Here is a 57671-nt window from a genome sequence, read left to right on the forward strand (position 1 = left end):
GGTACGGACGTTCGCCGCGCGACTGGCAGCCCGCCGCCACGACCCGCCAGCCGCCCGGGAACACCGCCAGGAACTCGGTGTCGTTGGCCGCGGCGGGGATCGTCACGGTGCCGCCGGCGGCGACGGTCGCCGCGTCCGGGACCGCCGCGGGAGCCGAGTTGCGCACGACGGCGGCGGTCGCGGTGTCGTTCGCGGCCACCGGGTCGGGGGTCGAGGCCGTGACGGCCGCGGTGACCTCGGTGTGGTGCGCGGCGGCGGCGGTGACGGTCGCCACGACGTCGACGGTGAACGTGGCACCGGCGGTGAGCGTCCCCACCGGGCAGGTGAGCGTCTGCCCGGCCCAGGCGCAGGGGCCGGCGCCCGCGGGGTCTCCGGTCGCGCCCGCCGGCAGGACCGCGGTCAGGGTGACGCCGGTGGCGGTGGCGGGGCCGGTGTTGGTGAGCGTCACCGGGATCCGGACCGGGCCGGTGCCCTGCGCGACCCGCGGGCCGGCGGCGGTGACCGCCAGGTCGGCGGCCGGGCCCGCCGCGGGCAGGTCCTGCGTGGTCGGGTTGGACGGGGCGCGCAGCTTCACCCCGGTGTCCGTGCCGGTGGCGGCCGCGTGGGCGACGTTGCGGATGCTCGTCGCGCCGGTGGCGCCGGGGGCGCCCGCCGTGACGCGGTAGCCGACCACGGCCTTGTCGCCGACCGCCAGGCGGCCTCCGTGGGTGGCGTCGCTGCCCGTACCGACTCTGAAGACGACGACGTCGGCGCTGAGCTCGGCGCGGTCGGTGTCGACGGGGTCGCTCTGGGTCGCGCCGTCGATCGTCAGGCTGCCCGGCACGAACGCGGTCCCGGGCGGCAGGGCGTCGGTGAGCTGGGCGTCCTCGGCGGGGGCGAGCCCGTCGTTGCCGACCTCGATCGTGTACCGGATCTCGTCGCCGCGCTCCAGGTCGCCGCCGTTGACGTCGGTGGCGGTCTTGACCGCGGTGAGCTGCGGCGCGTAGAGGTCGGTCGCGAACGTGATCACGCCCGGGTAGAACGTCTCGCCGGTGACCGCGGTGGTCTCGAGGGTGATCGTCGCGCTGGTCGCGCCGTTGGCGAGCAGGCCGCTCGCGTCGACCTGGTCGACGTCGAAGCCGAGGAGGTTGGTGTCGGCGGGGTTACGGGCGGTGACGGCGGCGCCGCGGTCGCTGACGGTGCTGTTGAAGAAGTTCGTCGCCGGGTTGCGCGCGTCGGTCAGCGGCGTGCCGTCGAGGCGGATGCTGTCGCCGCCGCTGCCGGCGTCGCCCTCGTAGGCGACGGCGCCGAGGCTGGTGGTGACGGCCCCGGTCGGCGGGGTCTGGAAGCCGGTGACCGGGATGCGGACCGTCGCGTCGGCGGGGGTGATGCCGCGCACCGAGCCGAAGCCGTCGTAGACGACGAGGTTGCGCACCGGCTGCGCCGGGTCGTGCAGGACGACGGCGAGGGACCAGGCGGCGTAGCGGTCGTTGACGCCGGTGGCGGCCTGGATGTCGGCGACCGCGTAGGTGCCGCCGCCGGCGCCCGCGACCAGCGACGACACGTCGGCGTAGCCCTGGTACGGCCGGTGGCCGGGGAACGTGGTGACGTCGGTGAGCCGGTTCGCGGTGATCGTCCGGTACGCGCCGCCGGGCACCTTGAACCGGACCGTGTTCCTGCGGCTCTCGTCGGGCGCCGACGTGCCCGTGCCCGGTGCCGTGTCCCCTCCCCAGAAGAGGCCGGCGTAGAGCACGGTCGCGCCGCCCGGGATCGGGAGGTCGGCGGTGCTGGAGTTGAACGTCGCCACCGCGTCCCCGTCCTGGTCGACGTCCACGTGGCGCATCTTGTAGCCGTTGTTGTTGAGCCGGCCGCCGGTGCCGGTGCCGTTCCGCGCCGCCGCGCAGGCCGGGTTGTCCTCGGCGCAGGTCAGGTTGGCGTTGCCGCGCAGCACGATCGACCCGCTGTCGTTGACCGAATACACGGGGCGGAACGCGTCGACGATGTCGGCCGCGGCGTCTTTCGCCGCACCCGCGACGATCGCCGGGAGGAGCAGCAGCGCCACGATCGCGATCCGAATTGCCACCTATCGTGTATACGTGGACACTGCCCGTAATGAGCGAGTTTTCCTCGTGTTGATCCCTTGCTGGGGCGGGCGGCGGCGGGTGGACGTGCCGTGCCATATTGACGACTTCACTCTCTTGGAGGGAGCGGCACGTTGTCCAACGGACAGATCGTGGTCTCCGACCTGACGAAGCGGTACAAGAACGTCACGGCCGTCGACCACCTGTCGTTCGTGGTCGAGCCGGGCCGCGTCACCGGGTTCCTCGGCCCCAACGGCGCCGGCAAGACCACGACGCTACGCATGATCCTCAACCTGGTGACCCCGACGTCGGGCACCGCGACCATCGGCGGCCAGCGCTACTCCGACGTGGCCGAGCCGCTCCGGCTGGCCGGCGCGATCCTGGAGGCCTCGGCCGCGCACAAGGGCCGCACCGCCCGCAACCACCTGCGCATCGTCGCGGCCGCGGCCGGCCTCCCGGACTCCCAGGTCGACAAGATGCTGGAGCTGGTCGGGCTCACCCCCGCCGCGAAGCGCAAGTTCCGCGGCTACTCGCTGGGCATGAAGCAGCGGCTCGGCATCGCCCAGGCGATGCTCGGCGACCCGCAGGTGCTGATCCTCGACGAGCCCGCCAACGGCCTCGACCCGGAGGGCATCCGCTGGATGCGCGGGCTGCTGAAGGGCCTGGCCCAGCAGGGCCGCACCGTGCTGGTCTCCAGCCACCTGCTGTCGGAGATGGAGATCCTCGCCGACGACGTCGTCATCATCGCCGCCGGCCGCCTCGTCACCCAGGGCCCGGTCGAGCAGATCGTCGGCGGCGGCTCCAGCGCGCCGCGCACCCGGGTGCGGACGCCCAACCTGCCGGAGCTGGTCAATGCGGTGCGGGCCGCGGGCGCCTCGATCCAGCCCAACGGCAACGACAGCCACGTGGTCACCGGCCTGGACGCCCCGGCCGTCGGCCGCCTGGCCCTGCAGTCGGGGGTCGAGCTGCACGAGCTGGTCAACGAGCGACCCGACCTGGAGCACGTGTTCCTCGAACTGACCCAGGGAAAGGCGGCCATCCGATGAGCGACCCGCAGCGGAGCGAGGAGTTGGTCATCATCAGCGCAGTGTCTGGATCAGGTCGGCGCCGGAGCGCAGCGGAGGTGACGGCATGATCCGGCTCATCCGCAGTGAGCTGCTGAAGGTGCGCACCACGAACATGTGGTGGATCTTCCTGCTGATCTCGCTGGTCTTCACCGGCCTGGCGCTCTGGATCAACATCGAGCAGACCAAGTCGGAGCTGACCGACAACTTCACCGCCTACCCGCAGGGTGACCCGCCGCCGAACCTCACCGAGGAGCAGCGGGCCCAGTTCGAGGCGGACCAGCGGCAGTACCAGGAGCAGGAGGCGGCCCGGGTCGCCAAGGCGCACGCGGCCGGCCAGCTCGCCAAGTTCGCCGCGAACATCTACACCTCGGGCCAGTTCTTCGGCCTGCTCCTGGTGATGCTCGTGGCGATCCTGATCATCACGAACGAGTTCTACCACCAGACGGCGACCGCGACGTTCCTCGCGACCCCCAAGCGGACCAAGGTCATCACCGCGAAGCTCATCACCGCGGGTCTGGCGGGCGTGCTGTTCTGGATCATCACCACCGCGATCTCGATCGTCGGCGGGGTGCTCTACTTCGGCGCCGAGGGCCTCACCAACAGCCTCGGAAACTGGACGGCGCAGCAGGCAGTACTCCTGAATCTGCTGGTGTACGTGCTGTGGGCGGTCTTCGGCATCGGCATCGGGGTGCTGATCCGCAGCCAGATCGGCGCGACGATCACCGCCGCCTGCCTCTACACCGTGGGCACCTGGGCCGCGATCATCGTCCTCACCCTGATCCACGAGCTGGTGATCAAGAAGGACTGGGTCCTGGAGAGCGCGGTCTACATCCCGCCGCTGGCGTCGTCGCACGTCGTCGGCGGACTGGCCACCCAGCTCGGCGGGGTGGACCTGCCGCCACGCTGGGCCGGCGCGGTCGTGCTCATCGTGTGGGCGGTCGTCCTCGGCACCATCGGCACGCTGATCACCCGGAAACGCGACATCGCGTGACGCCGATCCCCTGATCCGTCCTGTCAGGCAGATCTACGACAGTTGTGGCCGCCGAATGGCGGCCACAGTTGTATGGGATGGACCCATGCCGTCGTCGACATGGTCACTCCGGCGGCGTCGGCGACGAACGAGCGTTAGGCAGCGCGTAGCCTTGACGCGGATCCGTGACCCCAGCTACTCCGTTTGGAAGAGGCGATCAGCAGCCGTGTCGACCCAAGCGACCAACTCGCAGGAGAACCCCTTGGCGGGTTTCGGCCCGAACGAGTGGATCGTCGAGGACATGTATCAGAGGTACCTCGCCGACCCGGCCAGCGTGGACCCCGCGTGGCACGACTTCTTCGCCGACTACAAGCCGAGCGGGGACGGCACCGAGGGCACCTCGGCGACCGCCGAGGTGGCTGAGCCGGCGGCCGTGACCACGACCGCGCCGGCCCCCACCGCTCCGGCCGCGCCCGCACCCGCGAAGGCGGCACCCGCGCCCGCGAAGGCGGCACCCGCGGCCCCTGCGGCTCCTGCGGCTCCGAAGGCCGCCCCGAAGGCCGCTCCTGCAGCTCCGAAGGCCGCACCCGCGAAGGCCGAGGCCGCTCCGCCGAGTGGTGGCGCGAAGCACGTCCCGCTGCGGGGCGTCGCCGCCCGCATCGTGCAGAACATGGACGCCTCGCTGGAGGTGCCGACCGCCACGAGCGTGCGCGCCGTGCCGGCGAAGCTGCTGTCCGACAACCGCGTCGTGATCAACAACCACCTGGCCCGCGGCCGGGGTGGCAAGGTCAGCTTCACCCACCTGATCGGGTTCGCGATGGTCCGGGCGCTCGCCGCGCACCCGGAGATGAACAACTCCTTCGCCGAGATCGACGGCAAGCCCAACCTGGTCCAGCCGGAGCACGTGAACCTCGGCATCGCGATCGACCTCGCCAAGCCCGACGGCTCGCGGTCCCTGGTCGTGCCGAGCATCAAGGCCGCCGACACCATGGACTTCCGCCAGTTCTGGTCGGCGTACGAGGAGATCGTCCGCCGCGCCCGCCGCAACGAGCTGACCATGGACGACTACGCCGGCACCACGGTCTCGCTGACCAACCCCGGCGGCATCGGCACCGTGCACTCCATGCCGCGGCTCATGACCGGGCAGGGCACCATCATCGGCGTCGGCGCGATGGAGTACCCGGCGCCCTACGCCGGCATGTCCGACGAGACCCTCGCCGACCTCGGCATCAGCAAGATCCTGACGCTGACCAGCACCTATGACCACAGGATCATCCAGGGCGCGCAGTCCGGCGAGTTCCTGAAGGTCATGCACGAGCTGCTGCTCGGCGAGCACGGGTTCTACGACCAGATCTTCACGGCGCTGCGGATCCCGTACGAGCCGGTCCGCTGGGTGCGTGACGTCGCCCGCACCAGCGAGGGTCAGATCGACAAGGCGGCCCGGGTCGTCGAGCTCATCCACGCCTACCGGGTCCGCGGCCACCTGATGGCCGACACCGACCCGCTGGAGTTCCGCATCCGCCGCCACCCGGACCTCGACGTCCTCGAGCACGGGCTGACGCTGTGGGACCTCGACCGGGTCTTCCCCGTCGGCGGGTTCGCCGGCAAGCAGAAGATGAAGCTGCGGGCCGTCCTCGGCGTCCTGCGCGACTCCTACTGCCGCCGCGTCGGCGTCGAGTACATGCACATCATGGACCCGGAGGAGCGCCGCTGGGTCGCCGAGCGGGTCGAGAAGCCGTACGAGAAGCCCGACACCGCCGAGCAGAAGCACATCCTCAACCGCCTCAACGCCGCCGAGGCGTTCGAGACGTTCCTGCAGACGAAGTACGTCGGCCAGCGCCGCTTCTCCCTCGAGGGCGGCGAGTCGCTGATCCCGCTGCTCGACGAGATCCTGCAGAACTCGGCCGAGGGTGGCCTCGACGAGGTCGTCATCGGCATGGCGCACCGCGGCCGCCTCAACGTGCTGGCCAACATCGTCGGCAAGCCCTACGAGAAGATCTTCTCCGAGTTCGAGGGCCACCTGGACCTGAAGTCCGCGCACGGCTCCGGCGACGTCAAGTACCACCTGGGCATGACCGGCAAGTTCACCCACCCCGACGGCGAGCACGCCACGACCGTCTCCGTGGTGGCGAACCCGTCGCACCTGGAGGCCGTCAACCCGGTCCTCGAAGGCATCGTGCGGGCCAAGCAGGACTCGATCGACCTCAAGCTCGAGGGCTACACGGTCCTGCCGCTGCTGGTCCACGGCGACGCCGCGTTCGCCGGCCAGGGCGTGGTCGCCGAGACGCTCAACCTGTCGCAGCTGCGCGGCTACCGCACCGGCGGCACCGTCCACGTCGTCGTCAACAACCAGGTCGGCTTCACCACCGCGCCGGAGTACTCGCGCTCCTCGCTGTACTCCACCGACGTCGCCCGCATGATCCAGGCGCCGATCTTCCACGTGAACGGCGACGACCCGGAGGCCGTGGTCCGCGTCGCGCGGCTCGCCTTCGAGTACCGCCAGGCGTTCAACAAGGACGTCGTCATCGACCTGGTCTGCTACCGGCGCCGCGGGCACAACGAGGGCGACGACCCCTCGATGACCAACCCGCTGATGTACGCGATCATCGACCAGAAGCGCTCGGTGCGGAAGATCTACACCGAGGAGCTCATCGGCCGCGGCGACATCCCGATCACCGAGGCCGAGGCCCTGCTCAAGGACTACCACGAGCAGCTGGAGACGGTGTTCAAGGCGACCCGCGACGCGTCCTCCAACCCGGCGTCGCGCCTCACCCGCCTGCGCGAACCCGAGCCGGAGCCGGTGGTCGAGACCGCGATCGACGCCTCGGTCCTGCATGCGATCGGCGAGGCGCACGTCAAGCTCCCCGACGGCTTCACCCCGCACAAGCGCGTCCAGCAGCTGCTGGACCGCCGCGCGAAGATGGCCGCCGCCGGCGACATCGACTGGGGCTTCGGCGAGGTCATCGCGTTCGGCGCACTGGTCAACCAGGGCGTCACGGTCCGGCTCTCCGGCCAGGACTCCCGCCGTGGCACGTTCGTGCAGCGGCACGCCGGCATCGTCGACGCCGAGACCGGCAGCGACTACATGCCGATGTCCGCCCTCATCAAGGACAACGCGAAGCTCTTCATCTACGACTCCCTGCTGTCGGAGTTCGCCGCGATGGGCTTCGAGTACGGCTACTCCGTCGAGAACCCCGACGCCCTCGTCATGTGGGAGGCGCAGTTCGGCGACTTCGTCAACGGCGCCCAGTCCATCGTGGACGAGTTCATCTCCTCCGGCGAGGTCAAGTGGGGCCAGCGCACCGCCGTGACGCTGCTCCTGCCGCACTCGCACGAGGGCCAGGGCCCCGACCACACGTCGGGGCGGCTCGAGCGGTACCTGCAGCTGTGCGCCGAGGACAACATGCGGGTGGCCGTGCCGACGACCCCGGCGAACCACTTCCACCTGCTGCGCCGCCAGGCGCTGTCGCCGAAGAAGAAGCCGCTCGTCGTCTTCACGCCCAAGTCCCTGCTGCGCCACCGGCTCTGCGTCTCCCCCGTCGAGGACTTCACCAGCGGCACCTTCGCCACCGTCCTCGGCGACCCGGGCATCAAGGGCGCCGGCCTGGACAACGCCGCGGTGAAGCGGGTCCTGCTCTGCTCCGGCAAGGTCTTCTACGACCTGCTGCAGGCGCGCACCGAGCGGGACATCACCGACACCGCCATCATCCGGGTCGAGCAGCTCTACCCGATGCCGGTGGAAGAGCTGCGCGCGGCGCTGGCACAGTTCCCCAACGCGGAGGACTTCGCCTGGGTCCAGGAGGAGCCGGCCAACCAGGGCGCGTGGTCGTTCATCGCGCTCAACCTCCTGGAGCACCTCCAGGGCGTCGGCCTGCGCCGCATCTCCCGCCCCGCCGCCGCCGCTCCCGCGGTCGGCTCCACCAAGCTCCACGACGCCGAGCAGCAGGCCCTCATCGAGGCCGCGCTGCCGAAGCGCTGACCAACTGTCGTTCGTTCCGTTCCGGGGAGGGCTCGCGCCCTCCCCGGTTCCTTTGGAGGTGCCCATGTACTTCACCGATCGCGGCATCGAGGAGCTCGCCCAGCGCCGGGGCGAGGAGGAGGTCACGCTGGAGTGGCTGGCCGAGCGCCTCCGCGACTTCGTCGACCAGAACCCCGAGTTCGAGACGCCGATCGAACGCCTCGCCGTCTACCTGGCTCGTCTGGACGACGACGAGGACTGACCGCTCTTCTGCCACGCCCGAGCGGGCACTGGTCGTACACCTGCCGCAGCGACCACAACGGTCGGGCTATGGCGGTCGCCGGAATGACGGACATATCCGATTTATCAGTGCAATCGGGCGCTGCAAATCAATGTGGCATCCGCCAAATGGGTCGTTCGGGAACAACTTGGTGTAGTCCGGCAAGACAATCGATTGTCCCCAGTCGGGTGATCCCGGCGTAGCGCATGGTGCACCTACATTCTGTACGTGCCCCGAAGTCGCAACCGATCCGCAACCGTGTCGCTCCTGGCCGCCGCCCTGCTCCTTCTGGGCGGCGCTTTTTCGGCCTCAGGGGCAGCGGAGGAGCGGCCCCTGGCCGCCGCCGGCACCGCCGAGGCGACCCGGGTCAGCGGCCACGCCATCGGTGTGCGGCACTTCGATTTCGCCCGGGGCAAGGACCGGCCGCTGCCCACCACCGTGTGGTATCCGACGCGCGGCTCCTCCCGGCGGAGCAAGGGGCAGGTGCAGGTCAGCGCCGAGGTGCTGCCGGGGAAGCTGCCGCTGATCCTCTGGAGCCACGGCTTCTACAGCAACCCGCAGATGCAGGAGGGCATGACCAAGTTCCTGGCCGAGGCCGGGTACGTGGTCGTCGCGCCGGCGTACCCGTTCACGAAGAAGGACACGCCGAAGTTCAACAAGTTCGACGTGCCGAACCAGTCGCTGGACGCGTCGTTCGTCATCACGCAGATGCTGCAGCCCGGGAATCCGCTGGCCGACAGCATCGACTCCGAGCGGATGGCGGCGATCGGGCACTCCGGCGGCGGGACCACGACCGACGGGCTGTTCACGGTGCACCGCGACCCGCGCCTCAAGGCCGGGGTCATCTTCGCGGGCCGACCGGCCGGGAAGTACCAGGGCAGCCCGGTGCCGCTGCTGTTCGTGCACGGCGACAAGGACCCGGTCGTGGCGTATGAGCAGGGGCGCACGTCGTACGCCGCGGACCCGTGGCCGAAGGCGTTCCTGACGATCGTCGGCGGTGAGCACGGCGCCGCCACCAACGACCCGGAGCGCGGGCACCACCAGGCGATGGCGACGCTGCTGAACTTCCTCGCCTGGGCGCTCGACGGCGACGAGATCGCCCACGCCAGGCTGGACGACGACGCCAGGCTCGACGGGGTGACCCGCTTCGAATCGGTGGGGATCTACAGCAACGCGAGCACCACGACGACGATCACCACGACCGCGACGACGGCGCCGCCCACGATGAAGCCGACCTTGGAGCCGGTCGCGGCGGGCTGAGCCGTCTCGTTGTTGTTGTCCACCCATGCCTGAAATGCCTGAGTGTTGTGACTTGGGTCAATGCGCTCATCGGGCATGGCCGCCAGAATACCGATGACCTGTCCCTCGGACAGTGGCCGAACGTGTCGGATTGTGGCACTCTCCGTCAATGACCGCGTGGCGGGAACGGTCGTGGTGGGGCTGGGGCTGGACCGACGAGGCCCTCGACGACGACGCCTGCCGGCGCCTCGCCGAGACGTCGCTACGGCCGTGGATGCCCATCGACGGGTCGGTGCTGCCGATGCCGTACGACCCGGTCCTGCCCCCGCCGCGCCTGATTCCTCCGTCGATCATGCAGGAGGCGTTCGCCGCCGACTCGATGACGCGGGCGTCGCACACGTACGGCAAAGCCTTCCGCGACGTGATCCGAGCGCTGCGCGGCCGGCTCGACAACCCTCCTGACCTGGTCTGCTATCCGCGGACCGGGCACGACGTCGTCGCCGCGCTCGACTGGGCCGAGGCGGTGGGGGCGGCCGTCGTGCCGTACGGCGGCGGCACCTCCGTCGTGGGCGGCGTCGAATACCGCGGGGACGCCCCTTGGGTGTCGCTGGACCTGTCCCGCCTCGGCCGGGTCCTCGAAATCGACGACGTCAACCACGCCGTCCGGGTGCAGGCCGGCGTCTCCGGCCCCGCCCTCGAACAGGCCCTCCGCCCGCACGACCTGACGCTGCGGCACTACCCGCAGAGCTTCGAGTTCTCCACCGTCGGGGGATGGATCGCAACCCGCGCCGCCGGCCACTACGCGACCGGCCCGACCCGCATCGACGACGCCGTCTCGGCCCTTCGGGTGATCACACCCCAGGGCCCGGTGGAGTCGCTACGGGTGCCGTCCAGCGGCGCCGGGCCGTCGACGGACCGGCTGTTCGCCGGATCGGAGGGGACGCTGGGAGTGATCGTGGAGGCGTGGCTGCGCGTCACCCCTCGCCCCACGGCCAAGGCTTCGACGTCGGTGGCCTTCCCCGCGTACGACCAGGGCATCGCCGCCATGCGCGCACTCCTGCAGGCAGGCCTCCGCCCCAGCAACTGCCGCCTCCTCGACCCCGTGGAGGCAATGCTGAACGCCGGCGCCACCGACGGCCAGGCCCGGCTGCTGCTCGGCTTCGAAGGCCCCACTGTGCCACTGCTGAACGACGCCCTCACCCTCTGCGCCGACCACGGCGGCACCCCCACCACCCCCGGCCACACTCCCCACCCCACCAGCCCCGGCCGCCCTCCCCACAACACCGGCGCCTCCACTCCCAACTCCGCCAGCACTGCTCACCGCCCCGACGACACTGCCCACCGCCCTGACGGCGCCGCCGACTCCGACGACACCCTCGATCCGGGTGACTCCAGCCGCCCTACCCACAACGCCGGCACCTCCACTCCCAACTCCGCCGACACCGCTCACCGCCCTGAAGGCACTGCTCACCGTCCCGAAGGCGCTGCTCAACGCTCCTACGACGCCGCTGGCACCGACGACACCCTCGACCCGGGTGACTTCAGCCGCCCCGCCCACAACACCGGCAGTCCCACTCCCAACCCCGCCGGCACCGCTCACCGCCCTGACGGCACTGCTCAACGCCCCTACGGTGGCGCCGACTCCGACGACAGCCTCGGGCCAGGTGGCTCCAGCCGCCCCGCCCACAACGCCAGCGGCCCCACCCCCAACCCCGAAGACACTGCTCAACGCCCCTACGGCACTGCCGGCTCCGGCGACAGCCTCGGCCCGGGCGACTCCGGCGGCGGTCTCTCCGGTGGCGGCTTCGTCGGCGGCCCCTCCAGTCGGTCCAGCGGCGGCTTTGCCGGCTCCGGCCGTTCCGGTAGTGGCGTCGCCGGCGGCGGTGGCGGCGGTGGCGGCGGTGGCTCGGGGCGAAGCGGCGATGTCGGCAGCTGGCGATCGTCGTTTCTGCGGGCGCCGTACACCCGCGATGCCCTCATCAGGCTCGGCCTCATCGTCGAAACCGTCGAGACCGCGTGCACATGGAGCCGCTTCGAGGCACTGCACGCTGCCGTGATCGCCGCCGCGCAGGCCGCTGCCCCGGCCCGCGTCGCCGTGGTCACCTGCCGAATCACTCACGCGTACCCGGACGGCCCGGCGCCCTACTTCACCATCATCACGCCGGCCCGGCGCGGCGCCGAGGTCATGATCTGGGACGAGATCAAGGCTGCCGTCAGCACGGCCATCACCAGCGCCGGCGGCACCATCACCCACCATCACGCGGTCGGCCGCGACCACCTGCCGTGGCTCGAGCGAGACCCCCTCTTCACCGACGTGCTCCGGGCCGCGAAGCGCACGCTAGACCCCCGCGGGATCCTCAACCCTGGCGCGCTGTTGCCCAGTTAATCGCCGGATTCCCTCACCCAGCCCGATGAGCAGCAGCCCGAGCAGGAAGAACGCCACGGTGAAGCCGAGCGCCGAGATCGTCACGCCGCCGTAGCCGAGCTCGTTCGCGTCGACGAACGGATATGGATACTTGTCGACGATCGCACCGCGTACCAGCGCAAAGGCCAGATACGCCAAGGGGTAGCCGAGCCAGACGGCCGCATACCACCAGCGGACCGGCTCCCTGTCGACGAACAGCCAGGTGACCGCGGCGAGGATCGGCGTCACCGTGTGCAGCAGCAGGTTGTGCGGTGCGTGCGCCCCCGAGTCCACCACGTGGAACGGGCTGGACGGATTCGCCAGCAACGAGTGATACACCGTGCCGGTGATGCAGCTGTACAGCGTCGCCGCCCCACGCACCCACCCCGCCACCGGCCGCAACGCCGCCACGGCCGACACCACCGCAATGATCACGCTGCTCTGCACGGTGAAGTAGACGAACACTCCCCCGTCGCCGTGTGTGAAGTCGAGCAGCAGGACGATCCCGGTCAGCGCACTCACCGCGGTGAGCACCCGGAAGACGACGGACATGCGCCGCAACCTAGCCGTAAATCGCCCGCCGGGCCAGCCTTGTTCGTGGTGTCCGCCTCGTACGGTGGATGCCATGCGCCGTCTCGTCGTGGCCCTGCTGACCGCTGGCCTCGCCGGCCTCGCTACCCCGGGTCTCGCTGGCTGCACAGGCCAGCCGGCACCGGCCAAGTGGGTCACGCCGTCGCCTTCCCCGGCCGCGACCGTCGCCCCACAAATCGCCCACGTCACGCCGCTACCTCCCCTCCCCGTGCCGCAGGCCGCGCTCGACGTGTCGCGCCAGGAGGTGACCTACCAACGTGAAGGCCGCGTCCTGCGCACCGTCATCTGGATGCCCTCGTCCACCACCCGCGTGCCGGCGGTCGTCTTCAGCCACGGCCTCAACGGCACCCCCGATGCCTTCGCGCCGCTGCTCACCGCGTGGGCGTCGGCCGGCTTCGCGGTGATCGCCCCCGCATATCCCAACACCACCCGCAGCGCCCCCCGCCTGGACGTCTACGACGTGCTCAACCAGCCCGCCGACGCCAGCTTCGTGCTGAGCCAGGTCCTCGCCGGCCCGCTCGGCAAACGCATCGACAACACCCGCCTCGCCGCCGCCGGCCACTCCGCCGGCGCCATCACCACCGTCGGCCTCTTCACCGCGAGCCGCGACGCCCGCCTCCACGCCGGCATCGTCCTGGCCGGCAGCGGCCTGGGCGTGGGCACCGCCTTCACCGGCACCCCGGCCTCGCTCCTCTTCGTCCACGGCGACGCCGACCCCTTGGTCTCCTACGCCTCCGGCAAGGCCACCTACGAGTTGGTCCCCTGGTCGAAGGCCATGCTGACCGTCCCCGGCGGCAATCACAACGACCCCTACCTCCGCCCAGGCGTCACGTCGTACGCCGAGGTCCGCTCGGTGACCTTGGCGTTCCTGCGACTCGAGCTCTACGGAGACCCCACGGCCCGCCGACAACTCCCGCAAGGCCCCTCCTTCGACGATCGCCTGTGATCCTGAGGCGCTATGGTCATATGCTAGCATAGGAATCGAGGCGGTGAGTTCGGCGCTCGGGGGGAGGCAAGCCGTGCCACGTCCATATTTCTCGCTGGAAGCCCCTGACGCTGGCCGCTGCACCACCGGCCAGATCGACTGGCGCGCCCGCCTGGCAGCCCAGGCCGCCGAGCACACCCGCCGTCGCGAGGAGCGGCAGCGGGCCAAGACTGAGTTCGCCGAGGCCCGCAGGCACGGCTTGGCCGCCCGTCACGCGACCAAGCTGACCCGCCTGCACAACGCCCGCGTCCTGGCCAGCCTCCGCTCCACCCCGCCGGGCGCCGCCGCTATTAGGTCGCCGTCGCCGGGCTGTACCGCACCGCCACGGCCCACCGTTCAGGCTCCCGCCCCGGCAACCCGTCCCGCGCCGGAGACCGCGCTGCCCGGAAGCGTGAGAAGGGCGTCGCCTCCGGATGCCCCACCTCACCCGCGGCCGGCCGCACCGCCGTCGGCACAGTCTGTCCGCAGGGCCGCAACGCCTCCGCCAGCGCAGTCCGTCCGTGGAGGCGCAACGCCGCAGCCGCGACCCACCCGCAGGGAAGCAACGCCACCACCACCGCCCGTGCAAGCGGGCGCAACGCCGCCACTACGACTCACCCAGAGGGGAGCAACGCCACCACCGCAGCCCGTCCGCAGGGTCGCGACGCCGCCGCCACAACCCACCCACAGGGAGGCAACGCGGCCACGGCCACGGTCCGTCGGCAGGGCAGCAACGCCGATACCGCCCGAGGTGATGTCAGTGCCCAGAGGCCCGACGATCCGCCCGGCACCGCCAGCCATCCCGCCGGCCCGACCGTCAGCTGCCCATAGGCCGCCACAGCGGTCCGTCACGACGACCCGGCCAGGACTGCAAACCACTCCGGTGCACCGAGTGTCCGCACCGCTATCGCCATCGCGCACCGGGCGGGCCGTCCGAGCAGCAGCAGGTCCGGCCGCACCATCGCGACCGGGCTGGTCACCCGCAGCACCGTCACCAACCCACAACAGCCGTGCGGCCTGCCTGGGGCTGATTCGCCGGCCGCCCCGTCGCTTCGCAAGTCGCAGCCCTATGTCACCGATCGGCAGGCTCACCGCGTGCACCGAGGCCGGCAATCGCACACCCGCTCCGGCTCGAGTCCGCAATCGAGCGCCACCAAGATGACCCACCCACGATCACACGGCGGTGGCAACAGCCTGTTCCACGAGGTCGCCAGCCAGGCCACCGCCGCACGCCCATGACCTGCGACGCCGCCGCGTGCGCCGCAGGCCAGGTCCAGCGCGGGTCAGGTTCGGCTGGCCAGGTCGAGCGCGGGTCACGGGGTCAGGACCGGAGTGGGATCAGAGCCAGCGCGGGTCACGTCTGGCACCGGTCAGGGCCGGGACCAGACAGATCCAGCCGGGTCAAAGGCCAGCGAGGTCAGGTCCAGCGAGGTCAGGTCCAGCGGGGGCACGTCCAGCGCCGGTCAGGGCTGACACCAGCCAGGGCCGGGACCAGCGAGATCCGGCCGGGTAGAAGGCCAGCGAGGCCAGGTCCAGCGGGGCACGTCCGGCAGGGACAGGTCCAGCGGGGCAGGTCCGGCAGGAGCAAGTCCCGCAGGGCAGGTCGGGCGGGGGTAGGTCCAGCAGGGCAGGTCCGGCGGGGGTAGGTCCAGCACCGGTCAGGGGGTGGGCTCTGGCCAGGTTGGTGTGGCTGGGTGGGGACGGGGTGACCGGGCTGGGGGGCTGGGGGGCGTGCCTGGGGTGGGCCGGGCACGCCCGCAGCGGGGTGTGGGAGGAGGGACGGGAGGTCAGGTGGTGTGGTCTAGGACGATTTTGCCGAAGACGTTGCCGGAGTGGAGTTTTTCGAAGGCGGTGCGGGCTTCGGAGAAGGGGATGATCGAGTCGATGACGGGGCGGACGCCGGTGTTGGCCAGGAGGGTCATCAGGGCGGACAGCTCTTCGGGGGTGCCCATGCTGGTGCCCAGGATCTCCAGTTGCAGGGCGAACATGCGGCGGAGGTTGACCTTCGGGAGGTGGCCGCTGGTGGCGCCGGAGACGACGATGCGGGCGCCGTGCTTGGCGCACTTCATCGAGTGGTCGAAGGTGGCCTCGCCGACGGTTTCGATGATGACGTCGACGCGTTCGGGGAGGCGGGCGCCGGAGTCCAGCGCGGTGGCGCCGAGGGCGGCGACGCGCTCGCGTTTCGAGGCGTCGCGGGAGGTGGCGTAGACGCGGGCGCCCAGGGCCTGGGCGAGCAGGATCGCGGCGGTCGCGACGCCGCCGCCGGCGCCCTGGACCAGGACGGCCTGGTCGGGCTCCACGCGGCCCTTGGTGGTGAGCATCCGGTAGGCGGTGAGCCACGCCGTGGGCAGGCAGGCCACCTCCGCGAAGGTGAGCTCCGCCGGCTTCGGCACGAGGTTGTACGCGGGAACGGTGACCTGCTCGGCGACGGTGCCCTGGTAGAACTCCGAGAGGATCGAGACCTCGCCCGAGGGGGTGAAGACCACCGGGTACACGACGACCTCGGCACCGTCGGGGCCGATGCCCGCGGCGTCGCAGCCGAGGATCATCGGCAGCTGCTCGGGGCGGAGGCCGACGCCGCGCAGCGACCACAGGTCGTGGTGGTTGAGCGCACTGGCGCGCACGTCCACCACGGCCCAGCCGTCACCCGGGACAGGCGCCGGGGCCTCGCCGACCGTGAGGCCGGCGAGGGGGTCGGCGTCGTTGAAACTGGACGCGAAAGCTGCACGCATGACGGTTATCTCAACACACCGTCGACGCGGGCGGCGGCGGCGACCGCGGCGGCCACGGCCGGGGCGACGCGCGGGTCCAGGGCGCTGGGCACGATCGTGCCCGTCGAGAGCTCGTCCGCGGCCAGCACCGAGGCGATGGCCGACGCGGCGGCGACCTTCATGCCGTCGGTGATCCGGGTCGCGCCGGCTTCCAGGGCGCCGCGGAAGATGCCGGGGAACGCGAGCACGTTGTTGATCTGGTTGGGGAAGTCGCTGCGGCCGGTGGCGACGACCGACGCGTAGCGCGCGGCGATCGACGGGTGCACCTCGGGCGTCGGGTTCGCGAGGGCGAAGATCGCCCCTCCGGGCGACATGCCGGCCAGCGCCGCCTCGCCGATGGTGCCGCCGGAGACGCCGATGAGGACGTCGGCGCCGCGGAGCGCGTTGGCGATGTCGCCGGTGATCCCGCCGGCGTTGGTGCGCGCGGCGAGCGCGGACTTCTCCGGGTTCAGGTCGGTGCGGCCGGTGTGCAGGCAGCCCCGGGAGTCGAGCACGACGATCTCGCCGGCGTCGGCGCCGCCGCTGATGAGCATCTTGGTGACGGCGACGCCCGCCGCGCCGGCGCCGCTGACGACGATGCGCAGGTCGTGCAGCTCGCGGCCGAGGACGCGGGCGGCGTTGCGCAGCGCGGCGAGCACGACGATCGCGGTGCCGTGCTGGTCGTCGTGGAAGACGGGGATCGGCAGGGTCGCTTCCAGGCGGCGCTCGATCTCGAAGCACCGCGGCGCGGAGATGTCTTCGAGGTTGATGCCGCCGAACGACGGTGCGAGGGCGGTGACGATCGCGACGATCTCGTCGGGGTCCTGGGTGTCCAGGCAGATCGGCACCGCGTCCACCCCGCCGAACTGCTTGAAGAGGACGGCCTTGCCCTCCATGACCGGCATCGCGGCGCGCGGGCCGATGTTGCCCAGTCCGAGCACCGCCGAGCCGTCGGTGACCACGGCGACAGCCCGGCCGACCCAGGTCAGCTCGTGGACGAGCGCCTCGTCGGCGGCGATGGCCTCGCAGACCTGGGCGACGCCCGGCGTGTACGCCAGGGCGAGATCTTCACGGGTCGCGAGCGGCACGCTGGACTGGACGGACATCTTGCCGCCCTGATGGAGGTCGAAAACTGGCCCTTCAAGGGCGTGATTGGTCACGGGTGCAGACACGGGGGCTCCTTTGCCACGTCTGACAATGCTGGTGTTTCCGCCAAGCGCATGGGTGGTGAAAGCGCTCATGATGCGATTCAGCGGGGGTGACCCGGTATCCGCATCACCTTACGCTGCGCCGCGCCGCAGCCGCACCGGTTGTGGCCACCAGCGAAATGTCACACGTCCGATGACGTCGGCCGGCCCGTACGCCTCGGAATCATCGGATCCGAAGGGGTTGTCGCCGGTCAGCCACCATCCGCCGGCCTCCGCCCGGGCCACGCGCTTCACCACCAAGAGGCCTGGCCGGCTGCGGAAACACCCGACGACGACGTCGCCGGGCCGCGCTGTCCCGACGCGGCGAACGAAAATCCGATCACCATGGCGCAACGTCGGTGCCATCGACGGGCCGTGCACCAGTGCCGTGAACCACGGTAGCCGCATGAAATCCCCGAGTTTGGACAGGAGTAGGGTCAGCAACTGAGGATCATCGCAAATCACCCTGGAGGGTTCGATGCGACTGTCGCGGCTATTCACCCCGCGCACCGTGGTGAGCGCCCACTGCGACCTGCCGTGTGGTGTCTACGACCCGGCGCAGGCCCGTATTGAGGCCGAGTCCGTCAAAGCAATCAGCGAGAAGTACCAGGCCAACAGTGACCCCGAGTTCCGCACCCGGGCGCTGGTGATCAAGGAGCAGCGTTCCGAGCTGGTCAAGCACCACCTGTGGGTGCTGTGGACCGACTACTTCAAGCCGCCGCACTTCGAGAAGTACCCGCAGCTGCACGGCCTCTTCAACGAGGCGACCAAGCTCGCGGGCGCGTCCGGCGCGAAGGGCTCGGCCGACCCGGCCGTCGCCGAGCAGCTGCTGGCGAAGATCGACGAGATCGCGAAGATCTTCTGGGAGACGAAGCAGGCCTGACCTGCCAGAGGTGCCCTCCACCCCGCCACGGCGGGGTGGAGGGCTTTTTTCATGGATGAGGTGCATAGATGAGCGTGGAAGTTCGTGCGGCGACCGACGAGGACGTGCCGGCGATCGTCGGGATGGTGTATGAGCTCGCGGAGTTCGAGAAGGCCCTCGAGGAGTGCCATCTGACGGAGGAGCAGCTGCGGGCGGCGCTCTTCGCTCCGGCGCCGTCGGTGTTCTGCCACGTCGCCTGTACCGGCGGCGAGACGGTGGGGATGGCGCTGTGGTTCCGGACGTACTCCACGTGGGAGGGCGTGCACGGCATCTATCTGGAGGACCTGTACGTGCGGCCGGCCGCCCGCGGCACCGGAGCCGGGAAGGCCCTGGTGGCGAAGCTGGCGCAGATCTGTGTGGAGTCCGGCTACCCGCGGCTGGAGTGGGCGGTGCTCGACTGGAACCCGGCCCGCGGCTTCTACGACGCGCTCGGCGCGCGGCACAAGTCGGACTGGCTGCCCTACCGGCTCACCGGGGACGCACTCGCCGCCACGGCGTGTGCGGCGACGTCGTAGAGTCGCGGGCAAGGGGGTTCATCGCGTGACTCAGGTCGTTTCGAAGAGGTCCGGATCCGACGCCGACGACGTCGTGCTGCTGGCCGTGCCGGCGTCGCCCGCCTATCTGGGGGTGCTGCGCACCGCGACCGCGGGTCTCGCGGCACGCCTGCAGTTCACGCTCGACGAGATCGAAGACCTGCGCATCGCCGTCGACGAGGCGTGCGCGATGCTGCTCGCGGTGGCGAGCGAGACGCCGCAGCTCGGCGACACGGTCGAGCTGGCCTGCCGGTTCACGGTCACCGCGGACGCGCTGACGGTCGAGACGTCGGTGCCGCTCGGGTCGCCGACGGAGCGGCTGCCCGGGGGCGAGTCCTTCGCGTGGCAGGTGCTCAGCGCGCTCGCCGACGAGGTGTCGGCGTCGGTCGACGGCCTCCAGGCGCGGATCCGCCTGACCAAGCGCCGCCCGAAGTAGGCCCGGGGCCAAAGCGCCGCCCGAAGCAGGCCCGGACCAAAGCGCCGCCGCCCGAAGTAGGAGCGGGCCACCGGAGGCGGCACCTACAGGGGGCGCTCCTTCAGGGCGGCGACGCCGGGGACCGGGGTGCGGGCGTGCTCCGGCGGCAGCTCCGCCGGCCTGACGTGGTCGATGTGCCCGCGGGCGATCTCCATCGCGAGGTCGATGTTCTGGTCCCCGATCGCCGCCAGCAGCGCACGGTGATCCCGGTCGATGATCCTCCACATCGGCAACGGGGCGTTGTGTGCGGCGGCCTTGCGGTCGCTCACGGTGTACAGCGGACGCACCATCAGGCAGAGCAGCGTGTTGCCCGACGCGGCGGCGACGGCCAGGTGAAACGCCGAGTGCGCGGCGATGCGCTCGTCGAGGGTCGCGGTCTCGGGATCGAACATCGCGGCCTCGAGGTCGCGCAGGTGGCACGGCTCGCGGCGGGCGGCGGCGAGGCCGGCGGCGGGGACCTCGAGCATCCGGCGGACCTCGAGGAAGTCGTCGCCCTTGACGGCGCCGCTGGCCAGCAGCAGCCCGATGCCGTCGGTGAGGGACTCGCCGAGCGTGCGGGCGTCGGGCTCGGCGACGAAGCTGCCGCCGTTGACACCGCGGGTGGTGACGATCAGGTGCTGGCTGCTCAGCAGGCGGAGCGCCTCGCGGACGGTGGACCGGCTCAGCCCGGACTGCTCACAGAGCTGCGGCTCCGTCGGCAGCCGGGCACCGGGCAGGAGCTGACCGGACATGATCTCCACGCGGAGCCGGTCGGCGAGGACCTGATAGGCGGGTGCGACCGTCACGACCACCGAGCGTAAGTCACGCCTGCCATCGGCGGGACCAGCAACGCCACAGGTCGTACGTTCAGCGGATGCCGAGCGCGATCCGCGTCGACGGGGCGAACAGCAGGATCGCCCCGGCGAGCCCCAGCGCGAAGAGCGGCGCCCCGATGTAGGGCTGGCCGTGGGTGAGCATCGTCCAGCCGATCGGCATCTGCAGCATCTGCGTGACGATCCCCGGGCCGCGGGCCCATCGCTGACGGCGGTGCAACGCGATGGCGATCCCCAGGAACAGCAGGGTCATGAGCGCCAGGTAGCCGGTGAAGGACAGCGCCGTGGCGAGGAACGTCGACTTGCTGGTGACGTCCAGATAGACGATCACCAGCGTGAGCAGGGCCAGCCCGATGCCCTCCGCGAACAGCAGCCGCACCGCCCACCGCAGGGTCGCCGGCTCCCGCTCCGCCGCCGCCGTGCCGCTCACGCGCCGCTCACCTGGCATTCCCTTCAGCTGGCCCTGTCCCGTGCACCTCACCTTAGCGCGCGGGAGAGCGGGTACAGTGCCGCCCATGCGAGCCCTCCTGGTCGTCAACCCGAACGCGACGACCACCACCGAACGCGGCCGGGACATCCTGGTGCGTGCGCTGCGCAGCCAGGTCGACCTGGAGGTGGCATACACGCAGCGCAAAGGCCACGGCGTGGAGCTGGCGCGCGACGCCGCCCGGGAGCGCTTCGACCTCGTCGTGACGCTCGGCGGCGACGGTACCGTCAACGAGGCGGTCAACGGTTTGATGACCTTCGACGCCGGCCCGGCCGAGGGGCGCGCGCAGGAGCGCCCGGCGCTCGCGGTCGTGCCGGGTGGCTCCACGAACGTCTTCGCTCGGGCGCTCGGGCTGCCGAGCGACTGGGCCGAGGGCACCGGCGCGATTCTGGAGGCGCTGCGGGACCGGCGGGAGCGGATCGTCGGCCTCGGCCGCGCCGACGACCGGTATTTCACGTTCTGCGCCGGTATGGGCCTTGATGCGGAGGTCGTGCGGCGCGTGGATCAGGCCCGGCACCGTGGTTCGACGTCGACGCCGTGGCTGTATTTCCGGTCGATCGCGCAGCAGTACGTGACGACGAACCGCCGGGTGCCGCTCCTCACGCTCGAGCTCCCGGGCGAACCTGCCAAGTCCGGGCTAACGTGGATGTTGGTGCAGAACACTGCACCATGGACATACATCGGCGAGCGGCCGGTGGATCCGAATCCGCGTGCCTCGTTCGACACGGGGCTCGACGTGCTGGGCCTGCTGCAGATGCAGGCCGGGAGCACGGCCCGGACGATGGCGCAGCTGGTTCGCGGCGCCGACTTGAAGGGCAAGCAGGTGCTGCGGATGCACGATCTTGCCGGGTTCACGCTCACCGCCGCCAAGCCGATCGCTTTCCAGGTCGACGGGGAGTACCTCGGAGAGTGCGACAAGTTGGATTTCGCGTCCGTGCCGGGAGCGTTACGCGTAGTGTGTTGAGTCACTCCCGGCGGTCGGTCCACCGAAGGGGGAGAAAGTTGCAGAGAGTCGCGACAGAGACACCGCGACCGCATCTCCGAAACCCCTCCGATCGTTGACCGAACCGTACTACATTGGTAACTGACTGTTGCGATTCAGGGTCCCTAAACGCAATAAAATCGGACAAACAGTGCGTGAGCTTGCTCACCGACTTGGATTTTCTTGGTTTGGACCCCTTGACATCGCGGTAGTTCGTGAAAGCATTCACAAGCGATACGAACACTGAGCGTTGCCCGCACACGCGTTACGGATCTTCAGGCTCCGCCTAGCCGAGACGTTACGCGAGATGCACATAGGGAATCACTAACAACGATCCGCGAAAACAACAAGGAGTGTTGCCGCCATGTCGGACTGGCGCCACCATGCCCTCTGCCGCGACGAGGACCCGGAGCTGTTCTTCCCCATCGGAACTTCGGGCCCGGCGTTGCTGCAGGTCGAGCAGGCGAAGGCGGTCTGCCAGCGCTGCTCCGTGACCAGCGACTGCCTTCAGTGGGCACTCGACTCCGGTCAGGACGCAGGCGTCTGGGGCGGAATGAGCGAAGACGAGCGTCGTTTGATGAAGCGTCGCGGCGGCCTGCGGGTCCGCGCTCACTCCGCATAGCCTGAGCCATAACAGCACCATAAGAATCGCAGCCCGGCACCGAAGCGCACCCAAGCCTAAAGCGCATCGAAGACCCGAGCAGCAGCGAAGACGAAAACGCCCCGGCCGATGCGCCGGGGCGTTTCACGTGCGGGCCACGACCAATCTGCCTACCCACGATAATGGGGGTCGTTGGGGCCGGGCGGCGGGAAGTTCGGGCCGTCGTAGTAGGGCTGCCCGTAGCCGGGCGGCGGGTAGCCGGGCTGCCCGTAGCCGCCGTAGCCGGGGGCGCCGTAGGGCGGCTGGCCGTATCCGGGCGGCGGGTAGCCGGGCGGGTATCCCTGGTTGCGCATGGCGGCCGACTCGACGTCGATCAGCCGCTCCAGCTCGCCGCGGTCCAGGAACGTTCCCCGGCACTCCAGGCACTGTTCGATGGTGACGCCGCTGCGCTCGTACTGCTGCATCGTGCCGCGGCACTTCGGGCATGTCATCTGCATACCCCCAAGGTAGCCCTCGGCCACCAAGCGCGAGATCAGCCGTTTCCGCAGGCGACCCGGCCGGTGCGGCTAGTCGAACAGCTCCTCGAAGAAGCTCTCGCGGTGGTGCTTCTTGCGCTTCTTGTGGTGCCCGTAGTGACCATAGTGGCCGTGCTGACCATGCTGCTGCGGGTAGTGCGGCTGGCCGTATGCGGGCTGGCCATAGGCCGGCTGCCCGTATCCGGGCTGACCGTGCACCGGCTGGCCGTGCACCGGCTGGCCGTAGGGCTGTTGACCGTAGGCCGGCTGCTGCGGATACGCCTGCGGCGAGCCGGGCGGCGGGAATCCCGGGGTGCCGGGCGGGACACCGGGGGCGCCCGGCTGCTGCTGACGCCCGCGCCAGGCGTTCTCCGCGTCGGTGATCTTCTCCAGCTCACCGCGGTCGAGGAAGATCCCCCGGCACTCCAGGCATTGGTCGATGGTGACACCGCTGCGCTCGTACTGCCGCATCTCGCCGCGGCACTTCGGGCATGTCATCTGCATACGTCCACGGTAGCCGCCGGGTTCCAAGGCCACCTTCAGGCGGCGAGATCCATGGTCTCCGGGGACACCCGGCCGATCCTGGCGACGACGAGCCGGGCCAGGTCGAGCGCGCGACCGAGCGGCGGCGCGGCCGGTTCGAGGGCACCCGCGGACACGGCGGAGGCGACGGCGGCCTCGTGCAGCTTGCCCGGCGCCAGGAAGTACGAGGAGATCGCCACCCGCGCGCAGCCGGCGGCCCGCAGCGCCGACACCGCGACCGCGCCGGTGACCGGCGACCCGGAGGCGAACGCCGCGCGGCACGGCAGCCCGAGCGACCGCCCGAGCTCGGCGGCGGCCAGGTCGACGGTGTGCCTGGCCAGGTCGTCGCGGGTACCGGCGGCGATCATGACGACCCCGTCCGCCTCGACCGCGGGAAGCTGCCGGCGCAGCGCCGCGAGCAGCAGCGGATCGACGACCCCGCCGACCGGCCCGAGTACGTCGGTAATAGAAACGCGAGACCGAAGGCCCGCCGCGACCGCCCGGTCGATGACCGCCGGCAGGTCGATCCGGCCGTGAAACGCCGAGGTCAGCAGCAGCGGTACGACAACCGCCGACCGATGCCCGAGCCGCTGCATGTCGAGCAGTACAGCGTCCGGGCGGGGGCCGGCGTGGTCGAGGAACGACGTCCGGACGTCCAGCCCCGGGCGCTGGGCCGCGACCGCGCGGGCGAGGGCTCTCGTCGAGGCCGCCGCCCGCGGGTCGGAGGACCCGTGCGCCACCAGTAAGACAGCTGTTACTAGCTCCCCCGGCTTCGCCGGCGGTTCCGAGGGGGGCTGCGCCACCCCACACCCCCCATGCTTCGCACTACGAACCTTCACCCGGCGTGGAGACCGCACTCGGTCTTGTCGAACATCGGCCAGCGCCCGCCGCGCGGGTCGCCGCCGGGAGGGGTCCGCCGGGTGCACGGCCAGCAGCCGACGGAGGCGTACCCCTGCCGCATGAGGGCGTTCACCGGGACGTTGTAGCGGGAGATGTACGCGTCGACGTCGGCCTGCGTCCACTGCGCCAGCGGCGAGACCTTGAACTTGCCGCGGGCCTGCTCGAAGCTCACGATCGGCGTGTTGGCGCGGCTCGGCGACTCGTCGCGGCGCAGGCCGGCGGCCCACGCGTCGTAGTCCTCGAGGGCCCGCTCCAGCGGCTCGATCTTGCGCAGGAAGCAGCACTCGTCGGGGTCGCGGGCGTAGAGCCGCGGCCCGAACTCGGCGTCCTGCTCGGCGACGGTCTGCCGCGGGCGGATCGAGCGGACCGTCACCGGGAGGGTCCGCTGGACGACCTCGCGCACGCGGAGCGTCTCGGCGAAGTGCAGGCCCGTGTCGAGGAAGATGACCGGCACGCCGGGCACGACCTTCGACACGACGTGGGCGAGCACGGCGTCGGCGAACGAGCTGGTCACACAGAACCGGTCGCCGAACTCAGCGGCGGCCCACTCCACGATCTTGTCGGCGGTCTTGCCCTCCAGCTGGGCCGACGCCTCCTTGGCCAGGGCGATGGACTCTTCTCGGGTACGTGCAACGGCTGTGCTCATCGCTTCGCCTCCAACATTCGTGCCGCAAGCCCCAGGAATTTCAGTGAGAAGACCCGCGCGCAGCTGCGGCACTCCCATGCGCCGTGCGTGTCCTCGTGTGGCCGTAGGTCCTCGTCCCCGCAGTACGGGCAGTACAACGGAGCCATTCGCTCGCTCATCGGAGTTCCTCCTCCGGAGCCCGCATGACCCAGTGGGCGAACGACTCGCCGGAATCGCGACCGGCGAGGTAGTGGTTGGCGACCCGCTCGACGTACGAGGGCAGGTCGGCTGCGGTGGTCTTCAGGCCGCGGAGCTTGCGCCCGAAGCCGGCGTTCTGTCCCGCCGCCATGCCCAGGCCGCCGCCCAGGTGGATCTGGAAGCCCTCGACCATGTCGCCGGTGGCGTCGTCGCGCACGAGCATGCCCTTGAGGCCGATGTCGGCCACCTGCGTGCGGGCGCAGGCGTTGGGGCAGCCGTTGAGGTGGATGGAGATGTCGGCGTCGAGCTCGGCGACCTTCGCCTCCAGGTGCTCCACCAGCTCGGCGGCGCGGGCCTTCGTCTCGACGATCGCCAGCTTGCAGAACTCGATGCCGGTGCACGCCATCGTGCTGCGCCGCCAGGTGGACGGGCGGGCCTCCAGCCCGGCCTCCCGCAGGCCCAGCACGACCGCCTCGGTGTCGGCCTCGGCGATGTCGAGGACGATGAGCTTCTGGTACGGGGTGAGCCGCACCCGGTCGCTGCCGAACCGCTCGGCGAGGTCGGCGACCTTGGCGAGCTGGCTGCCGGAGCTGCGGCCCGCGATGGGCGCGGCGCCGACGAAGTACTTGCCGTCCCACTGCTTGTGCACGCCGATGTGGTCGATCGGCTTCTCCGGCAGCTCCGGCGACGGGCCGTCGATCAGCGGGCGCTTGAGGTACTCGGTCTCCAGCACCTCGCGGAACTTCGCCGCGCCCCAGTCGGCGACCAGGAACTTCAGCCGGGCGCGGCTGCGCAGGCGGCGGTACCCGTAGTCGCGGAAGATCTGGATGACGCCGAGCCACGCGTCGACGACCTCGTGCAGCGGCACCCACACGCCGAGGCGCACCGCCAGCATCGGGTTCGTCGACAGGCCGCCGCCGACCCAGAGGTCGAAGCCGGGACCGTGCTCCGGGTGGATCACGCCGACGAAGGAGACGTCGTTCGCCTCGTACGGGGTGTCCGGCAGCCACGAGATCGAGGTCTTGAACTTGCGCGGCAGGTTGGACAGCGTCGGGTCGCCGACGTACTTCTCGGTGATCTCGTTGATCGCCTCGGTCGGGTCGAGCACCTCGCTCTCCGCGACGCCGGCGATCGGGCTGCCGAGCACGACCCGCGGGGTGTCGCCGCAGGCCTCGGTCGTGGACAGGCCGACCGCCTCGAGCTCCCGCCAGATCTGCGGGACGTCCTCGACGCGGATCCAGTGCAGCTGGATGTTCTGCCGGTCGGTGATGTCGGCGGTGTCGCGGGCGAAGCGGGTGGCGATCGACGCGATCGTGCGCAGCTGGGCGAGGCTCAGCTGGCCGCCGTCGCTGCGGATGCGCAGCATGAAGTACTTGTCGTCGAGCTCCTCGGGTTCGAGGATCGCGGTCCGGCCGCCGTCGATGCCGGGCTTGCGCTGCGTGTACAGCCCGAACCAGCGGAACCGTCCGCGCAGGTCAGCGGGGTCGATCGAGTCGAAGCCGCGGTGCGCGTAGATCGACTCGATGCGGGCCCGGACGTTGAGCGGGTTGTCGTCCTTCTTGCTGCGCTCGTTGGGGTTGAGCGGCTCCCGGTGGCCGAGCGCCCACTGCCCCTCGCCGCGAGGGCGCCCACCGGCTCCGGCCCGAGCGCCGCGGGCGGCGGGACGGGGAGCGGGTGCGGCGTTGTCTGCCGGGACGGTGTTCACCGTCATGTCGGCGTCCTCTCAGGGTTGAGAGCACGCGAGCCTGCGCCGGCCTATCGCGGAAGATGCGCGATGGATGACGTCGATGTCATGAAGAATCCGGCGCGAGTCGCGCGCCCGAAGAAAGAATTAACGGGCGGCGTTCAGCAAGCCGGACACATGGCGCTGCGCACGCGACCGTAGTCGACGTGTCGGCGGCTGACGAGCCGCAGAGAAGCAGCGTGCATAGGGTGCAGTCTTCCACGTCGACCGGTCCTTACGCCACGTCGGCGTGAGGGTTGTCTCAAACCCGCGTCACCGGGACGTAACCCAAAGAAGACTCAGCCGATAGGAAATATAGACCGGAATGGGCAGGCCGCCGACCGGCAATGACCGGCGGTCCCACAGTGCGGTAGGTTTCAGCGTTTCGCCAGCGGGACGACCATCACAGCCTCCGTGCCGCCGCCGGCCCGGGTGCGCAGCTCGATCGTGCCGCGCAGCTCCCCCGTCGCGAGCGTCCGCACGATCTGCAGCCCGAGCCGCTCGCTGCTGTCCAGGTCGAACCCGTCGGGCAGGCCCCGGCCGTTGTCGGCGACGGTGACGTGCAGCTGCTTGCGGAAGCGGTGCACGGAGACGACGACCTCCGGTTCCTGCCCGCCATCGGGGGCGGCGGGCTCGGCGGCCTGGCCGAGGCGCGGCTCGAACGCGTGCTCCACGGCGTTCTGCAGCAGCTCGTTGAGGACCATGACGAGCGGCGTGGCGATCTCCGCGGGCAGCACGCCGAAGTCGCCGTCCCGGCGCAGCGCCACGGTGAAGTCGGAGGCGGCCACCTCGACGGCCGCGGCCGCGACCCGGTCCACGATCCCGTCGAACTCGACCGCCTCGTCCGCGGTGTCCGACGCCGACATCGAGAGGGTCTCGTGCACCAGGGCGATGGAGGCGACCCTTCGCACCGACTCCTCCAGCGCGTGCCGGGCGGCCGGGACCCCGACCCGGCGGGCCTGCAACCGCAGCAGCGCGGCGACGGTCTGCAGGTTGTTCTTGACCCGGTGGTGGATCTCCCGGATCGTCGCGTCCTTCGTCATGAGCTGCCGGTCGCGGCGGCGGACCTCGGTGATGTCGCGGACCAGGACGAGCGCCCCGATCGGCACGCCCGCCGGCATCAGCGGCAGCGCCCGCATGAGCACGGTCGCGCCGCGCGCCTCCAGCTCCTTGCGGGCGGGCGCGTCGCCGCGCAGCGCCGAGTGGACCCGGTCCGTGGCGTCCTTGCCCTCGAGGGGGTCGTCGCAGAGCCGGCCGGTGATCTCGGCGAGGCTCTCGCCGACCAGGTGCGCGGCGAGCCCGAGCCGCCGGTACGCCGACTGCGCGTTGGGGCTGGCGTAGGTGACCTTGCCGGACGCGTCGAGGCGGACCAGGCCGTCGCCGATGCGTGGGGCGCTGGTGGTCTCGCCGGGGTGCCGCGGCGGCGGGAACGTGCCGTCGGCGATCATCTGCGCCAGGTCGTCGGCGGTGGTCAGGTAGTTGAGCTCCAGCTGCGCCGGGGTCCGGGCGGTGCTGAGGTTGGTGTCCCGGCCGACGACGGCGATGACCTGCGTCTCGCCCCGGCGGCGGATCGGGATCGCCTCGTGGCGGGCGGGCATGTCGCCGTACCAGACGGGATCCCCCTCCCGCCAGATCCTGCCCTGCGCCCGGACGATCGCGAGGTGCGCCACCTCGGGTCCGCCGGCGACCCGGCCGACCTGGTCGTCCTGATAGGCGGTCGGGGCGGTCGTCGGCCGCACCTGCGCGACGCACAGGAACTCGCCGCGGTCCGCGATCGGCACCCACATGAGCAGGTCGGCGAACGACAGGTCGGACACGATCTGCCAGTCGCCGGCGAGGCGGTGCAGGTGCTCGATGTCCTCGGGCGCGAGGGAGGTGTGCTCCTCGACGAGGTCACGCAGGGTCGACACCGTTACAGACTATGGTGGGCCCGTGCGTCGCCTGTTGCCTGCCCTTGTCCTAGTGCTCACCCTCGGCGGCTGCGGGTGGGTGGGCCGCGCCGACGAGACCAGCAAGCCCGACGGGTTCCAGCTGCACGGCTACGTGAGCGTGGCGGGCGCGGCGACCGGCGTCCCGGGCACCCCGTGCCTGGCCCCGGTGCCGGACATCGCCTCCGGGGCGACGGTGAAGGTGGCTGATCAGGACGGCAAGGTGGTGGCCGTGACGACGTTGGCGGCCGGTGTACTGGCGGCGACGGGCGGGACGTACCACTGCAACTTCTCGTTCGAGCTGCTGAACCTGTCCGGGAGCCGGCCGACCTACCAGATCCTGGTCGGTGACCGGCCCCCGGTGGCGTTCGAGACGCGGGCGCTGCGCGAAGGCCGCCTCGCCGTCGTCGATGTCGCCGTTACAGCGTCGCCGTCACCTTCTTGAGGCCGCGCGGCGCGTCGGGGTTCTCGCCCCGGTGCAGGGCGAGAGACAGGGCGAGGCGCTGCAGCGGCAGGATGTCCAGCAGCGGCGCGTAGCGCTCGTCGACCTCGGGGGTCGGCACCCAGCCGGCCGCGCCGTCGACCTTCGACGGGCCGAAGACGACCACGTCGGCGCGGCGCTCGCCGAGCCGGCCGACGACGTCGCGCATCGACGCGCCGGCGGGACCGCCGCCGACGACGGCGAGGACCGGCACGTCGGGGTCGGCCATCGCGAGGGGGCCGTGCAGCAGGTCGGCGCCGGAGAACGCGAGACCGGCCACGTAGGACGTCTCCATCAGCTTGAGCGCGGTCTCGCGCGCCGTCGGGTACGCGTAGCCGCGGCCCGTGGTCACGATCCGGTCCGCGAACCGGTAGCGGGCGGCGAGGTCGGCGGCGGTGTCGTCGGCGAGGACGCGCTCCGCGTGGCCGGGCAGCTCGCGCAGCGCGGCGAGCTCCTCGGCGGGCAGCGAGCCGCCGCCCTTGATGCTCTCGACCAGCATGAGCAGCGCGAGCAGCTCCGCGGTGTAGGTCTTGGTCGCGGCGACCGCGATCTCGTGCCCGGCGACGACGTCGACGTGCAGCTCGGCGACCTGGGCCAGGGGCGACTCGGCGTTGTTGGTGACGGCGAGGGTGTGCGCGCCCTGCTCGCCGGCGACCCGCAGCACCTCGCGCAGGTCGGGCGAGCCGCCGCTCTGGCTGACCCCGACGACGAGCGTGTCACGCAGGTCGGGGCGGGCGCCGTAGAGCGTCATCGCCGACGGCGAGGCGAGGCCGACGGGGATGCCGAGGCGGATCTCGGTGAGGTACGCCGCGTACAGCGCGGCGTGGTCCGACGTGCCGCGCGCCGTGAAGATCACGTTGCGGGGCTGCCACTGCGCGATCCGCTCGGCGACGGCGGCGATGGCGCCCGCCTGCTCGTCGACGAGCCTCGCGAACACGGCCGGCTGCTCGGCGATGTCCGCCTGCATCCCGGCACCGGGCTGCTCGGTCACGGCTACTCCTCTATGTGCTGGCGTCTGATGCGCGTTACTGCTCAAAGTTTGGCAGCTTCGCGCACCAGACGCCAGTTTTCATCGCAACTTCGCGCATGTGGTGCGCGAAACTACCCCTCCTGCGCAACCAGCGTGCTCTCCGCCTGCTCCTTGGCCGCTTCGGGGCCGCGCAGCGCGACCTCGCGGATGAAGATCGCGAGCAGCGGCACCAGCACCGTCGCCGCGATCGCCCAGAGGAACACGCTGGACGTCGCGCCGGCGATCGCGTCGATCACTGCGGTGCGTACCCCCGCGGGCAGCTGGCCGAGCGTCGCCGGGCCGATCGAGGCGCCGCCGCCACCGCCGCCGGCGAGCTGGTCCGCCGCCTGGTCGCCGACCTTCTCCGCGAGCAGGTCGTGCAGCCGGTGGTTGAAGATCGCGCCGAACGCCGCCACGCCGAACGCGCCGCCGATCGAGCGGGCGAACGTCGAGGTGCTGCTCGCCACGCCCAGATCCTTGAGCTCCACGCTGTTCTGCGCGATGAGCATCGAGGTCTGCATCAGGAAGCCCATCCCCAGGCCGAGGACGGCCATGTAGATCGCCGACTCGGTCTTCGAGGTGTCCGAGTCCAGCCGCGACAGCAGGACCATCGCCACGATCATGACGAACCCGCCGATCACCGGGAAGATCCGGTACTTGCCGGTCTTGGTGATCATCTGGCCGGCCACCAGCGAGGTCACCAGCAGGCCGCCCATCATCGGCAGCAGGAGCAGCCCGGAGTTGGTCGCCGAGGCGCCCTGCACGATCTGCTGGTACAGCGGCAGGAACGTGATCGCGCCGAACATGGCGAACCCGACCAGGAAGCCGATGCCCGCGACCAGGCTGAAGTTGCGGTTGCGGAAGATGGCCAGGGGCAGGATCGGCTCCGGGTGGCGCCGCTCGACGATCATGAACGCGGCGAGCGACACCACGGCCAGGGCGGCCAGGCCGACGATCTGCGCGGAACCCCACGCGTACTGGTTGCCGCCCCACGTGGTGATCAGGACCAGCGCGGTGACGCCGGCCGAGAGCAGGGCCGCGCCGAGCCAGTCGATCCGGTGCTCGGTGCGCTTCTTCGGCATGTCGAGCTTCAGCGCGAGCAGCGCCAGCGCCGCGCCGCCGAGCGGCAGGTTGACGAAGAACGCCCAGCGCCAGTCGGCGTGGTCGGTGATGAAGCCGCCGACGAGCGGGCCGCCGACCATCGCGACCGCCATGACCGCGGCGAACTGGCCCTGGTACTTGCCCCGCTCGCGCGGCGACACGAGCTCGCCGAGGACGGCCATCGCGCCGACCATGAGACCACCGGCGCCGAGGCCCTGGAACGCGCGGAAGCCGATCAGCTGCGGCATGTCCTGGGCGAAGCCGCACAGCACCGAGCCGAGCAGGAACAGCACGATCGAGGTCAGGAAGACCGTCTTCCGTCCGTACAGGTCGCCGAGCTTGCCCCAGATCGGCGTGGACACCGTCGAGCCGAGGACATACGCGGTGACGACCCACGACAGGTGGTCGACGCCGCCCAGGTCACCGACGATGCGGGGCATCGCGGTGCCGACGATCACGTTGTCGAGCATCGCCAGGAGCATCGCCATGAGCAGTCCTGGCAGGACGACCCTGAGGCGCTTGTCAGACATCGTGGCTCACCTTACTTGTCGGCCGGCTAGTTGACTTACTAGCCGTACGGTAAGTTCGTACTAGCCGCTCGTCAAGTCAGTTCACGTAGGATGGTCCCGATGGAGCAGAACCAGCAGGCAGCAGCGCGGGTCGTGCGGGGGCGGAACCGGATCCGGACCGCCGACGCCGAGACCGAGGACGTGCGCGCGCACATCCAGCGGGTGGCCCTGGAGATGTTCATCGAGGACGGCTACGACAAGACCTCGCTGCGGGAGATCGCGGAGAAGCTCGGCGTCACCAAGGCCGCGCTCTACTACCACTTCCCGACCAAGGACGACATCGTCAACAGCCTCATCGAGCACCGCATCGCGGCCGTCGACGCGCTGATGGAGTGGGCGGAGGCGCAGCCGCGCACGGAGGCGACGCGGATCGAGTTCCTCCAGCGGTACTTCGTGCTGCACGACGTCGCCAAGCACGAGCACGTGATCCGCTTCTTCGAGCGCAACCAGACGCTCATCAACACCCTGCCCGCGGGCAAGCTCATGAAGGGGCAGATGGAGCGCGTCTTCGGCTTCCTGATGGACCCGGCGGAGTCCACGGTCCAGCAGCTGCGCCGGGCCATGGCGATCTTCACCATCCACGCGGGCCACTTCGTGCTCCGCGGGCACGACGACCTCAGCCCGCAGGACCGCCGCGAGGCGACCCTGGTGGTCGCCGAGGACCTGATGCGCCTGGCGGCCGCCGGCGAGTGACGTCCGGGTCGCGGTGGCCGGCCTGCGCCGCGGGGCTCAGGTCGCGGTGGTCGGCAGCTTCAGGCGCAGGCCGAGCAGTGTGACGCCCTCAACCGGCGTCCAGTCCAGCGCCGGCTCGCGGACGAAGCCGAAGGAGTCGTAGAGCGCCAGCGCGGCACTGTTGCGGTCCCGCGTGCAGATCACCATCGACCCGCAGCCGAGGACGGTCGCGCGGTCGACGCAGGCACGGACCAGCGCCCGTGCCACCCCCCGCCGCTGCGCCGCCGGGTCGACGGCCAGCATCCTGAACTCGGCCTCGCCCGGGCGCGACAGCTCCGCATACCGGGTGCCGGGCAGCACGAAAGCGACCGCGCCCAGCAGTACATCACCATCGGCGGCGACCAGAACCTCGCAGTGCGCCGCCCGGGTCGTCACGTCGGCCAGCACCTCGGCATAGCCGTGCTCGTCGTCCAGCTGGCCGTCGGCGCGGTACGCCGCCACCGTCAGCCGCGCGACGCCGGCGTGGTCCTCCGGGTCCGCCCGCCGGACCAGTGGCGGCTGCTGCGTCACCCGATCACGGCGATGAGATCGCCCTCCTGCACCACGTCGCCCTCGTTGACGGCGATCTGGCTGACCGTGCCCTCCGACTCGGCGACGACGGGGATCTCCATCTTCATCGACTCCAGGATCACGAGGGTGTCGCCCTCGTTGACCTCGGCACCGACCTCAGTGGTGATCTTCCAGACGTTGGCCACCATCTCGGCACGGATCTCGTCGGACATCCCGGTCTCCTTTGACGTCGGATTGCGACCCGCAGCATATCCGCGCGAAACCCGGTCGCGCTCGACTGTGCGGCGAACGCATCATGGCCCCGTGGAATCGACCATCACGGTGACCCCGGCGGGACTGCCCGGCGTGCTGCTGCACGTCGCGGTGGTGCGGCCCGTCTTCGTCTGGGGTCAGCCCGGCATCGGCAAGAGCTCGCTGGTGAAGGAGTTCGCGGCGGCCCTCGGGCTGGACTGCGTCACCCTCATCGGCACGCAGCTGGCGCCCGAGGACCTCATCGGGGTGCCCGAGCTGCGCGACGGCCGCAGCCGCTTCGCGCCGCCGGAGTCGATCGCCCGCGACGAGCCCTACTGCCTCTTCCTCGACGAGCTCAACTCCGCCTCGCCCGAGGTGCAGAAGGCGTTCTACTCGCTCATCCTCGACCGGCGGATCGGCTCGTACGAGCTGCCCGCCGGATCGATCGTGATCGGCGCCGGCAACCGGGCCTCCGACAACGCGCTCGCCCGGCCGATGGCGTCCGCCCTGCTCAACCGGCTCATCCACGTCCACCTGCGGGCGAGCGCCGACGACTGGCTGCTGTGGGCGGCCGGCGCCGGCCTGCACGAGTGGGTGACCGACTACCTCACCCAGCGGCCCGACCACCTCTGGTCCAAGCCGCCGAAGACCGAGGAGCCGTTCTCGACCCCGCGCTCCTGGCACATGCTGTCGGACGCGCTGCTCTCCTTCGGTTCCCTGGAGGACGAAGACCTGCTCCGGGTCCTCACCGCCGGCACGCTGACGCCCTCGCACGCGTCGGCGTTCTGCGCGTACGTCAAGACCGTCCGCCACCGCTACGGCCTGGACGCCATCGTCCGCGGCGACGCGTCCTGGCCCCGCGACCCGACCGACCGCGACCTGCTGTACTTCTTCGCCGAGGCCTTCCGGGCCCGGCTCGTGAAGGACCTGCCGGCCAGCCGCGAGCACGCCTCGCCGTCCGTGCGCCGCTTCTCGGTGCGGGCCAAGGGGCTGCTGGTCGAGCTGGCCGAGATCTCCCTGGAGTGCGCGCAGCTCGTCATCGCCGCCGACGAGTCCGGGATGCCCGCGCTGCCCGCGTGGTTCCTGGTCGAGGTGACCCGCGACCTGCCGCGCCTCGTCGCCGCCCGGGCATGAGCACCGCCCGCGGCGCCGCCGCTCGTGGCGCCGCCGCTCGTGGCGCCAGGAAGGTCGACCGGCGGCTGGAGGCGGCCCAGAACGCCTGGTCCGCCGTGGCCGGCAACTCCATGTTCCGCGCCCTCGCCAGCGACCCGACCGGCAACGACCCGCGGGCGCTGCGGATGCAGTGGGCGGAGGACACGCAGCTGATCCGCGACCGCGGCCACGCCCGGGTCCACGCCGACGGCACGGTGATCGCCAACAAGCACTCGCCGCTGGAGCCCGACGAGTGGGTCTGGGTGTTCGCGCACTGCGCGCTGCACCTCGGTTTCGGCCACCTCTCCCCCGACCCGGTCTCCGCCGCTGCGCCTGCCTCCGCCGCTGCGCCTGCCTCCGCCGCTGCGCCTGCGTCCGGCGCTTCGTCGCCTGTCGACGCCGCGCTTGCCGTCGCGCGGTGCGTCGTGGTGGCCCGGTTCCAGGAGGCGCTGCGGCTCGGCCGCCCGCCGGCGCTGCTGCCGTCGCTGCCGACCGCCTTCGAGGAGCAGCTCGCCGAGCGCTGGCGGATCTCCGGCATTCCTTCCGGCCTGTCCGGCTGTTCCGCGGGCGGCGCCGGCCCCGACCTCGTGCCGCCCGCACCGCTCCCGTCCGCACCGCTCCCGCCCGCCACGCTGTCGTGGCCGGACCGCTTCGCGCTCGGGCTCGGCCAGGCCGCGGCCGATGCCGTCGACGAGGCCGGGGCACTGCGGCCGGTCGCGGGTCGCAAGACCGACGAGGCGTGGGAGGTCGCCCGGCGCTGGTTCGTGTCGTCGTACCCGCTGCTGGCCGGCCTGGCCGCGGGCTTCACGATCATCAGCGACGTCGCCGTGGCCCGCGACCTGTCGATCACCGTCGCCGCCGTCGACCCGTCCGCCGCCGAGATCTACGTCAACCCCCTCGCGCCGCTCACCACCGAGGAGCGCCGCTTCGTCATCGCGCACGAGATGCTGCACGCCGCCCTGCGCCACGGCGACCGGATCGCGCACCGCGACCCGTACCTGTGGAACGTCGCCACCGACTACGTCATCAACGGCTGGCTCGTCGAGATGGCCGTCGGCGACCTGCCCGAAGGCGTCCTCTACGACCCGCGCTTCAAGGACGCCGGCGCCGAGGAGGTGTACGACCTCATCGCCACCGACCTGCGCCGCCTGCGCCGCCTCGGCACGCTGCGGGGCCGCGGCCTGGGCGACATCCTCAGCGACGCCCACCGCGCCCACCGCGGCACGGAGCTCGACGAGTACTATCGCCGCGCCCTCGCGACCGGCCTGGCCTTCCACGAGTCCAACGGCCGCAGCTACCTGCCGTCCGGCCTGGTCGAGGAGATCCGCGCCCTGGACCACCCGCCGCTGCCGTGGGACGCGCAGCTCGCCAACTGGTTCGCCGAGCACGTCCGCTCCCCCACCCCGCGCCGCTCCTACGCCCGCGCCTCCCGCCGGCAGAGCTCCACGCCGCACATCCCCCGGCCCGGCTGGCTCTGGCCCGAGGAGGAGTCCTTCCACGCCACGTTCGGCGTCGTGCTCGACACCTCCGGCTCGATGGACCGCACCCTGCTCGGCAAGGCCCTCGGCGCGATCGCCTCCTACGCCACCGCCCGCGACGTGCCGGCCGCCCGCGTCGTGTTCTGCGACGCCGCCGCGTACGACGCCGGCTACCTCCCCGTCGCCGACATCGCCGGCCGGGTCAAGGTGAAGGGCCGCGGCGGCACCATCCTGCAGCCGGCCATCAAACTCCTGGAACGCGCCCCGGACTTCCCCGCCGACGCCCCAATCCTGATCATCACCGACGGCTACTGCGACCCCGTCCGCGTCCGCCGCGAGCACGCCTTCCTCATCCCAGAAACCACCCGCCTCCCCTTCACCCCCCGAGCCCCCGTCTTCCGCTTCCGCTGACCCCCAAGAACCGACGAGCCACCCGCAACTCGTCGTGATCAATGGACACCCCCGGCCGCCCGCGCAGCCACAACGCGACTTCGATCACGGCAACCACGACCGCCCCGCGGGCGACCAAGACCCGCCCGCGCGAGTTCGGTGATCAGAGCGGGGCAGCACTGGCTGTGAACCACGGCGGCGCTAGATCATGTGAGAACGGCGGCCGGGAACATCACCGCAACCACGAAACAGACAGTCACCACGCCACCTGGCACCGGCCCTCCAGCCGGGCGGAAGAATCCCACCTCCGTGCTGGCGTGTCCGGTTTCCCAGAAGGATCGGCGAACCCGCGCGCGGACGTGAGCCGTGCGGATCCGGTGGCGAGAAGGGCTACCAGAACCGCACGGGCAGCGTGAAGGAAGGGTCAGTCGGTGCGGAGCTCGCGGGCTTCGGCGTTGACGACCAGTTCGGAAAGCTTGGAGCGGAGGCGGTCCTTCAGGTCGGCGGGGGCCAGCTCGGAGCCGCAGCAGCGGGCCACGAGTGCCTTCACCTCCTGCTCGATGCCGAACTCGCGCAGGCAGGGCGAGCACTCGTCGAGGTGGTCGCGGATGAGCGAACGGCGGTCGTCGGTGCACTCGAGGTCGAGGTAGAGATACACCTCGGCAAGGACGGCGCCGCAGTCTGTCTCGTGCGGGTCTCCACAGCTCATCGGACTCAGACCTCGCTCGGCTCAGCGGACGGGGTGCGGGTGAAACCCCGGTCGGCAGCATAAGTCTCGAGCGAGCGGCGGAGGTTGCGCCGGCCGCGGTGCAGGCGGGACATCACGGTGCCGATGGGCGTGTTCATGATGTCGGCGATCTCCTTGTAGGAGAAGCCCTCGACGTCGGCGAGGTAGACGGCGAGCCGGAACTCCTCCGGCAGCGACTGCAGCGCCTCCTTGACGTCGGAGTCGGGCAGCCGGTCGAGGGCCTCGGTCTCGGCGGAGCGCAGACCGCTGGACGTGTGCGACTCGGCTTCGGCGAGCTGCCAGTCGGTGATCTCCTCCGTGGGCGCCTGGACGGGCTGGCGCTGACGGCGACGGTAGGAGTTGATGTAGGTGTTGGTCAGGATGCGGTAGAGCCAGGCCTTGAGGTTGGTGCCCGTCTCGAACTGGTGGAACGCCGCATACGCCTTGAGGAACGTCTCCTGGACGAGGTCCTCGGCGTCGGCCGGGTTACGCGTCATGCGCAGGGCCGCCGCGTACAGCTGATCGATGAAGGGCAACGCGTCGTGCTCGAACCGGATGCGCTGCTGCACCGCGCTCTCGCTGCTGACCACTCGTGCGACTCCAACCCTCGACCGTCCTGCCGAGGATACGCCGAGTTGCTGAGCGACTTCAGAGTTTGTGGCGCCCGTCAACCGCTCGCGGGCGATCGGTTGCCAGGACGGATCGGGCTCCGCGTCCGTCGCCGCCGGCCACGACGGGCTGAACAGCAGCTCGCGGATGCGTTGATCCTCGCGCTCAAGTGTTGCCACGAGTTGACTTCCCTCCACAGGCAACGCCTCGGCAGCGTCGCACGCTCCGTGTAACAACCGCGCCACCCCCGCAATTCCTACCCGCCTGCCCCGGCGGCCGGCCTTTTGGATTTGGGACCGGCCGGCCGCCGGGAACAGGAAGGGCCTGGGAGTTTGCGGAACGACACCGGTCCGCGGTGTGGAGAGTGTGTCCGATTTGCACCGGTCACATGCTGTTCAACGAGTGGGGCCGGCGGTGGTGACGAACGCCACGGCGATGGCGGCGAGCCGGTCGGGCGCCTTCGACAGGGCGTGGGTCTCGCCGGGCAGCACCTCGACGTGGACCGCCGGGCCCGGCGAAGGCACGCCGAAGGCGTCCCGGTCGCCGTTGAGCACGAGGGTCGGCACGCCCGTGCGCAGCTCGTCCGCGCGGGTGACGTCCGGCTTGCCGGGCGGGTGCAGCGGGAAGGCGAGCGCCAGGATGCGGTCTGCGCCGGCCTCGGCCGCGGTGCGGCAGGCGACCCTGGCGCCGCTGGACCGGCCGCCGACGACGAGGGTGTCGATCGCCACCCTGCGGCGCAGCTCCGCGACGACGGCGAGCCAGGCGGCGTCGAGCTGCCTGGCTGGTGCCGGTGGGCGGCGGGCGCCGGCGACCCGGTAGGGCTGCGTCACCATGGCGACGGCCGCCCCGGCGTCGAGCACGGCGGCACGGACCGCCACGAGGTCGACGGCGTCGACGTCACCGCCGGCGCCGTGGCCAAGGACGAGCAGCGTCCCCGTGTACCCCGCCGGGACGTCGAGCGAGAAGCGCGCGACCCCGTGCGGGGTCTCGACCTCCTGCCCGGCGAGCGACCGCTTGGCCCGCGACCTGCTCCGCCGGCCGACCGGTACACCGGAAGAGCCCACGCGGGCAGCAGAAGAGCCCACGCGGGCAGCAGCAGAAGGGCCGGCCGGGGAGCCTGGAACGGCGCCGGCCGGCCCGTCGGTCAGCCGCTGGCGGCGCCGACCGGATCGCGCCGGTCGGTCGCGGTCCGGCCCACGCGCTGGATCGGCACCAACGGCAGACACGCCATCGGGCCCATCCGGTGCTCGGCTGCCTGTGGCTGGCCCGTCAACGCGGGTTGTGGAGCGTCGCTGCGCCATGCGACGAGCATCGCACGCCGCTCACGCGGTGTGGTCGCTCCCCACACACCGTGGCAGTCGCCGACCTCCAGCGCCCAGGCCAGGCATGCGCCCTGGACGTCGCAGGTGCGGCACAACGCGACGGCAGCGTCGGCGGGCTCGCTCGGGGCCGGAAAGAACGTCTCCGGATCAACTGTCTGGCATGCGCCGCGGGTCCGCCAGGCATCATCGCCCTGTTGCTCGCGCACCGCGCGCAACAGACGCGGATCACGCTTGGCGGCAGCGACCTCATGCGGGCGTGGCATCCTCGCCCGGGTCATACACCCACCTCCCCCGTGGGTCAAACGAACACAAGGCAGGAAAACGTCGGGATGCCCCCATCCGACATTGACCTACCGGCGCTGTGTTCTATCGCACAAACACCTGCAAATACAAGAGTTTTCACGCGGATAGGCAAAACCTGCCGGGGAGGAAATGGACGTAAAGCCTAAAAGAGGGTCAGATCGATCGGCTCGACGTCACTCGATCGCAGGGCCGGCGCCGGCACGCGGTCGAGCAAATCACGGCCGTCGTTACGTACGTCACCCACGCGCGCGCCGACCGGACGAAGCTCCAGCCGCGCGACGTGCTCGGACGGCGTCGGGGCCAGCAGCCGCTCATCGACGGGGGCCGCCAGCCACTCGTCCCACCGCGACGGCGGCAGGATCAGCGGCATGCGGTCGTGAATGAGCGCCAGATCGTCCACGGCGGGCGCGGTGATGATGCTGCAGGTGAGCACCCGGTCGTCGCCTTTCCCCCACACCGTCCAGATCCCGGCGAACACGCACGGCTCGTCGTCACCGAGCGTCATGAAATACGCCTGCTTGTCCTTGCCGTCCCCGCGCTTCCATTCGAACCAGCCGTCGGCGGGCACCAGGCAGCGCCGCTTCGCGAACGACTGCGCGAACGCCTTCGACTCCGCGACCGTCTCGGACCGGGCGTTGATCATCCGGGCGCCCACCTTGAGGTCGGCGGCCCACGGGGGCACCAGACCCCAGCGGGCGCTGCTCAGGACGCGGCCGTCGGCGGACTGGGAGACGCGCACCACCGGGACCTGGTCCGTCGGGGCGACGTTGTAGTCCGGCTCGAGCCCGTCCGTCTCGTCGGTGGCCTCGAACAGCGCACTCAGGTCAACGTTGCTGCGGGATGTCGCATACCGACCACACATGCCGATTACGGTACCCGCGACGAATGTTGCATTGTCAGCAGTCGCTACCCAGCGGCACGGGCCGCACACTGAACGCGTGCCTCACCTGACCGCCCCCGTGTCCCTGCCGTGGATCGCGCCGACCGCCTCGGCGCCGGTCACCGCCACGGTCCGGCTCCCCGGCTCGAAGTCGATGACGGCCCGGGCGCTGGTCCTCGGCGCGCTGTCCCTGGGCGCCACCACCCTGCGTGGTCCCCTGCGGGCCCGCGACACCGAGCTGATGGCGGCGGGCCTGCGCGCCATGGGCTGCCACGTGTCCACCTCCGACGAGAACCTGTGGGTGCTGCGCCCCCGCCCGTTGCGCGGCCCCGCCCGGATCGACGTCGGCACCGCGGGCACGGTCCTGCGCTTCCTCCCACCGGTCGCCGGGCTCGCCGACGGTGCCGTCACCTTCGACGGCGACGAGCGCAGCCGTACGCGGCCGATGGCGCCCCTGATCGGCGCGCTGCGCACGCTCGGCGCGCGGGTCGACTATTGCGCCGGGCTGCCGCTGACGGTGCACGGCATCGGCCGGGTCACCGGCGGCGCGGCGACGATCGACGCGTCGGCCTCCAGCCAGATGCTGTCGGGGCTGCTGCTGGCCGCGCCCGAGTTCGACCGCGGCCTCACCGTCCGCCACGCCGGCCCGCCGCTGCCCCGCGCGCCCCACCTGCGCATGACGGTGCAGATGCTGCGCGCCGCCGGGGCCGGCATCGACGACAGCCGGCCGGACCTGTGGGTGGTCGAGCCCGGCCGGCTCAACGGCCGCGCCTGGGACATCGAGCCGGACCTGCTGGGCGCCGCGCCGTTCCTCGCCGCGGCGCTGGTCACCGGCGGCACCGTGACCGTCGCCGGCTGGCCGCGCTCCGGCATCCAGGGCGGCCACCGGCTGCTGGACCTGCTGCGCCAGATGGGCGGCTCGCCCGCAGTCACCCGGCAGGGGCTGGTCGTGCGCGGCACCGGCACGGTCCGCGGCCTCACCGCCGACCTGACCGACGTCGCGGAGCTGGCCCCGGTGCTCGCCGCGCTCGCCGCCGTCGCGGACTCACCGTCGCACCTGCACGGCCTGGCGCACCTGGGCGGCCACGAGACCGACCGGATCGCCGCGCTCGTCGAGGGCCTGACGAGCCTCGGCGCGGACATCGCCCAGGACCACGACGGCCTGCGGATCCGGCCCCGCCCGCTGCGCGGCGGCACGTTCGCCACGCGGGACGACCACCGCCTCGCGCACGCCGCCGCCGTCGTCGGGCTCGCCGTCGGCGGGGTACGGCTGGACGACGTGGCATGCACCGCGAAGACACTGCCGGACTTCCCCCGGCTATGGTCAACGATGGTGCACGGTCCGGGCTCGGTTGGAGGACAAGACTGACGCGCAAGCGCGAGTACGACGAGGATGACGTCCGGGTCCGCCCGAGCCGGTCATCGCGACCCCGCACGCGCACCCGGCCGAAGCACAGCGACGCGGTCGAGGGCTTCGTCGTGGCGGTCGACCGCGGGCGGTACACCTGCCACATCGCCGGGACCGACGCGGTCGTGACCGCCATGCGCGCCCGCGAGCTGGGCCGCCGTGGCGTGGTCGTCGGCGACAACGTCCAGATCGTGGGGGACGTGACCGGGCGGCCCGACACCCTCGCGAGGATCGTGCGCATCGACGACCGCAGGTCGGTGCTGATGCGCACCGCCGACGACGAGGAGGGCTCGACAGAGGGGCGCTTCGAGCGCGTCGTGGTCGCCAACGCCGAGCAGCTCGTGATCGTCAACTCGCTGCACGACCCGCCGCCGCGGACGGGCTTCATCGACCGGTGCCTGGTCGCCGCGTACGACGCCGAGATCGAGCCGCTGCTGTGCCTCACCAAGGGTGACCTGGCGGGCCCGGAGGCGGTGCTGGACTACTACTCCGAACTGGACCTGCCGTATGTGCTGTGCCGGCCGGGCGAGCCCATCGACGACCTCGTCGCGGCGCTGAGCGGCAAGGTGTCGGTGATGATCGGCCATTCGGGTGTTGGCAAGTCGACGCTGGTCAACCGGCTCGTGCCGGGCACCGACCGGGCGGTCGGCGTGGTCAGCGCCGTCGGCAAGGGCCGGCACACCTCCACCAGCGCCGTGGCGCTGCGCCTGCCGGAAAGCAGGAGGAGCGGCGGCTGGATCATCGACACGCCGGGCGTACGGTCGTTCGGCCTGGCGCACGTGTCGGCGGACAGCCTGCTGCACGGGTTCCCCGACCTGGTCGAGGCGTCGACCCGGTGCGCGCCCAACTGCGACCACACCGGCGCCGGCGGCGAGTGCGGCCTGGACATGCTGGTCGCCGAGGGCGGCGCCGACCCGAGACGGCTCGCCTCCTTCCGCCGCCTCCTCGCATCCAAGGAAGGCACCGCAGAACCCACCGCGGAACCCACCGAGCCGACGGACGAGGCCTACGAGCTCTAGACGGCCACCGGCCCGCCCGTACGCCAGTAGACGCCGTCGGCGCGGGAGAGCAGCTGGTTGTCCACGAGGTAGCGCCGCAGCGCCGCGTGGTCGTCGAACCAGGCCCGCAGCACCGCGTTGACCTCCCGCTCCGGATAGCGCACGCCCGGCTCGAACGACGACGCGATGTGCTCCAGCACCACCAGGCGCTTGCCGTGGGCGGCGGGCATCTGGGTCAGCCGGCCGTCGACGACGAACGTGCGCAGGATCTGGTCGCGCTGGCGGTCGGGGTCCATCGGCTCCACCGCGGCCGGGGTCGCGGCGTGGGCGCGGACGGACTCCTTGAAGACCTCGACGTCGGCGCGCAGGGCACCGTCGCCGCCGGTCAGCAACCCGCCCTGCCGCAGCCGGCCGACGGCGGCGGCGACGGCGCGGGCCGGCAGGCCGGTCGCCGCCCCGATCGCGGCGAGCCCCGGCGCCCCGAGCACCACGGCGGCATAGACCCGGAGCCGGTCCTCTTCGGCAAGGAGGCCACACAGGGCGGCCGGCGAGGTGGTCACAAACGGCGACAGTACTGCCAGAAGTTGGCGATCGTCGGCTAAGTTTCCGCGCATGGCGCGCTACGCGGACGACCTGGCCCTCGCTCACCTGCTTGCCGACACCGCGGACGCGATCGCCGTTCCCCGGTTCCGGGCCCAGGATCTGCACGTGTCGACGAAGCCCGACCTGACGCCGGTGACGGAGGCGGACACGGCGGTCGAAAAGGCGCTGCGGGCGACGCTGCAGCGGGCCCGGCCGCGCGACGGGGTCCTCGGCGAGGAGTACGGGGCGACCGAGGCCGCCGCCGGTCCGGGGACGCGCCAGTGGGTGATCGACCCGATCGACGGCACGAAGAACTATGTCCGCGGGGTACCGATCTGGGCGACCCTGATCGCGTTGATGGAGGGCGCCCAGCCGGTGGTCGGGCTGGTGTCCGCGCCGGCGCTCGGGCGGCGCTGGTGGGGCGCGCTCGGTCACGGAGCGTATGCCGGACGCCACACGGCCGCGGCGACGCCGATCCGGGTGAGCGGTGTCGACCGGCTCGCCGACGCGAGCTTCTGCTACTCGTCGCTGGGCGGCTGGGAGGAGGCCGGGCGGCTCAACGCCATCCTCGACCTGACCCGCCGGACGTGGCGCCAGCGGGCGTACGGCGACTTCTACGGCTACATGCTGCTGGCCGAGGGCGCCGTGGACATCATGGTCGAGCCGGAGCTGTCGCTGTGGGACCTCGCGGCGCTGGTGCCGATCGTGACCGAGGCCGGCGGCACGTTCACCGACCTGCAGGGCGAGCCGGGCCCGGGTGGTGGGAGTGCGATCGCTACGAACGGTCACCTTCACGAGGACGTTCTCACCCGTTTGGGAAACCCCAGATTGTCTGGTTTGTCGGGCTAAACCGAATAGTCCGCATGCCGCTCCCCCGAACCGGGTCTATCCTCTCCGGGTGGCATCTTGGAGTTGGCTCTTCCTCGGCGCGATGATCGCTGCCTACGGAGTGGCCAACCTGCTGCAATCCGTAGCCGCCGCACGCACCGACCTGCATCACGGGTTCCACCCGATGCTGCTGCTGCGGCTGGGCCGGCACAAGTCGTACCTCGTCGGCGTCGCGTGCCAGTTCGGCGGTTTCGCGCTCGCGTTCTTCGCCCGCCGGGACCTGCCGCTGTTCCTGGTCCAGTCGGCGATGGCCGCCGGGCTCGGGGTGACCGCGCTGCTCGGCGTCCTCATCCTCAAGTGGCGACTACCCAGGACCGAGCTCGCCCTGCTGGTGCTGCTCGCGTTCGGTCTCGCCGCGTTGGTACTGGCCGCGAAGCCCGCCCCGTCCCGGCAGCTCGGCACGGCAGGCGTGGCCGGACTCGTCGCCGCGCTCGGGGTGATCGCGGTCGTCGGCTTCTTCGCCGGCCGGCTGCACGGCGCGCCCGGCTCGGTGGCGCTCGGCGCGCTGTCCGGGGTGGCGTTCGGGGCCGCGGCCGTCGCGTCCCGCCCGCTCGCCTCCGCCGACAACCTGGGCCAGTTCTTCACCGACCCGCTGTCCTACCTGCTGATCGCCCACTCGCTCGTCGGCCAGCTGCTGCTCGGCCTGGCGATGCAGCGCGGCTCGACCACCGCCGCGGTCGCCGCCATGGACGCCGCCGGCGCGGTGCCCGCCGCCCTGGTCGGCCTGCTCTTCCTCGGCGACGGCGTGTGGCCGGGCAAGGAGTGGCTGGTGGCGGCCGGCTTCGTGCTCACCCTCGGCAGCGTGATCGGGCTCAGCTTCTACGCCGAGCCGCAGCACCACCACCCGATCGCCCGCGAGGCGAAGACCCTCGTGCTCAGTGGTTCGCGTGAAAGTGCCAGGCGACCTGCTGGTCGCTCAGTTGTGCCGCAAACACCGCCGGCTCGTCGATGACCCCGGTGAAGTAGTCGTTCACCGGGCGGTTCGGCCAGCCGGCGAGGCTGATCCCGCCGACCCGCCAGTAGCCGGTCGAGCTCTCCGCGGCGGTCTGCGCGGCGTTCGCGGAGACCAGGTTCCCGTCGGCGTAGAGCCGCAGCCCGGCGGCCCCCACGCTGGCCGCCACGTGGTGCCAGGCGCCGTCGGCGTAGGCCGCGCCCGCGGGCGAGCGCAGCGTCACGTAGGAGCCGGGGTAGACGCCGAACGTCAGCCGGCCGCCGCTGTCGACGTAGAGCAGCCGGTCCCGGGTCCCGCTGTAGCCGGTCGCGACGGTGCCGAAGCCGATCACCGCGCCGCCCGTCCAGGTGCGGATCCATGCCTCGACCGTGAACGGGCCCGGGTTGCCGACGGTCGTGTTCGAGGACAGGTTCGTGACGCCGCGGTAGCCGGTCGCGGTGCTCGCCGACTGCCCCTGCAGCGCGCCCTGCAGCGCGCCGGGCAGCCCGGCGGGCAGCCCGGCGGTGATCGGGTTCGGCACCACCCCCGGCCCGGCTCGACGGCGGTGTTCGCGAACAGGTTCGCCACGTCGGAGGCGTTGAGCGCCCGGGCGTAGAGCCGCACGTCGTCGACCGCGCCGCTGAACGCCCCGCCGTAGCCGGCCGCCGTGGTGCGCAGCCGCCCGGCCTGCAGCGCGCCGGCGGCGTTCCAGCGGATGGTGTGGGTGCCGGTGCCGGCGAGGACGTTGTCGACGTACAGCCGCATCCCCGACAGCCCGTCGTAGACACCGACCAGATGGACCCGGGTCCCGGTGCTCACCGCGGCGCGTCGGTCCGCGGCATGATCACCCGCCAGCGCGCCACGCTGTTCTCGTCCCAGGATCGCGCCCGGCGATCTGGTGGTGTCGGCGCCGGTGGCACCCGAGCGGGTCCGGCCGGGGCAGGTCGTCGTGGTCGAGGACCCGGCCCGGCCCGGCACGCTGCTGGTGCACCGGGTCGTGCGGCGCAACGCCGACGGCACCTTCACCACGAAGGGCGACGCCAACGGGTCGGAGGACCAGGCGGCGGTGCCGGCGGCCGGTGTACGCGGCCTCGCCCGGCTCCGGGTGCCGAAGGTGGGCCTGCCGGCACTGTGGCTGCGCGAAGGGCGGACGCTGCCGGTGCTCGGCGCGTTCGCGGCACTGATCGCCCTCGGCCGGCTGGCCCGGGCGACCGGCACGCGTCCCCGGCACGCGGCGCTGATCGCCCTCGACCGGCAGGCCCGGACGACCGGCACGCGGCGCTGATCGCCCTCGGCCGGCAGGCCCGGACGACCGGCACGCCTCCCCGGCACGCGGCGGGGCGGGCCGGAGGGCACCGGGCGTCAGGCGTTCGGGCGACCCGGGTGGCAACTCAGAGGACCCGACCCGCACCCCGGTAATTGTTCAGACCTTCCCCGCGCGACCGATCTGGTCAATCGCGGGGCATTACCTGACGACGGCGAGCGGAATGGAGGCGGACTTGCTGACACGCACGCTCAGCACCTGGTTCGCGGCCTGGATGGCGCTGCTCACCGTGGCGTTCTACATGTGGCCCGGCCAGCACATGCTCTGGTGGGGCGCGATCGGCCTGTCCAGCACCATCGGCGTCGTCGTCGGCGTGGCCGTGCACCGTCCCCGGCGCCGCTGGCCGTGGTACCTGCTCGCCGCCGCGCTCTTCACGTTCGGCTCCGGCGACTTCGTCTACAACCTGCTCACCGACGTGTTCGGGATGACCAACCCGTTCCCTTCGGTCAACGACGTGCTGTACCTGGCGATGTACCCCCTCGTCGCGGGCGGCCTGCTCGGCTTCATCCGGTCCAGGACCGGCCGCAACGACCGCGACAGCCTGCTCGACGCGGCCACGCTCACCATCGGCATCGCCCTGCTGGCGTGGATCTTCCTGATCGACCCGTACGTGCGCAGCACCGAGCTGACGCTGGTGCAGAAGCTCGTCTCCATCGCGTACCCCCTCGGCGACGTGCTCACCCTCGCGGTGCTCGCCCGCCTGATCACCGGCGGCGGGCGGCGCAGCCCGTCGATCGTCGTCCTCGGCACCGGCACCGCCGGACTGCTCGTCGCCGACGTCGTGTACGGCCTGATCCAGCTCAACGGCGACTGGCACGTCGGCGGCCCCACGGACCTCGGCTGGGTGCTCTGCTACTCGGCGTGGGCCGCGGCCGCGCTGCACCCGTCGATGGTGGAGCTCACCGAGCCGGCCCGGTCCCGGCCGGGCGAGGTCGGCGTGCGCCGGATCGCGCTGCTCGGCGCCGCGTCGCTGATCGCGCCCGGGGTGCTGCTGGTCGAGGCGAGCCTCGGCACGGTCCGCGACGCGGCCGTCATCGCCGTCATGTCCGGCCTCATGTTCGTGCTGGTGCTCACCCGCCTCGCCGGTGTCATGGGCAACCACCGCCAGTCGATGGCCCGCGAGCGGGAGCTCCGCGAGGCGACGACCACGCTGGTGTCGGCCGCGGACGCCGCGGAGACCCTCGCCGCCGTGCGGCACACCGTGGACCGGCTGCTGCCGGAGGGAGTGGCCCACACGGTCGCGCTGGTGCGCGCCGAGCGGGTCGACGAGCCGGGGCTGGTCCGCGTATCGGGTCTGGACCCGGACGTCCGGGAGCTGCTGCGCGGCTACAGCTCGACGCTGCGCCACCCGATGGGCATCGAGGGCATGCTGTACGTGGGCGCGCCGACGGAGGCGCTGCAGTCGCTGCAGAGCACGTTCGAGGTGCTCGCCTCGCAGGCGGCCATGGCCCTGGAGCGCATGACGCTGACCGCCGAGGTCAACCGGCGCAGCAGCGAGGCCTACTTCCGGACCCTGATCCACAACACGTCCGACGTGATCCTCATCGTCGACGAGCACGACCTGATCCAGTACTGCAGCCCGTCCGCCGGCACCGTGTTCGGCGACGAGCGGCTGGCCGGCTACGAGCTGTGGGAGTTCGTCGCCGCCGACGAGCGGGCCCGCCTCGCCGAGCTGCTCGCCCAGGTCCGTAGCGGGATCCACGCGCACAACCAGATGGACCTGCGCGCGGAGCGCGTCGACGGCGCCGGCCTCATGGTCGAGGTCGACTGCCGCGACCTGCGCGACGACCAGACCGTCGGCGGCCTGGTGCTCACGGTGCGGGACGTGACCGAGCGCCGGCAGCTGGAGGAGCAGCTGATCCGCCAGGCGTTCCACGACTCGCTGACGGGCCTGGCCAACCGGGTGCTCTTCCAGGACCGGGTGGAGCAGTCCGTGGTCCGGTCCAAGCGCGACGAGAGCCTGGTCGGCGTCCTGTTCATCGACCTGGACGACTTCAAGATCGTCAACGACACGCTGGGGCACGCCGTCGGCGACGCGCTGCTGATCGCGGTCGGCGAGCGGATCACCGGGGCGCTGCGCGACACCGACACGGTCGCCCGGCTCGGCGGCGACGAGTTCGCCGCGCTGATCGAGACCGACTCGATGACCGACCTGGAGTTCGCGGCGGAGCGGATCGTGCTCGCGCTCGCCGAGCCGTTCGAGATCGCCGGCCAGGACGTCAACGGCATCTCCAGCGTCGGGCTGTCCACCACCGTCGACGCGAGCTCCGCCGAGGAGCTCATGCGCCAGGCCGACCTCGCCCTGTACGTGGCGAAGGGCGCCGGCAAGGGCCAGTGGCGGCGCTACCAGTCGGACCTGCACACGGCGGTGCTCGAGCGGCTGGAGCTGCGCGCCGCGCTCGACCAGGCGGTCAAGGAGCAGCAGTTCGTGCTCCAGTACCAGCCGATCGTGGACCTGGAGACCGGCTCACCGCTGGGCTTCGAGGCGCTCGTCCGGTGGAACCACCCGACCCGGGGCATGATCGCGCCCGGCCACTTCATCGAGGTGGCCGAGGAGAGCGGCCTGATCGTGCCGATGGGGCGGATGGTGCTCCAGCAGGCGCTCAACACCGTCGGCCGGTGGCAGCGCTCCTCGGCGCCGGGCGCACTGCGGTACATCAGCGTCAACGTCTCCGTCCGGCAGTTCCGCACCCCCGGCTTCGTCGAGGAGGTCCGGCAGCTGCTGCGGGCCTCCGGCGTGGAGCCCGGCACGCTGCTGCTGGAGATCACCGAGAGCCTGCTGTTGCGCAACGACGAGCAGGTCAAGGCCGACTTCGACGCGCTGCGGGCGATGGGCGTCCGGCTCGCGATCGACGACTTCGGCACCGGCTATTCGTCGCTGTCGTACCTGCAGCACATGCCGATCGACGTGCTCAAGATCGACAAGTCGTTCATCGACGACATGCTGGAGTCCAAACAGCAGCGGGCGGTCGTCACCGCCATCGTCACCCTCGCCCAGACGCTCGACCTCGCGGTCGTGGCCGAAGGCGTCGAGGAGTCCGCGCAGGCGCTCGCCCTGCGCGACATGGGGTGCCCGTACGGCCAGGGCTACCTCTTCGCGAAGCCGCTCTCCGAGCGGGACGCCTTCGCCATGATCCCCAAAGCGGCACCTTTCGCCGCGATGGCCTGAAACACCGTTTCACCAGCGCGGCGACCCGCCGCAGTGCAACAGGTCACCCAACCGGACAGCAACCGCACCGGACCGGATGACGCACCAATTGCCCGTTGCAATGGATTGCGACACCCCTTCAACCGAAAGGCAGGACGAATGACCGTCAGCCCGATGCACAGCACCAAGGCCAGCTACATCCGCCGTGACGGGCGGTGGGCCGACCTCGAGCGCCTGCGCACGAGCAGCCCGATGTACGACGCCACGATCGAGGAGATCAACGGCCGCCGCATCCGGGTCGGCCAGCACTGGCTGTCGGACTTCGCCTCCTGCAACTACCTCGGCTTCGACCTGGAGCCGGAGATCATGGACGCGGTCGACCCGTACATCCGCACCTGGGGCACCCACCCCAGCTGGTCGCGGCTGCTGGGCAACCCGAAGCCGTACGTCGAGATCGAGGAGCGCCTCACCGAGCTGCTCGGCGCCCCCGACACGCTGCTGCTGCCGACGATCACCCACATCCACATGTCGGTGATCCCGATCCTCGCCGGCCAGGGCATGATCTTCCTGGACTCGCAGTCGCACAAGACGATCTACGACGGCTGCATGTACGCCAAGGGCCTCGGCGCGACCGTCACCCGCTTCCGCGCCAACGACCCGGAGCACCTCGAGGAGCTGCTGAAGGCGGCGCCGGCCGGCGTCACCCGCCTGGTCGCGATGGACGGCGTCAACTCGATGACCGGCCTCGCCCCCGACCTGGCCCGCTTCGCGCAGGTCTGCCGCGAGAACGACGCGCTGCTCTACGTCGACGAGGCGCACGGCTTCGGCGTCATCGGCGAGCGCACCCCGGACGAGACCTCGCCCTACGGCTCCCGCGGCAACGCGATCGTCAAGTACGCCGGCGAGACCTACGACAACATCGTGCTGGTCGGCGGCTTCTCCAAGTCGTACTCGTCGCTGATGGCGTTCCTGGCGCTGCCGACGTGGCTGAAGAACCACCTCAAGGTCGCCGCCCCGCCGTACCTGTACTCGGGCCCGTCGCCGACGGCGTCGCTCGCCACCGTCATGGCCGGCCTCGACGTCAACGAGAAGCGGGGCGACGAGATCCGCGCCGACCTGTACCGCAAGACGATGAAGGTGCTCGACCACGTGCGCGCCCTCGGCCTGTACACGCCCAACACCGGCACCACGCCCATCATCGAGCTGCCCCTGGCCGAGGGCCAGGACATCCAGCAGATCGGGCAGTTCCTGTGGGACCGGGGCATCTACGTCACCCTGGCCGCCTACCCCCTGGTCCCCCGCGACCAGGTCGGCTTCCGCGTGCAGGTGACCGCGGCGAACACCGACGAGGAGCTGGACCAGCTCAACGTCGTGCTCTCCGAGCTGGCGGGTCTGCAGCAGCTGCGAAACGCGGCCTGATGGCGAAGCACCGCGCTCCACGCCAGCTCCCTGGGCTGCTCGTCCCCCTCCGGCAGCGGGAGTTCCGCCTGCTGTGGACGGGGATGAGCACCTCGCTGATCGGCGACGGCATCCTGCTCGTCGCCCTGGCCTGGCAGGTGTACGCGCTGTCCGGCGCGCCCGCGGCGATGTCCGTCGTCGGGTTCGCCCTCTCGCTGCCCCAGGTCGCCACGCTGCTGTTCGGCGGGGTGATCAGCGACCGGTTCGACCGGCGGAAGATCATGCTGTGCACCGACCTGGTGCGGGGCGCGGTGCTCACCGTCCTGACCGTGCTCAGCCTGACCGGCGCGGTCCAGGTGTGGCACATCGTGGGGCTCGTGGCGGTCTATGGGGCCGCCTCGGGCTTCTTCGGCCCGGCCTTCGACTCGATCGTGCCGCAGCTGGTGCCGGAGGACGACCTGGTCCAGGCGAACGCCCTCGACCAGTTCGTCCGGCCGGCGGCGCTGCAGATGGCCGGCCCCTCGATCGGCGGCATCCTGATCGCGATCGGGGGTAGCGGGTTGGCGTTCGCGTTGGACGCGGTCACGTTCGCGATCTCCGCGACCTGCCTGTGGCTGATGCGGCCGGTGCGCAACGAACAGGGTGACGAAGCCGCGGGCTCGGTCTGGGAGGAGTTCAAGGAGGGTATGAACTACGTCCGCGGCAACGTGTGGCTGTGGGGCACCTTCCTCGCCGCGACCTTCGCCTACCTGCTCTTCATCGGCCCGACCGAGGTCCTGCTGCCGTTCGTGGTGAAGAACGAGCTGCACGGCACCGCCGGCGACCTCGGCCTGGTGCTCGCCAGCGGCGGCCTCGGGGCGATCGCGGCGGCCCTGATCGTCGGCCAGCGCGGTGTACCGCGCAGCTACATGCCCTTCATCTACGTCACCTGGACGCTCGCCACCCTCGCCGTCGCGGGCTACGGCATGGCGACCGCCTCCTGGCACCTCGCCATCGCGTGCGCCCTGGTCAACGGCCTGGAAGCGGCCGGCACCATCGCCTGGGCGACGGCGAAGCAGAAGCTCGTGCCGGAGGAGCTGCTCGGCCGGGTGTCCAGCGTCGACTGGTTCATCTCGATCGCCCTCGTGCCGCTGTCGTACGCGATGGCCGCCCCCGTGGCCTCGGCAATCGGCGTGCAGAACACCCTCGTGGGCGCGGGCGTCCTCGGCGCGATCGTCACGTTCGCGTTCCTCTTCCTGCCGGGCATGCGCTCGCCCCGGCAACTGGTGGTGACGGCCTCGTGAGTGATCCCCTCGAGATGGTGGACAGGCTGGGGATGGCCTTCCTGTCGCAGGATGTCGCGGGTGTACTGGCGTGCTTCGTCCCCGACGACGACATCACGTACGTGGGCAGCGAGGCCGGCGAGTCCGCGACCGGTCGCATCTCGGTCGAGAAGCTCCTCGAGACGCTCTTCGCCCGGCCGGAGTCATACAGCTGGCAGGCCACCGCGGCGACGGTGCACTCGGTGCCCAGCGGCGCGTTCGTCCTCGCCGAGGCCGACGGCAGCGAGCACCACCCGGACGGGTCGGTCACCCCGTTCCCCTACCGGGTGACGGGCCTGCTGTCCCGGCGCGCGTCGGGGGTCTGGCTGTGGCGCGCTGTACAGGGTGCGGAGCCTACCTGACACAGACTAACAGTGTTAGTTTAATGGGCATGCGTGCCGTCTACTTCGCCGCCGCGCGGCGGACCCCCATCGGGAAGCTGCGCGGCGGCCTCAGCCATGTCCGCCCCGACGACCTCGCCGCCACCGTGATCCGGACGCTGGTCGAGGGCATCGACCCCGCCCGCGTCGACGAGGTCTACTGGGGCGCCGCCAACCAGGCCGGCGAGGACAACCGCAACGTCGCCCGCATGGCCGCGCTGCTCGCCGGGCTGCCCGAGTCGGTGCCCGGCGCGACCGTCAACCGGCTGTGCGCGTCCGGCCTGGAGGCGGTGACCGTCGCCGCCCGCACCATCGCCGCCGGGGAGGCCGACGTGGTCGTCGCCGGCGGGTCCGAGTCGATGAGCAGGGCACCGTTCGTGCTCCCCCGGCCCGACGACGCGCTGCCGCACGCGATGGCCCTCGCCGACACCCGCCTCGGGTGGCGCCTCACCAACCCGCTCATGAAGGACCTGCACGGCGTCCTGAGCATGGGCGAGACCGCCGAGGAGGTCGCCGCCCGCTACGGCGTGTCCCGCGACCGGCAGGACGCGTTCGCGCTGCGCAGCCACCAGCTCGCCGCTCTTGCCAGGGACGCGGGCGACTTCGCCGACGAGATCGTCCCGGTGGACGGCGTCGTCTCCGATGAAGGCATCCGCGCCGACACGAGCCTGGAGAAGCTCGGCACGCTGAAGCCGGTCTTCAAGGCGGGCGGCACGGTCACCGCCGGCAACTCCTCCCCGCTCAACGACGGCGCCGCCGGCCTGCTCCTGGTCAGCGAGGAGGCGCTGGGCGAGCTCGGCCTGGAGCCGCTCGGCCGCTACGTCGCCGGTGCCTCGGCCGGCGTGCACCCCGACGTGATGGGCATCGGCCCCGTCCCCGCCACCGCCCGGGTCCTCGCCCGCAGCGGCTGGAAGCTCGGCGACGTGCAGTCCGCCGAGCTCAACGAGGCCTTCGCCGCGCAGGCGCTCGCCGTCACCGACCAGCTGGGGCTCGATCCCGACCTGGTCAACCCGTCCGGCGGCGCGATCGCCCTCGGCCACCCGCTGGGCTGCTCCGGCGCCCGCATCCTGACCACCCTGCTGCACCGCATGCGCCGTACCGGCGCCACCCGCGGCCTCGCCACCATGTGCGTCGGCGTCGGGCAGGGTTCCGCCGTCCTCGTGGAGAGCTGAACATGTCGCGATTCAACGGAAAAGTCGCTCTTGTCACCGGGGCCGCGCAGGGCATCGGCCTGGCGACGGCCCGCCTGCTCGCCGCCCAGGGCGCCCGCGTCGCGCTGCTCGACCTGGACGCGTCCCGCGTCCCCGACGGCGTCGGCACCGCGTACTCCTGCGACGTCACCGACCAGGGCGCGGTCGACCGCACGTTCGACCGCGTCGTCGAGGACCTCGGCTCGCTCGACATCCTCGTCAACAACGCCGGCATCACCCGCGACAACCTGCTCTTCAAGATGCCGTTCGAGGAGTGGGAAGCAGTCCTCACCACCAACCTGACCAGCATGTTCCTGTGCTGCCACGCCGCGCAGCGGCACATGGTGCCGGCCCGCTCCGGCCGCATCGTCAACCTCAGCAGCCGCTCCGCGCTCGGCAACCGCGGCCAGGCCAACTACGCCGCGGCCAAGGCCGGCGTCCAGGGCCTCACGGCGACCCTGGCGATCGAGCTCGGCCCGTACAACATCACCGTCAACGCCGTCGCGCCCGGCTACATCGCCACGCCGATGACCGCCGCCACCGCCTCCCGCGTCGGCAGCACCCCGGAGGACCACCAGAAGGAGGTCGCCGCCCGCACCCCGCTGCGCCGGGTCGGCCAGCCGGAGGAGGTCGCCGCCGTGATCGCGTTCCTCGCCAGCGACGAGGCCTCCTACGTCTCCGGCCAGACCCTCTACGTCAACGGCGGCGCCCGCTGACGCCTGCCCAGGATTTCTGTCGCACCCCTGTGCTTGAGTGTCGGTACGCCTCCCCGCCGGGGCCGCTGGAGGTGACCGTCGAGATTCCCCACGGACGTTGGTAACAGGGCGAAGTTCCTGAACAGATGAGGACCTCCGGGTGAGGTGGAGCTTGTCGAAGGTTCCGCACCACCCGGGAGGTCCTCGTGCCCCACGCTGACGCCCCGTTGACCGAACTCGGCCGATTGCGGCTTGCTCGTTGTGTCGTCGACGACGGCTGGCCGCTTCGCCGGGCCGCTGACCGGTTCCAGGTCGCGGTGACGACCGCGAAACGGTGGGCCGACCGGCACCGGACCGAAGGCACCGCGGGCATGCGTGACCGGTCCAGCCGCCCGCACCGCAGCCCGGCCCGCCCACCCCAGCCGGCCGAACGACGGGTCCCGCACCTGCGCCGCACGAAACGGCTGGGACCGGTCCGGCTCGGCTGACGCCTGGGCCTGCCCGCGTCGACCTGTCACGCGATCCTGCGCCGCGCCGGCGTCGCCCGTCTGGCACATCTGGACCGAGCCACCGCCAAACCGGTCCGTCGCTACGAACACCCCGCGCCGGGCGACCTGGTCCACGTGGACGTGAAGAAGCTGGGCAACATCCCCGACGGCGGTGGCTGGCGCACGCAGGGCCGAGCGCAGGGCAATCTCAACCGCACCGCCACCCCCGGGACACGCCACCGACGCCTACGGTGGTTCCCGGCTCGGCTACTGCTTCCTGTATGGCCGAGCATCGCGGGCGGCTGGCCGGCGCCGAACAACTGCCGCCGCGTGGCCGGAGCCCGCACCCGAGACCGGGCGACCTTTAGGGGCGGCGCGACCGGCGGCGTGTTCGTCGCCTCGGGTGGGGGTGGCGCACGACCGCCGCACCTTTGCGGGAGGGGCGGCGCCTTCCGGTTCCGGACGTCTTGAGCGGGCCGGACGGAGAGGGCCGGGCGGGGCGTAACGTAACAGAACCTTAAAGCGCGCAACGCTACGACCTGCGCACATAGAGGTACTTCTTTTGTGAAAGAAACTTAACTGATACAGTCCCTGCCCATCGATCCCATCGATGTGGAGGGCTCGCTATGAGAGCGCAACGTCGAACATTTGCCCTGATTGCCGGCGCGGCGGTGACGCTAGTGGCGGGCATGGTCATGGCCACCGTCACCCAGGCGGAGGCCGCCAGCAACGCCGCCGCCGCCGTCGCGTGCTCGGCGCCCGCGTGGGCGGAGGGCAACACCTATACGGCCGGCACCCAGGTCACCTACGGCGGGAAGCTGTACCAGGCGCTGGTCACGCACACCGCGTACGTGGGTGCGGGCTGGAACCCGGCGTCGACCCCGTCGCTGTGGAAGGACCTCGGCGCGTGCACCGGCGGCACGCCCAGCACCAGCCCGAGCGCGAGCAGGAGCCCGAGCACCAGCCCGAGCGCCAGCCGGAGCCCCAGCACCAGCCCGAGCGCGAGCAAGAGCCCGAGCAGCAGCCCGTCCACGTCGACGTCGCCGGGTGGCAGCACCTGCGCGGTGAAGTCGCGGCCCGCCGGGAAGGTCCTGCAGGGGTACTGGGAGAACTGGGACGGCGCCTCGAACGGCGTGCACCCGGGCATGGGCTGGGTCCCGATCACCGACGCGCGGATCAAGCAGCACGGGTACAACGTCATCAACGCCGCGTTCCCCGTGATCCGGTCCGACGGGACCGTGCTGTGGGAGGACGGCATGGACGCCGGCGTCAAGGTGTCCACGCCCGCCGAGATGTGCGCGGCGAAGGCGGCCGGCGCGACGATCCTCATGTCGATCGGTGGTGCGGCCGCCGGCATCGACCTGAGCTCCAGCGCCGTCGCCGACCGGTTCGTCGCGACGATCGTGCCGATCCTCAAGACCTACAACTTCGACGGCATCGACATCGACATCGAGACCGGGCTCACCGGCAGCGGCAACATCAACACGCTGTCGACGTCGCAGGCGAACCTGATCCGGATCATCGACGGCGTGCTCGCGCAGATGCCGTCGAACTTCGGCCTGACGATGGCGCCGGAGACGGCGTACGTGACCGGCGGCAGCGTCACCTACGGCTCGATCTGGGGCTCGTACCTGCCGATCATCAAGAAGTACGTCGACAACGGCCGGCTGTGGTGGCTGAACATGCAGTACTACAACGGCAGCATGTACGGCTGCGCCGGTGACTCCTACTCGGCCGGCACCGTCCAGGGCTTCCAGGTGCAGACGAACTGCCTCAACAGCGGCCTCACCATCCAGGGCGTCACCATCCGGGTGCCGTACGACAAGCAGGTCCCCGGCCTGCCCGCCCAGACCGGTGCGGGTGGCGGCTACATGAGCCCGTCGCTGGTGTCGCAGGCGTACAACACCCAGCTCAAGGGCCTGATGACCTGGTCGATCAACTGGGACGGCTCGAAGGGCTGGTCCTTCGGCGACAACGTGAAGTCGCTGCAGGGCCGCTAACCGGCGGCAGCCGCCGCCACGACGCCCGCCGCGATGAGCGACAGATCGGCAGCGGTCGTCACGTACGGCGGCATCGTGTAGATCAGATCGCGGAACGGCCGCAGCCACACCCCGTGCGCTGCGGCCGCCCGCGTCGCCGCCGCCATGTCCACCTCGTGGTCGAGCTGGACGACACCGATCCCGCCGAGGACCCGTACATCGGCGACACCCGGCACCTCGCGGGCCTCCTCCAGACCGGAGGAGAGCACCGTCTCGATCCGCTTCACGTCGCCCTGCCAGTCGCCGTCGAGGAGCAGGTCCACCGACGCCCCGGCGACCGCGCAGGCCAGCGGGTTGGCCATGAACGTGGGGCCGTGCGCCAGGACCGGCACGCTCCCCCGCGAGATGCCGTCGGCGACCTCGGCCGTGCACAGGGTCGCGGCCAGCGACAGGTACCCACCGGTGAGCGCCTTGCCCAGGCACATCACGTCGGGCGAGACCCCGGCGTGGTCGGCGGCGAACAGCGCGCCGGTGCGGCCGAACCCGGTCGCGATCTCGTCGAAGATCAGCAGGACGTCCGCGTCGCGGGTCGCGTCCCGCAGCACCCGCAGGTACTCCGGCGCGTGGAAGCGCATCCCGCCGGCGCCCTGCACGACCGGCTCGACGATCACCGCCGCGAGCTCATGCGCGTGCTCGTGGATGAGCGCGGTCAGCGCCGCCGCGTAGGCCGGGTCGAACGCCGCCGGCGGTTCCGGCGCGAACACCTGCGCCGGC

General features: G+C 71.4%; 52 protein-coding genes and 3 pseudogenes (1 of these 55 running past the window's edge). 29 read left to right on the forward strand and 26 right to left on the reverse strand.

The features are described 5' to 3' along the window. Positions 1-2062: DUF11 domain-containing protein (locus AB0J72_RS31965; protein ID WP_363405066.1), on the reverse strand; the 2062-nt coding region annotated here is incomplete at its 3' end. Between the two features lie 132 nt (positions 2063-2194). On the opposite strand from AB0J72_RS31965, the gene AB0J72_RS31970 reads away from it, so the two are divergent. The 6 genes from AB0J72_RS31970 (at position 2195) to AB0J72_RS31995 (ending at position 11960) form a co-directional block, all read left to right on the forward strand. Beyond that, a complete protein-coding gene (locus AB0J72_RS31970; protein ID WP_363405068.1) occupies positions 2195-3106 on the forward strand; it encodes an ABC transporter ATP-binding protein in 912 nt (303 codons plus the stop codon). A gap of 85 nt (positions 3107-3191) precedes the next feature. Then, on the forward strand, positions 3192-4118 hold the full coding sequence (locus AB0J72_RS31975; protein ID WP_363405070.1) for an ABC transporter permease: 927 nt from the start codon (positions 3192-3194) through the stop codon (positions 4116-4118). A 205-nt stretch (positions 4119-4323) separates the two neighbouring features. Continuing rightward, a complete protein-coding gene (locus tag AB0J72_RS31980) occupies positions 4324-8076 on the forward strand; it encodes a multifunctional oxoglutarate decarboxylase/oxoglutarate dehydrogenase thiamine pyrophosphate-binding subunit/dihydrolipoyllysine-residue succinyltransferase subunit (RefSeq protein ID WP_363405072.1) in 3753 nt (1250 codons plus the stop codon). A 64-nt stretch (positions 8077-8140) separates the two neighbouring features. Further along, entirely contained in the window at positions 8141-8317 is a 177-nt protein-coding gene (locus AB0J72_RS31985; protein ID WP_344503667.1) for a DUF6104 family protein, read from the forward strand. Positions 8318-8593: 276 nt separating this feature from the next. Next, complete coding sequence (locus AB0J72_RS31990) at positions 8594-9595, forward strand: alpha/beta hydrolase (RefSeq protein ID WP_363405074.1); 1002 nt, start codon at positions 8594-8596, stop codon at positions 9593-9595. Between the two features lie 148 nt (positions 9596-9743). Beyond that, positions 9744-11960, forward strand: a complete 2217-nt coding sequence (locus AB0J72_RS31995; RefSeq protein WP_363405076.1) for an FAD-linked oxidase C-terminal domain-containing protein — start codon at positions 9744-9746, stop codon at positions 11958-11960. Here AB0J72_RS31995 and AB0J72_RS32000 read toward each other — a convergent pair. Continuing rightward, complete coding sequence (locus tag AB0J72_RS32000) at positions 11913-12530, reverse strand: Pr6Pr family membrane protein (protein WP_363405078.1); 618 nt, start codon at positions 12528-12530, stop codon at positions 11913-11915. The two genes, AB0J72_RS31995 and AB0J72_RS32000, sit on opposite strands and share 48 nt — an antisense overlap. Positions 12531-12603: 73 nt before the next feature. On the opposite strand from AB0J72_RS32000, the gene AB0J72_RS32005 reads away from it, so the two are divergent. Beyond that, a complete protein-coding gene (locus AB0J72_RS32005; RefSeq protein ID WP_363405080.1) occupies positions 12604-13515 on the forward strand; it encodes a chlorophyllase in 912 nt (303 codons plus the stop codon). Between the two features lie 1805 nt (positions 13516-15320). Here AB0J72_RS32005 and AB0J72_RS32010 read toward each other — a convergent pair. The 3 genes from AB0J72_RS32010 to AB0J72_RS32020 all read right to left on the reverse strand — a co-directional run bounded on the left by AB0J72_RS32010 (position 15321) and on the right by AB0J72_RS32020 (position 17878). Beyond that, a complete protein-coding gene (locus AB0J72_RS32010; protein ID WP_363405253.1) occupies positions 15321-16274 on the reverse strand; it encodes a zinc-binding dehydrogenase in 954 nt (317 codons plus the stop codon). Then, a complete protein-coding gene (locus AB0J72_RS32015; RefSeq protein ID WP_363405255.1) occupies positions 16271-17389 on the reverse strand; it encodes an NADP-dependent malic enzyme in 1119 nt (372 codons plus the stop codon). The genes AB0J72_RS32010 and AB0J72_RS32015 overlap by 4 nt, the downstream gene beginning before the upstream one ends. Positions 17390-17563: 174 nt before the next feature. Continuing rightward, the gene (locus AB0J72_RS32020) at positions 17564-17878 is read right to left on the reverse strand and encodes a S24/S26 family peptidase (RefSeq protein ID WP_363405257.1); all 315 of its coding nucleotides are present in this window, start codon (positions 17876-17878) and stop codon (positions 17564-17566) included. A 70-nt stretch (positions 17879-17948) separates the two neighbouring features. Between AB0J72_RS32020 and sodN the strand changes: the two genes are divergently transcribed. The 3 genes from sodN (at position 17949) to AB0J72_RS32035 (ending at position 19361) form a co-directional block, all read left to right on the forward strand. Continuing rightward, positions 17949-18353: a superoxide dismutase, Ni gene (gene sodN / locus AB0J72_RS32025; RefSeq protein ID WP_344503672.1), complete on the forward strand. Its 405-nt coding sequence runs from the start codon at positions 17949-17951 to the stop codon at positions 18351-18353. A gap of 68 nt (positions 18354-18421) precedes the next feature. Continuing rightward, positions 18422-18907, forward strand: a complete 486-nt coding sequence (locus AB0J72_RS32030) for a GNAT family N-acetyltransferase (RefSeq protein ID WP_363405082.1) — start codon at positions 18422-18424, stop codon at positions 18905-18907. Positions 18908-18932: 25 nt separating this feature from the next. Further along, positions 18933-19361 carry an ATP-binding protein gene (locus AB0J72_RS32035; protein ID WP_344503674.1) on the forward strand — a complete coding sequence of 143 codons (429 nt, stop codon included), beginning with the start codon at positions 18933-18935 and terminating at the stop codon, positions 19359-19361. A gap of 83 nt (positions 19362-19444) precedes the next feature. Here the strand turns inward: AB0J72_RS32035 and AB0J72_RS32040 are convergent, their stop codons facing one another. Together AB0J72_RS32040 and AB0J72_RS32045 are read right to left on the reverse strand one after the other, a co-directional pair. After that, positions 19445-20185, reverse strand: a complete 741-nt coding sequence (locus AB0J72_RS32040) for an FCD domain-containing protein (protein WP_363405084.1) — start codon at positions 20183-20185, stop codon at positions 19445-19447. Between the two features lie 61 nt (positions 20186-20246). Beyond that, entirely contained in the window at positions 20247-20642 is a 396-nt protein-coding gene (locus AB0J72_RS32045; RefSeq protein WP_363405086.1) for a hypothetical protein, read from the reverse strand. 85 nt (positions 20643-20727) lie between these two features. On the opposite strand from AB0J72_RS32045, the gene AB0J72_RS32050 reads away from it, so the two are divergent. Next, positions 20728-21663 carry a diacylglycerol kinase family protein gene (locus tag AB0J72_RS32050; protein ID WP_344503677.1) on the forward strand — a complete coding sequence of 312 codons (936 nt, stop codon included), beginning with the start codon at positions 20728-20730 and terminating at the stop codon, positions 21661-21663. 382 nt (positions 21664-22045) lie between these two features. Continuing rightward, entirely contained in the window at positions 22046-22303 is a 258-nt protein-coding gene (locus tag AB0J72_RS32055) for a WhiB family transcriptional regulator (protein WP_033358446.1), read from the forward strand. A gap of 149 nt (positions 22304-22452) precedes the next feature. Here the strand turns inward: AB0J72_RS32055 and AB0J72_RS32060 are convergent, their stop codons facing one another. The 6 genes from AB0J72_RS32060 to AB0J72_RS32085 form a co-directional block, all read right to left on the reverse strand. Then, positions 22453-22779: a zf-TFIIB domain-containing protein gene (locus AB0J72_RS32060; RefSeq protein WP_344503678.1), complete on the reverse strand. Its 327-nt coding sequence runs from the start codon at positions 22777-22779 to the stop codon at positions 22453-22455. A gap of 69 nt (positions 22780-22848) precedes the next feature. Next, positions 22849-23301 (reverse strand): zf-TFIIB domain-containing protein, encoded by a 453-nt coding sequence (locus tag AB0J72_RS32065; RefSeq protein ID WP_363405089.1) that lies wholly within the window; start codon positions 23299-23301, stop codon positions 22849-22851. A gap of 35 nt (positions 23302-23336) precedes the next feature. After that, positions 23337-24059, reverse strand: coding sequence for a CbiX/SirB N-terminal domain-containing protein (locus tag AB0J72_RS32070; RefSeq protein WP_363405091.1), 723 nt, complete (start codon positions 24057-24059; stop codon positions 23337-23339). A 95-nt stretch (positions 24060-24154) separates the two neighbouring features. Further along, entirely contained in the window at positions 24155-24865 is a 711-nt protein-coding gene (locus AB0J72_RS32075) for a phosphoadenylyl-sulfate reductase (RefSeq protein WP_363405093.1), read from the reverse strand. 154 nt (positions 24866-25019) lie between these two features. Further along, the gene (locus AB0J72_RS32080; RefSeq protein WP_363405095.1) at positions 25020-26753 is read right to left on the reverse strand and encodes a nitrite/sulfite reductase; all 1734 of its coding nucleotides are present in this window, start codon (positions 26751-26753) and stop codon (positions 25020-25022) included. A gap of 389 nt (positions 26754-27142) precedes the next feature. Further along, entirely contained in the window at positions 27143-28675 is a 1533-nt protein-coding gene (locus AB0J72_RS32085; RefSeq protein WP_363405097.1) for a histidine kinase N-terminal domain-containing protein, read from the reverse strand. 22 nt (positions 28676-28697) lie between these two features. Here AB0J72_RS32085 and AB0J72_RS32090 point away from each other — a divergent pair, with 22 nt between their 5' ends. Continuing rightward, positions 28698-29138 carry a hypothetical protein gene (locus AB0J72_RS32090; RefSeq protein WP_363405099.1) on the forward strand — a complete coding sequence of 147 codons (441 nt, stop codon included), beginning with the start codon at positions 28698-28700 and terminating at the stop codon, positions 29136-29138. Here the strand turns inward: AB0J72_RS32090 and AB0J72_RS32095 are convergent. Together AB0J72_RS32095 and AB0J72_RS32100 are read right to left on the reverse strand one after the other, a co-directional pair. Further along, positions 29113-30141: an SIS domain-containing protein gene (locus AB0J72_RS32095; RefSeq protein ID WP_363405259.1), complete on the reverse strand. Its 1029-nt coding sequence runs from the start codon at positions 30139-30141 to the stop codon at positions 29113-29115. The two genes, AB0J72_RS32090 and AB0J72_RS32095, sit on opposite strands and share 26 nt — an antisense overlap. Positions 30142-30275: 134 nt before the next feature. After that, a complete protein-coding gene (locus AB0J72_RS32100) occupies positions 30276-31814 on the reverse strand; it encodes an MDR family MFS transporter (protein WP_363405101.1) in 1539 nt (512 codons plus the stop codon). Between the two features lie 99 nt (positions 31815-31913). On the opposite strand from AB0J72_RS32100, the gene AB0J72_RS32105 reads away from it, so the two are divergent. Continuing rightward, complete coding sequence (locus AB0J72_RS32105) at positions 31914-32546, forward strand: helix-turn-helix domain-containing protein (protein WP_363405103.1); 633 nt, start codon at positions 31914-31916, stop codon at positions 32544-32546. Positions 32547-32582: 36 nt separating this feature from the next. Here the strand turns inward: AB0J72_RS32105 and AB0J72_RS32110 are convergent, their stop codons facing one another. Together AB0J72_RS32110 and AB0J72_RS32115 are read right to left on the reverse strand one after the other, a co-directional pair. Next, entirely contained in the window at positions 32583-33095 is a 513-nt protein-coding gene (locus tag AB0J72_RS32110; RefSeq protein ID WP_363405105.1) for an N-acetyltransferase, read from the reverse strand. After that, positions 33092-33307, reverse strand: a complete 216-nt coding sequence (locus tag AB0J72_RS32115; RefSeq protein WP_363405107.1) for a biotin/lipoyl-binding carrier protein — start codon at positions 33305-33307, stop codon at positions 33092-33094. The genes AB0J72_RS32110 and AB0J72_RS32115 overlap by 4 nt, the downstream gene beginning before the upstream one ends. Positions 33308-33416: 109 nt before the next feature. Between AB0J72_RS32115 and AB0J72_RS32120 the strand changes: the two genes are divergently transcribed. Together AB0J72_RS32120 and AB0J72_RS32125 are read left to right on the forward strand one after the other, a co-directional pair. Beyond that, positions 33417-34460 (forward strand): MoxR family ATPase, encoded by a 1044-nt coding sequence (locus tag AB0J72_RS32120; RefSeq protein ID WP_363405261.1) that lies wholly within the window; start codon positions 33417-33419, stop codon positions 34458-34460. Positions 34461-34570: 110 nt separating this feature from the next. Continuing rightward, on the forward strand, positions 34571-36367 hold the full coding sequence (locus AB0J72_RS32125) for a hypothetical protein (protein WP_363405263.1): 1797 nt from the start codon (positions 34571-34573) through the stop codon (positions 36365-36367). A 403-nt stretch (positions 36368-36770) separates the two neighbouring features. On the opposite strand, the gene rsrA is transcribed toward AB0J72_RS32125, so the two are convergent. The 5 genes and pseudogenes from rsrA to AB0J72_RS32150 all read right to left on the reverse strand — a co-directional run bounded on the left by rsrA (position 36771) and on the right by AB0J72_RS32150 (position 40169). After that, positions 36771-37055 carry a mycothiol system anti-sigma-R factor gene (rsrA, locus tag AB0J72_RS32130; protein ID WP_344503689.1) on the reverse strand — a complete coding sequence of 95 codons (285 nt, stop codon included), beginning with the start codon at positions 37053-37055 and terminating at the stop codon, positions 36771-36773. A gap of 5 nt (positions 37056-37060) precedes the next feature. Beyond that, complete coding sequence (locus AB0J72_RS32135; protein ID WP_363405265.1) at positions 37061-37885, reverse strand: sigma-70 family RNA polymerase sigma factor; 825 nt, start codon at positions 37883-37885, stop codon at positions 37061-37063. 192 nt (positions 37886-38077) lie between these two features. Continuing rightward, positions 38078-38746, reverse strand: coding sequence for an alpha/beta family hydrolase (locus tag AB0J72_RS32140; protein ID WP_363405109.1), 669 nt, complete (start codon positions 38744-38746; stop codon positions 38078-38080). A gap of 212 nt (positions 38747-38958) precedes the next feature. Then, a pseudogene (locus AB0J72_RS32145) lies at positions 38959-39282 on the reverse strand (WhiB family transcriptional regulator); the annotation flags it as partial. 167 nt (positions 39283-39449) lie between these two features. Next, positions 39450-40169: an SOS response-associated peptidase gene (locus tag AB0J72_RS32150; RefSeq protein WP_363405267.1), complete on the reverse strand. Its 720-nt coding sequence runs from the start codon at positions 40167-40169 to the stop codon at positions 39450-39452. Positions 40170-40245: 76 nt separating this feature from the next. On the opposite strand from AB0J72_RS32150, the gene aroA reads away from it, so the two are divergent. After that, a complete protein-coding gene (gene aroA, locus AB0J72_RS32155) occupies positions 40246-41556 on the forward strand; it encodes a 3-phosphoshikimate 1-carboxyvinyltransferase (RefSeq protein WP_363405111.1) in 1311 nt (436 codons plus the stop codon). Then, positions 41508-42614 carry a ribosome small subunit-dependent GTPase A gene (rsgA, locus tag AB0J72_RS32160; RefSeq protein WP_363405113.1) on the forward strand — a complete coding sequence of 369 codons (1107 nt, stop codon included), beginning with the start codon at positions 41508-41510 and terminating at the stop codon, positions 42612-42614. Before aroA ends, rsgA begins: the two co-directional genes overlap by 49 nt. Here rsgA and AB0J72_RS32165 read toward each other — a convergent pair. Next, positions 42611-43153: a DUF2087 domain-containing protein gene (locus AB0J72_RS32165; protein ID WP_363405115.1), complete on the reverse strand. Its 543-nt coding sequence runs from the start codon at positions 43151-43153 to the stop codon at positions 42611-42613. The two genes, rsgA and AB0J72_RS32165, sit on opposite strands and share 4 nt — an antisense overlap. A 52-nt stretch (positions 43154-43205) precedes the next feature. Between AB0J72_RS32165 and hisN the strand changes: the two genes are divergently transcribed. Together hisN and AB0J72_RS32175 are read left to right on the forward strand one after the other, a co-directional pair. Then, entirely contained in the window at positions 43206-44024 is an 819-nt protein-coding gene (gene hisN, locus AB0J72_RS32170; RefSeq protein ID WP_344503695.1) for a histidinol-phosphatase, read from the forward strand. Positions 44025-44106: 82 nt separating this feature from the next. After that, complete coding sequence (locus tag AB0J72_RS32175) at positions 44107-45015, forward strand: hypothetical protein (protein WP_363405269.1); 909 nt, start codon at positions 44107-44109, stop codon at positions 45013-45015. On the opposite strand, the gene AB0J72_RS32180 is transcribed toward AB0J72_RS32175, so the two are convergent. Together AB0J72_RS32180 and AB0J72_RS32185 are read right to left on the reverse strand one after the other, a co-directional pair. Then, positions 44939-45535 carry a LamG domain-containing protein gene (locus AB0J72_RS32180; protein ID WP_363405117.1) on the reverse strand — a complete coding sequence of 199 codons (597 nt, stop codon included), beginning with the start codon at positions 45533-45535 and terminating at the stop codon, positions 44939-44941. The two genes, AB0J72_RS32175 and AB0J72_RS32180, sit on opposite strands and share 77 nt — an antisense overlap. A gap of 53 nt (positions 45536-45588) precedes the next feature. Then, a pseudogene (locus AB0J72_RS32185) lies at positions 45589-46023 on the reverse strand (LamG-like jellyroll fold domain-containing protein); the annotation flags it as partial. Here AB0J72_RS32185 and AB0J72_RS32190 point away from each other — a divergent pair. The 9 genes and pseudogenes from AB0J72_RS32190 (at position 45908) to AB0J72_RS32230 (ending at position 56918) form a co-directional block, all read left to right on the forward strand. Next, on the forward strand, positions 45908-46279 hold the full coding sequence (locus AB0J72_RS32190; protein ID WP_363405275.1) for a hypothetical protein: 372 nt from the start codon (positions 45908-45910) through the stop codon (positions 46277-46279). The pseudogene AB0J72_RS32185 and the gene AB0J72_RS32190 sit on opposite strands and share 116 nt — an antisense overlap. Before the next feature lie 214 nt (positions 46280-46493). Continuing rightward, on the forward strand, positions 46494-49487 hold the full coding sequence (locus AB0J72_RS32195; RefSeq protein ID WP_363405119.1) for an EAL domain-containing protein: 2994 nt from the start codon (positions 46494-46496) through the stop codon (positions 49485-49487). Between the two features lie 153 nt (positions 49488-49640). Beyond that, on the forward strand, positions 49641-50885 hold the full coding sequence (locus AB0J72_RS32200) for a pyridoxal phosphate-dependent aminotransferase family protein (RefSeq protein ID WP_363405121.1): 1245 nt from the start codon (positions 49641-49643) through the stop codon (positions 50883-50885). Continuing rightward, positions 50885-52147, forward strand: a complete 1263-nt coding sequence (locus tag AB0J72_RS32205) for an MFS transporter (protein ID WP_363405123.1) — start codon at positions 50885-50887, stop codon at positions 52145-52147. The genes AB0J72_RS32200 and AB0J72_RS32205 overlap by 1 nt, the downstream gene beginning before the upstream one ends. Further along, positions 52144-52527: a nuclear transport factor 2 family protein gene (locus tag AB0J72_RS32210; protein ID WP_363405125.1), complete on the forward strand. Its 384-nt coding sequence runs from the start codon at positions 52144-52146 to the stop codon at positions 52525-52527. The genes AB0J72_RS32205 and AB0J72_RS32210 overlap by 4 nt, the downstream gene beginning before the upstream one ends. 29 nt (positions 52528-52556) lie before the next feature. Beyond that, positions 52557-53717: a thiolase family protein gene (locus tag AB0J72_RS32215; protein ID WP_363405127.1), complete on the forward strand. Its 1161-nt coding sequence runs from the start codon at positions 52557-52559 to the stop codon at positions 53715-53717. A 2-nt stretch (positions 53718-53719) separates the two neighbouring features. Beyond that, positions 53720-54451 (forward strand): 3-oxoacyl-ACP reductase FabG, encoded by a 732-nt coding sequence (gene fabG, locus AB0J72_RS32220; protein ID WP_360560279.1) that lies wholly within the window; start codon positions 53720-53722, stop codon positions 54449-54451. Positions 54452-54636: 185 nt separating this feature from the next. Continuing rightward, positions 54637-55131, forward strand: a pseudogene (locus AB0J72_RS32225) (leucine zipper domain-containing protein); the annotation flags it as partial. A 413-nt stretch (positions 55132-55544) separates the two neighbouring features. Beyond that, positions 55545-56918, forward strand: a complete 1374-nt coding sequence (locus AB0J72_RS32230; RefSeq protein ID WP_360560283.1) for a glycosyl hydrolase family 18 protein — start codon at positions 55545-55547, stop codon at positions 56916-56918. Here AB0J72_RS32230 and AB0J72_RS32235 read toward each other — a convergent pair. After that, positions 56915-57671 carry the 3' portion of an adenosylmethionine--8-amino-7-oxononanoate transaminase gene (locus AB0J72_RS32235; RefSeq protein ID WP_363405130.1) on the reverse strand. 524 nt of this gene lie beyond the right edge of the window, so only the last 757 of its 1281 coding nucleotides appear in the window; the start codon falls outside the window, past its right edge — the gene reads right to left on this strand; it ends in the stop codon at positions 56915-56917. The genes AB0J72_RS32230 and AB0J72_RS32235 overlap by 4 nt on opposite strands.

It is taken from the genome of Dactylosporangium sp. NPDC049742, from assembly GCF_040674675.1.
Lineage (GTDB): Bacteria > Actinomycetota > Actinomycetes > Mycobacteriales > Micromonosporaceae > Dactylosporangium > Dactylosporangium maewongense.

Coding starts and splice junctions, on each gene's coding strand:
- AB0J72_RS32005 (WP_363405080.1), top strand. CDS start 12,604: ATGCGCCGTCTCGTCGTGGCCCTGCTGACCGCTGGCCTCGCCGGCCTC.
- AB0J72_RS32015 (WP_363405255.1), bottom strand. CDS start 17,389: ATGTCCGTCCAGTCCAGCGTGCCGCTCGCGACCCGTGAAGATCTCGCC.
- AB0J72_RS32055 (WP_033358446.1), top strand. CDS start 22,046: ATGTCGGACTGGCGCCACCATGCCCTCTGCCGCGACGAGGACCCGGAG.
- AB0J72_RS32075 (WP_363405093.1), bottom strand. CDS start 24,865: ATGAGCACAGCCGTTGCACGTACCCGAGAAGAGTCCATCGCCCTGGCC.
- hisN (WP_344503695.1), top strand. CDS start 43,206: ATGGCGCGCTACGCGGACGACCTGGCCCTCGCTCACCTGCTTGCCGAC.
- AB0J72_RS32175 (WP_363405269.1), top strand. CDS start 44,107: ATGATCGCTGCCTACGGAGTGGCCAACCTGCTGCAATCCGTAGCCGCC.
- sodN (WP_344503672.1), top strand. CDS start 17,949: ATGCGACTGTCGCGGCTATTCACCCCGCGCACCGTGGTGAGCGCCCAC.
- rsrA (WP_344503689.1), bottom strand. CDS start 37,055: ATGAGCTGTGGAGACCCGCACGAGACAGACTGCGGCGCCGTCCTTGCC.
- AB0J72_RS31975 (WP_363405070.1), top strand. CDS start 3,192: ATGATCCGGCTCATCCGCAGTGAGCTGCTGAAGGTGCGCACCACGAAC.
- AB0J72_RS32050 (WP_344503677.1), top strand. CDS start 20,728: ATGCGAGCCCTCCTGGTCGTCAACCCGAACGCGACGACCACCACCGAA.
- AB0J72_RS32215 (WP_363405127.1), top strand. CDS start 52,557: ATGCGTGCCGTCTACTTCGCCGCCGCGCGGCGGACCCCCATCGGGAAG.
- AB0J72_RS32060 (WP_344503678.1), bottom strand. CDS start 22,779: ATGCAGATGACATGCCCGAAGTGCCGCGGCACGATGCAGCAGTACGAG.
- AB0J72_RS32125 (WP_363405263.1), top strand. CDS start 34,571: ATGTTCCGCGCCCTCGCCAGCGACCCGACCGGCAACGACCCGCGGGCG.
- AB0J72_RS32065 (WP_363405089.1), bottom strand. CDS start 23,301: ATGCAGATGACATGCCCGAAGTGCCGCGGCGAGATGCGGCAGTACGAG.
- AB0J72_RS32095 (WP_363405259.1), bottom strand. CDS start 30,141: ATGCAGGCGGACATCGCCGAGCAGCCGGCCGTGTTCGCGAGGCTCGTC.
- AB0J72_RS32200 (WP_363405121.1), top strand. CDS start 49,641: ATGCACAGCACCAAGGCCAGCTACATCCGCCGTGACGGGCGGTGGGCC.
- AB0J72_RS32020 (WP_363405257.1), bottom strand. CDS start 17,878: ATGCGGCTACCGTGGTTCACGGCACTGGTGCACGGCCCGTCGATGGCA.
- AB0J72_RS32115 (WP_363405107.1), bottom strand. CDS start 33,307: ATGTCCGACGAGATCCGTGCCGAGATGGTGGCCAACGTCTGGAAGATC.
- AB0J72_RS32105 (WP_363405103.1), top strand. CDS start 31,914: ATGGAGCAGAACCAGCAGGCAGCAGCGCGGGTCGTGCGGGGGCGGAAC.
- AB0J72_RS31985 (WP_344503667.1), top strand. CDS start 8,141: ATGTACTTCACCGATCGCGGCATCGAGGAGCTCGCCCAGCGCCGGGGC.
- AB0J72_RS32100 (WP_363405101.1), bottom strand. CDS start 31,814: ATGTCTGACAAGCGCCTCAGGGTCGTCCTGCCAGGACTGCTCATGGCG.
- AB0J72_RS32205 (WP_363405123.1), top strand. CDS start 50,885: ATGGCGAAGCACCGCGCTCCACGCCAGCTCCCTGGGCTGCTCGTCCCC.
- AB0J72_RS32230 (WP_360560283.1), top strand. CDS start 55,545: ATGAGAGCGCAACGTCGAACATTTGCCCTGATTGCCGGCGCGGCGGTG.
- AB0J72_RS31995 (WP_363405076.1), top strand. CDS start 9,744: ATGACCGCGTGGCGGGAACGGTCGTGGTGGGGCTGGGGCTGGACCGAC.
- AB0J72_RS32000 (WP_363405078.1), bottom strand. CDS start 12,530: ATGTCCGTCGTCTTCCGGGTGCTCACCGCGGTGAGTGCGCTGACCGGG.
- AB0J72_RS32030 (WP_363405082.1), top strand. CDS start 18,422: ATGAGCGTGGAAGTTCGTGCGGCGACCGACGAGGACGTGCCGGCGATC.
- AB0J72_RS32080 (WP_363405095.1), bottom strand. CDS start 26,753: ATGACGGTGAACACCGTCCCGGCAGACAACGCCGCACCCGCTCCCCGT.
- AB0J72_RS32150 (WP_363405267.1), bottom strand. CDS start 40,169: ATGTGTGGTCGGTATGCGACATCCCGCAGCAACGTTGACCTGAGTGCG.
- fabG (WP_360560279.1), top strand. CDS start 53,720: ATGTCGCGATTCAACGGAAAAGTCGCTCTTGTCACCGGGGCCGCGCAG.
- rsgA (WP_363405113.1), top strand. CDS start 41,508: ATGGTCAACGATGGTGCACGGTCCGGGCTCGGTTGGAGGACAAGACTG.